This window comes from Zwartia sp. (genome assembly GCF_049655405.1).
Classification (GTDB): Bacteria; Pseudomonadota; Gammaproteobacteria; order Burkholderiales; family Burkholderiaceae_B; genus Zwartia.
Map to the genome: position 1 here is coordinate 1 of NZ_JBASJR010000003.1, position 57244 is coordinate 57244.

The window sequence follows — 57244 nt, forward strand, 5'->3', positions numbered from 1 at the left end:
TAAATGGAGAGGCATCAAGTTTGGCCTTCTCTGTTCCAGTGTCGAGCACGATTATGGCTCCAGCAACTGGAGCTGCGACTTTATCTGGCGTGTTTTCCGGCTCAGGTGGTCTGACCTTTACAGGCGCTGGCACACTGGTCATGTTGGGCGCGAACACCTACTCAGGCGGCACAACAGTGTCCTCAGGTACGTTATCTGTCGCAGGCTCATCGCCCACTGGAACGGGAACAGTGACAGTTGCTTCGGGCGCCACCCTCTTGGGTCGTGGCACCATCACCGGCAGCGTCAATGTCTCAGGTACGCTCAAGCCAGGTAATTCACCAGGCTATTTGTCGACGACTTCCACAGTCACGATGAATGCGGGCTCAAGTTATGTGCAAGACATCGCTGGCACGGCCCAAGCCAGTAGCACCTCGCCTGTGGGTACCACAGAGTATTACTCATTTCTCAATGTCACCAATGGACAGTTTGTGATTCAGCCGGGCGCTACCCTAACGCCGCGCTTGTCCAATCTCTTTAGCGTCGATCAACCTAGTTACGGTAGTGCGATCTATGTGCCTGGCTTGGGTGATCGTCTGCGTATCGTGACTGCTGCGGGTGGAATTGCAGGCAAGTTCTCTACGGTGACTCAACCTGTTGAGCTGACTGCAGGCACGCAACTCCTTGCGTTCTACAACATGGCGGCGAGCAATAGTATTGATCTGGCAGTGATCCCGACCTCTTATCAAACCACGATCTCCACCGCCTCAGGTAACGCCAACGCGCAGTCCGTGGGTGGCGCGTTTACACAAATCACGCAGGCTAGCTCAGCAGGGACTGCGACTGCAGCTCAGGATCAGTTGCTTTACGCCATCTCTGGGCAGACCACCGCTCAGGGCATCACGAACTTTGCGCAGAGCCTGGCGGGAGAGGTGTATGCAGCGACCATCGCGGTCATCGCGCAAGCCACGCAGCGCACGCAACAAGCAGTCCTGACTCGACTGAGTGAGACGGCAAGTCTAGGCATGACCGGACAGATGGACAATCCTAATATGAGTACTCAGGCGGGAGGTGCTCCGACTGCTGCAGTGAGTTCCAACCCGAACGTTCACCAGAAGGCCGAAGCAAAATCCTTCTCCAAAGGCAACGTCTGGGGTGATCTTGCCTACCAGCGCGGCAATCGTTCAAGCGACAGCCAGTCCGGTGGCTGGAGTAGCAACTTGTATCAGCTGACGTTTGGTTCAGACCTCTATTCTTCTAATGGCACCACACTGGGTGCTGGTTTTGCGCTCTCGAGTTCGACCATCAATCCTGTCTATGGCTCGTCCACCATCCAGCAGGGTTCGTTGTTCGCCTATGGCAAGATGTCAGCTGAGCGCTTTGTGGTCGATGCCATGGCGAGCGTGGGTTTGAGTTCAAGCGACATCAAGCGGGGCGACGTCACAGGCCTGAGGTCGGGATTTAGAAATAACGCAGTATCTGGCAACGATGTGATGGTCAGTTTGGGTCTGAGTCGTCCGATCGACATGGAGAGTGTCCGTGTTACGCCCTTTGCTCGAATCACGTGGCAGATGGTGACGCAGTCTGGCGTCAAGGAGGGTGATGTGGCCTCGGCACTATCCGTCAATGGTTATACCGGTAACGGTGTGCGCGGGGTGATTGGTATCGCGGCCGGCTCCAAGGCCAACAATCCGATGAAGGCTAAAAGCACCTATCGTGCCTACTTGGGTATCGGTGCGGACTCTTCAGGGCTCTTGAACCCAACGCTTAATGCATCACTCGCAGGGATTGGAACAAACATCTCAACCCCGAACGCTGGTTCGACGTTTGTCCAGGCAGGTCTATATGGCACAACCAAGATCTCTGAGAATACGTTTGTGTATGCCGGCATTTCGGGTGAGGCGCGCAGCGGTCAGACCATGGGTACAGTGAACGTAGGCTTGAAGGTGCAGTTTTAATCGCGAGTAGACTTTAGGCATTCAACGGGCAGGATCAAACTCTATAGAAACTTAACTCTGCCCGTTGATAGATCGTAGATGCCCCCTACGATTTTTAATTGGCCTTTTGATACGCGTTCGCTAAGAATCGGATTGGATTCTTTAAGTTTCTCCACATTGATTTGTACATTCGCGGCTGTGGTCGCACTCACTAGGCCTTCAGCGTTGACTGTCTTGGATGCTTCGCGAACTGCTGGTGCCAATGCAGTGGTTAGTGATTGGATATGTCCTGGATACGTGGCGTTTTGAGTGTAGGCCTTAATAGCGGCGTCAATGGCACCACAACTTGTATGGCCAAGAACCAAGATGAGTGGTGACTTCAACACTGCAACGGCATATTCGAGACTCGCAAGGATATCCGTATTCACAAAATTTCCTGCGACTCTTGCGACAAACAAATCTCCACGGGCCTCATCAAAGCAAAGTTCTGGACTCACTCGAGAGTCCGCACAACTTAAAACACAAGCGTAGGGATTTTGTCCGCGACTGAGAGCACCTCTCGTTCCTTTGACATCGATGCTGAGAGAGTCCGCGTTGGCGTAGCGTGCGTTACCTGCCATCATCCGCTCGAGCGCCTGATCAGGTGTCAGCACATTATCTGGTTTTGGCGGTGCACCTTTCGCATATGATTGGCTTCCCAAACCCATCAATGCCGATGCCGAGACTAGACCGACCGTTTTTAATAAACGGCGGCGCGCTAAGCTTTGCTCAGGCCGCATGGCCGTAGTTAAATTTTTATTGATACAGGCTATGCACATATTGCCGCTCCTGAGAGGTGTTCACGTCGAGTCAAAAAAACCCAGGCGCGAGAAATTCATTCACACCATCTTATCTCTAAAAGGCGACTTATTGCTCTGCGACGAACTCTGAGCACCAAGCTGAATAATTCCCAGCCCAATGTTCAAAGGATCCGTTTGAGCCGCGACTTTCACCACAGCCGAACATACGATCGCCTTCAATATTGAAGATTGCTGAACTATGAAAACTCGCGAGTTGGATGAGTTTTCCATCGGCACTGATGGTTCCTATATATCTCGTCTGACCATAAGCCGAGCGATACATTAGGTCAAGATGGCGGCCCTTTTGTTCTATGATTTCGAGAGATCCTGGAACAGTAAACACGTTAAATTCATCGCCTTGCTTTCCTTTGTCAGGCGAGGACGGGTTATTGGGATTGTGACCTATGGTGACGCCAACGGAGGTACCCGTTGAAACACCTTTCCAGTTTTTACTCAGACTTGGTACGGACTGAGACAAAGCTGGCCTGGCAAATACTAAAGCGAGCAATAAGAGTGTTGTGCTGATTGTTTTATTCATAAAGTTGAAGCAAGAGAGGATGATGACAAAATATTGTCACAATCAGGATGGGATCTTTTATTGATTGCACTGTGAAAGATTAAAAGACCTGTGCTGGATTCACTGATTGACTAGACGAGAGTAAAAGATCGAATTCTGAATTTCCATAGAAGTAAAACAATTGTCAGTATTCGTCAGAATGATTTTGTGCGGTCGTATGAGCAATCTCTGAGTGTTCTCCCAAGCTATTTCTCAGTAAAATCAATGGGATAAGAATAGGTCGCCCAGTCTGTGTATAATCACGCCCTTGAACTTCATGTTCATTCCAATCAAGCAAACCATTTGCGTTTGTTTCAGATTGGGCGGTTAGCTCAGTGGTAGAGCACTGCCTTCACACGGCAGGGGTCACAAGTTCGAAACTTGTACCGCCCACCAAAATCCTTAATTAAATCAAATCAGTAACGCGATCTGCGGGCTCTACCCCAGGCTCTACCCCATTAACGGGGGATGAGCCCTTTGATGTTGCGGTATGGATTAAGTAATAAATCCTGAGCCAAGGGGGGATAGGCCAAGGAAGCGGTCAAGTTTTGGGTGCACTTATGACTGTTTCGAATTACTCATTAATTGCACTTATTTGTTAGAAAGAGTCAGTAACAAGTGCCATCAACCACATAAATTACGAAAACGTGCTGTTTAGACTACTAGTAGTACAGTGCTTGCCCACAAGATAAATCAACTTGAGATTATGCTTGGTAGAAAATGACTAACAGGGTGCAGGTCAAAAGTAGCAAGACAAATTAAGCCGTTTCTAATGGAAAGAATTTAGGAATTGTAGAGGCTGGTTATTGAACCGCTTCGTTTGTTATTAGGATTTTTATCCTACATAAAATGCTTGGATTCACATATGCCAATTGGTATATTTGTAACCATTTAAAAAGCAAGGTGTACGGAAAATGTTGCAGAAAAGTCTTTCAGGAAAAAGGCTTGATTTTCTATTTGTAGTATTGAGTGTATTTGCCTTGATTAACTGCGCTCATGCAGATGATCCCTGTCCTGTACAGATCCTGAGTGGAACGCAATCATCTACTGTTTCAGTTGCATCAACTGCCAACTGTGCAGTCACTATTTCTAGCGGAGCAACTCTATCACCCTCCGGTATTGCCATTTCGGCGGGCGGCACGGGTTCTACAGTAGTGAACGATGGAACAATCACCGGGTATATCGGGTTAAGAAATTCATCTCCTGGGATCAGCAACTTCACAAACTCCAGCACTGGTGTCATAACTACTTCTAACGTCAGCATTTGGATCTCTAACTCCACCATCACAACTTTTAACAACAGTGGATCCATCGTAAGCAATACCGATGCATTTTCAAACCGAGGTAGCATAATAAACCTAATAAATACAGGTTCAATCAAAGGAGGTAACGTTTCTGGCGGAACTGGCTCCGCAATAAAGAACGGCGACAGTTCGTTAATGGGCAACGTCACAAATTTAACGAATACCGGTGCATTAAGCTCAGGAGGTACAGGCTATGGAATTTACAGTTATCTCGATAAGGGATCTGTTTCAAATCTCAATAATGGTCAAGGTGGGGATAGTACGACACCAAGCACAACCGCACTAAAGCACTGGGGACCACTTCCGACCAACTACAATCTCATCGTCACTTCAGCCGCAAAATACGGCCAACTTGAAGCGACCAGTCCTTCCGGGTCAATCACTTTTGGTATTTACTCCGGTGGTGTAACGGGTGTCCCAGCCTCCACGTTAGCGTCAGGCACATATACAAACGTTTTTACTGGGCTCAACGAACTCAACATTTCAGGCGCAACCTCTGGCACTTATGGAACTTACAATTGGTCCCTTACTAGGATAGGCACTAACTGGAACCTTATCGTTACTTGTGCCAGTAGTTGTAGTAATAGCGGCAGTAGCAACAGCTCTAGCGGTAGCAGCAGTAGCTCTGCTGTCACCAACATAACGTCTAATCAATCAGTTCAATTATCCGCTGTTGGTTCAACAGCTAATCCCGTATTAGACGGTGGCACATTATTGCTTGGCTCAGGTGAATCATCATCTCAACGCTTCAGCGTAACCAACAATAACGGATGGGTGACTTCTGCTGCTAAAAGTAAATCTACTTTGTCTGGCGGATTTACTGGCCCAGGTGCTTTGACTTTTAATGGCACAGGCAAAACGGTTTTAGTTGGCACAAGTTCCTACACTGGTGGAACAACCGTTTCAGAAGGTGCGCTAGAGTTACAGAACGGCTCGCTGGGTTCGGGTTCAGTAACAGTGGAAACAGGTGCCGAACTGCGCGGTTCAGGCACGATTGATGGACCAGTTCAAGTCTATGGTTTGCTCAAACCTGGTAACTCACCAGGCTATCTGGCGATGAACTCATCAGTAACAATGAACAGCGGCTCAACATTTCAGCAAGACATTGCGGGAACAACGCAAGCCAGCCAACTCACCCCGATCGGTGCGACGGGTTACTACTCGTTTATGAACATCATCAATGGCCAATTCATCATCAACTCAGGTTCGATCCTTAAGCCTACGCTACAGAACCTATTTAGCACTGATGAATCTGGCTACGGAAGCATTTCCTACACACCTAAACTGGGAGACCAGTTCCGTATTGTCACCGCGGCAGGTGGCATCAGCGGTCGTTTCTCAAGTCTTGTACAACCCGATGGTCTGGCATTAGGCACACAGTTTGTGTCGTTTTACAATATGAATAGCAGCAATAGCTTGGACTTGGCTGTTGTGCCATATTCATACAAGACAACAATCTCATCTGCTTCAGGCAACAGAAACGCACAGTCCGTAGGCTCGGTGTTAGACCAGATCACACAAGCCAATACATCAGGCACTTCGACTTCAATCCAAGACAAGCTGCTCTACAGCATTTCAAATCAGACATCAGGCTCTGGTATTGCGTTGTACGCACAGAGCTTGGCAGGTGAAGTGTATGCCGCAGCGGTGGCCACCATCGCTCAAATCTCACAACGTGTTCAACAAGCAGTATTGACTCGACTGGGCGACACGATGGGCTTGGGCTTACCAAACTCATTGACCAATCCTGCGGGTAATACTGCTCTGATGAATACCACCAATACCGCATTGAATGGTGGTGTAGCATCTTCTGCTGTCAGCACGAACCCCAACGTCAATCCAGCAAGTGAGTCGTTTTCCAACGGCAATGTTTGGGGTGAGCTGGCTTACCAGAAAGGCAATCGCGCAAGCGACAGCTACTCAGGTGGTTGGAACAGCAATCTGTATCAACTGGTGTTTGGTTCTGACTTCATCAAAGCAAACGGCTTAAATGTGGGTGGTGGATTTGCGTTATCCAGCACTACATTGAATCCAACCTACGGCTCAGGCACGATTCAGCAAGGCTCACTTTTTGCTTACGGCAAAATTCCTGTAAAAGAATATGTCGTGGATGCGATGGCAAGCTTTGGATTTAACTCAAGCAATCTGTCGCGTGGAGATATCACGGAGTTGAGCAATGGATTCAATAACAAAAGCATCTCTGGTCAAGACGCAATGATCAGCTTGGGCGTCAGTCGCCCCGTGGATATTGATCATTTCCGAATTACGCCCTATGCTCGAGTGACTTGGCAGGTCGTGATGCAATCTGGTGTGAAGGAGGTGAGTGCCGCGTCAGCCCTGAGTGTCAATAACTTTACTGGCAATGGCGTGCGGGGCGTGATCGGCATTGCAGCAGGATCCAAAGCCAGCTTTCCCATGACGAATCCATACACATATCGAGCTTATGTGGGTGTCGGTGCAGACTCCCCTGGAGTGTTAAATCCAACACTGAACGCTTCGATCGCAGGGATCAACACAAACATCACCACCCCCAATGCAGGCGCTACGTTTGTTCAGGCAGGTCTTTACGGTACTGCGCAGATTTCCAATAACGCCTATGCGTATCTTGGACTCTCGGGATAAGCACGTAGTGGTCAGACTCTTGGCGCTGTTAATTTAGGGGTTAGAGTTCAGTTTTGATGACTCAACCAATCTAAAAACACGCACTGCATTGAGGTAAGCCACTTTTTTAAGCGTTTCTGGTTTGAGGTATGGGAAAAGACCATTTCTGAATTCTTGCATGACCTCGTCGTATTTAGATTCGTCTGGATCGTGTGTATCACTTCCAATCATGAACCTGTCCGGATAAAGCTCTAAAGTTTTAAGCCAAATGATTTTTACGCCATTGCGAGTTGAAAAAGCCTGTCCCGCTTCTTTGCTGTTTAGAACAGCGCCTTTTCTTGAAAGTTCAAAATATATGTTTGGGTGTTTTTCAAGCAGGTCACGTATAAGTGTTTGTTTCCCATACGGTAATCCATGAGAAATAATGGTGCTGACATTGGGAAACTCTACAAGATATCTCTTTAAAGCAACAATGTTTACATCGTCAGCTTCCATATGTAGTTGAACAAAACTTGAATGTTTGTTTGCAATTTCATACATGGTACGTAAAACAGGATTGTCTAACGTAATCTTTCTTGCAAACCTGAATGAAGGTGCGGAGTTTGAATTATCTATATGAATTTCACCAAAACCGTATGCATATTTTGATGCAAGCTGGCTATCTGCAACTTTAAATAGGTCTGAGAATGATCTATTGTTTTTATTCTTTAGTCCTTCAGCACCAACATCGAAAAATACCTGAGTAAATTCTGTTTGACCCAAGCCCAAAAAATACCTGTTGCCCAACACGGATTGGATTTCTTTTGTACTGGGTGGATTTTTTCCTGTTGGTCCAACACCGCCACCCCACTTCACATTGTTTCTATCCATCTGCGCTTTATGAAAAGCCGCGGAACGATCAACGATGTGCATATGTACATCAGCAATTGGGACAGTCTTTGAAAGCTCTACGGACTCTTGAATTTTTATTGGTATTTCCTGAGCTTGTAATGGAATGCATAGGGTCAAGAGAATCAAAGAGATTGACTGTTTAATGTTCAATTGGAAAGCCTTTTGAAGTTTCACATTTCTGATCCATCGGATTGATGCAATCTATTATTTACATTCTCCCGACCAACGTGACACTCTTAGTTGATATGTTCCATTGCTAGGTATGTTTCTCGCACCGCAGGAGGGTGTACAGGCTTTTGCAGGGTTTTCTTGGGTATTCGGACTTTCAAGATACCAAAGCTCGGAACCAGGAGTCTCCTTGAGCACCATGTTGCCGCAAAGTTTTCTGACACCTTTTATCACATCATCTTTCTTATTTGATGACGCCAATACGAGTTCAAGTCTGTAAGAATTAATCTCTGTGACTTGCAGACCATAAAACTTACTATCTTTACTGATCCCTCCGTTGGATCGATAGCTGTTGCACTCGGATGAGTCTCCATTGCCAGTTTTAAGACATTTTTCCAGTGACTGGCCAACCGCGCTGTTGGAGATCAGTAAAGCGCTAATAGAGAAAATAATACTCACTACACCATGAAGAATTTTCAAAATAAATATCCTTTAGTATTGTTAGGCCGTGATTTAAGCTTTACTCAGTGACGCTTGTCTGCTTTCCAAGTGCCACCATAGCGATAAAACGGTTGGTTTTGAACTTTGACTCGGCAGTTATCGCATATCAAGACCCATTGCCCCTTTTCATCATGGACCACTCGGAATAGCGTCATGTTGATTACCTTGCAGTGTTCGCAAGCTTTAATACGTATACGAGCGGGTTTTGCCATGGCAATATTGAAAACAAAGTGAGTGATGCTAATCCATCCACGGAAGCACCAACTAATAAAAATCAATATTTAAATTAATATATATTTGACAATTAAACCCATCGGTTAACGCCTTTTGCGCGACAAAAGCTTCAAAACCGAGGCTCATGCTTAAGTGCATCCCTGTCAAAGGCCCATTAATGTTAAATATTTCTGCATTCCGCATCGTTCTTTTGCTGAGCCTCATGGCGACTTTCAAGCTATCTTATGCGGCGAGTTTTGATTGTTCAAAAGCCAGTACAGCAGTTGAAGGCAGTATCTGTGCTAACGCCACACTTTCTGACTTAGATGATCAGTTAAGCGCAGCCTACAGAAAGGCGCGCGCGACGTCGTCAGACCCTGCTGCACTACAAAAAGAACAGCTAGCGTGGATCAGAACTAGAAACACCTGTGGCGCAAATGTCGCCTGTTTGACTCAGTCTTACAAATTACGTATTGATGAGTTAAAAATCATCACCATGGGTAAATCAACACCCTCGGCTCCGACAGTACAACATTACGTATGAAACAGGCTTTGGGAATTTGTGCCCTTAGAGAAAATGGCTAGATTTGAATATTTTTTAAAGATAAAACCTGATGAGTACTCAACGTGGAGTTCACCCAATGAAGTTATCAAATATCGTTAAAGCAGTTTTTTGTTCGTTATTGATGTTCTTTGCAGCGCAAACATCCTTTGCACAAAACCTTCCAAAAGTCTCGCAAAACAAGCTCGATATTTATTACACCGCAAACGTTACGCGTGCAGAAGCGAAAAAATTACTTGAATTTCTGATTGAGGAAGAATTCACAGATGGAAGTCGTGAACTGGCTACCCAACTTGATAAGTCTGGTAACACCTATGAGTTCAAATTTAATGTGAAGAAGGGTATTGATTCAGATCCTGATTTCATTAAGATCGCCAAGACGCTATCAACAGAAATCAGTAATGATGTATTTAATAAAGCACCGGTAGACATCCATTTGATGGACGATAACTTTAAGCTGCTAAGGGTTGTTGTTGCATTTTGATAGATAACATCTAGTAACAATATATTCGCCCTCTACGTATTGCTTCGATGTCTAAGCGCTCGTTAAAATTTGCACTATGCAAACACGAATCGCACGCATCGAAGCAATCATCCCCACGCTCGCTACGCGCGAAGATCTCGCACATCTAGAGGGGCGCATGCGTAGTGCGATCCAAAGCGTCGAAAGCACGCTTCACCAAGAGCTCACGAGCCAAACCTGGCTGATCGTCAAATGGGTCTCGGGTTTGTTGATCACACTTTTGCCGAGCCTGATGGCGGCAACGTTCTATATCGCTCGATATTTGAACTAATCAGACACTCTCAATTATTGTTGTTTCGTTCCAATGTACGTGTGAGCGTCCTAATCGTACGCTTTTTGGTCTATGCTCGTGACTAAAAATATGATGCATCAGATGAATACGCTCAACTTTTTGGACAAGACATGAATCACAACGTGCGAAGCGCCGCGCTCTGGCAGCAACTTTGGCGTTTTCTGTTGGGCTTATTGTTGGTGATGCTGGCATATCCAGCCGTATCTCAGCAAGAGTCCAAGGTCTTGCGAAGTGGTTGGTACCAGTGGGATCCCTATCAGTATGAGATAGTTAAAGATGAACTTAAGCATTTGACGGGTTTGGACGTGCAGTTGCTTAGGGCTGTCTTTGGCAAAATGGGCATCGAACTGCAGATTGACCCTGTGGGTTGGCGTCAACATCAACTGGACGTGAAGGACGGTACACGCGATATTGCGGGTGGTGCCTTCAGAAGTAAAGAGCGCGAGGCGTATGCCTACTATTCGATCCCGTATCGTTCAGAAAAAGACATGCTGTATGTCAGAAAGGACGAGCAGAAAAAGTTTAGGTTCAAGACTGCTGAGGATCTTGTCAAGATTCTAGAGACTGGCACATACAAGCTCGGTGTGATTGATGGTTATTTTTACGGTGGTCCGTTGATGCAATATATCAACGACCCTCGATATGCAGATAGGATCATCAAGGTAAAAGACGATCGAGCCAACTTCACCAATTTGTTGGAACACAAGATTGACGCGTTTCCGATTGATCATTTAGTCGGTGCAACCTTGGGCTGGCGTCATGGCTGGCAAAAGCAGGTCGTGGAAATGCCCAACCCAGTATTCGAAGACTCCATTCATGTTTTGTTTAGTAAAAAAACAACGAATCCTGAATTAGTCGAGCGCTTTAATCAAACGCTGCTGCAAATGCAAAATAGCGGTGAATACAACAAGGTGATGCGAGATTATCTTTTGCCAGTTTTGCTTGGGCAAACAGCAGGGCAAACTTGGTTTTTTATTATTGATCTGATTGGCACGATCGCGTTTGCAATCTCTGGTTTACTGCTCGCACGAGAGGGTAAATATAGTCTGTTCGGCGCACTTGTTCTGGCTGCGCTCCCCTCAATCGGTGGTGGCGTGTTGCGCGATATCTTGATCAATCGGGAGAAACTTTCTGTTCTAAGTTCTCCCGTGTATTTAGCCACTATTTTTGCGACGGTGATGTTTTTCTATGTCGTGTTCCATGTGGAGGATTGGTATCGTCGCAAGAAAAAGACGACACATGGTCATGAGCACATGTTTATTGGTCGCATCTCCAATCATGCTGCAATTGAGTTTTTTGATGCCTTAGGTTTATCGACTTTTGCTGTGGTGGGCGTGATTGTCGCAGTCGAAGCCAAGATTCAACCGTTGTGGATGTGGGGGCCGTTGCTGGCTGCGTTGACCGGTGCAGGTGGTGGAATATTGCGCGACGTGATTCGTGCGGATGCTGACAATCCAGGACTAAAAGGGTCTTTCTATGCAGAGGTTGCCCTAATCTGGGGACTGATTCTGTCGCTATTTTTAAACTGGTATTCGTTTTTGCCTAAATATGAGTTGATTCATTTGACGCTCGCGGTGGTGGGCGTGATTTTGGGTGGCTTGGCCACGAGGATCGCGGTGGTGTATTACAAAATCCGTAGTCCGATGTATTGAGGTCAATGATTCACCGTATTAAGTACGGTGAATCAAGGCCTCGTCCGTGTCGTTTTTGCAAGCTTCGTCCAAGGCAAATCCGCTGGATCTGCAGCCATCGGACCCGCAGCCTTTGCCACCAAAATGTGCGACGCAATCGGTGTGAAATCGGCTCGGAAATGGTTGGAGCTTTTCACCACCAACACTTTCATCGTCTCGGGATGTACGCCCAGCATTCTAAAAAGTTCGCGATCCAAAAGTTGTTTCTTACCGCTTGCGACTGCGATCAGTACGCCTTCGATTTCAAGCAAGGCGCATGGGCCAAGCGCAATTCGCGAGCCCGTCATCATGGGACCTTTGAGCGTCACTTTGCCATCCGAGAGTGCTTTGACTTTAAAGGTGCCTTGAACAGGCGGGTCACTGAACTGACCGGTAAAGGTTGGTACCGCCGTGCCGATCGCAGTCGTGATGGAGGCGCCTAAGCCTGCCGCGTGAGCCATGGTGGCTGTCGAGGGATCAAAGAGCAAGCCGAGCGCGACTTTGCCGGGCAGTCTTTTGCCGGCACCTTTTTCAAGCAAGGCGCGCAATAGTCCTGTTGTGTTGCTGTCACCACCGGCACCCGGGTTGTCTTGCGTGTCTGCGATCACCACAGGTTTTTCATTTGTCTCACCGAGCAGACAGGCACGCTCGACCGCATCGCGGGCGGAAAACATTTCCAATGCCCACTGTGTGGGTTCGCTCACCTGTTCGTACAGTCGCTGCACCGCAGCCTCGGCACGCTCCCCATAGCCCCACACCATCGGTGCGCATTCCTCGATATCCGAGGCCGGAAACGCCATGCAAAAGCTCAGACAGGTGTCGAAGTCACGATCCAGATCGGCGAGCTCCTCGTAGTGAGATTTGGCGGGTTCAAGCCAGGTGCTTTGTGCATTTAATGGGATTAGATAGGGCAGGCGATGAAACGCCAACGGCTCTTTCGATCCGCGCTTGAGGCGTCTTTTTAAAAGCTTTGCCGCGAGCGCACCGGTCTTGGCCATGTCTACGTGCGGATAGGTGCGGTAGGAGACGAGCGCGTCTGCCTCAGCCAACATGCGATGGGTGACGTTGGCATGCAAGTCCAGGCTCGCAACAATCGGCATCTTGGGCCCAACGATCTCTCTTATGCGTGCAATCAGCTCGCCCTCGGTGTCATCAATATGCTCCGCAACCGCGGCACCATGCAAATCCAGATAGACAGCATCAAAGCCGCCTTGGCGGATATCGATCAAGATTGATTCGCTGATACGTTCAAATGCATCGCGTGTGACGTGCGCGGACGGAATCGCGCCACACCAAGAGCCAGGCATGAGCTGCCATCCCTCGAGCCGCGCCGCCTCCATAAATCCGCCGATGGGGATGTTGACGTCACGCAAACTGTCCAGCATGGGTTGGCCGGTGATAAAGGCTGGAAAGGACTCACCGCGATTAAAGGCGGCCCAGTCTGCTTTGGTAGGGGCAAAGGTGTTGGTTTCGTGCTGATAGCCTGCGACGTAGATTTTCAACTGTTGACTCCAGTGGCGCGCGTGTTTCATATTGATCTTTCGATCAAAGCTGAGGATGTATATACATTAGATAATATGGGATGGATTGGCTGATTTGTTAAAATTCAACCACTTAATGGTATTGCATTACAAAAAAAATCTAAATCAATAGAGTCTTTGTTTTGAGAATAACAACATGGTAGAAATCTTACCGACCTTGCCTTTATGGGTCGATGTCACCGCGATATCGACGACGGCAATCTACGGCGCTGCAACAGCCCGTAGTCGTAACGTACCCGTCGCAGAAACCTTGTTTGCGGGTATTTTAGGAGGAGCTGCAGGAGGCATGGCGCGAGATGTGCTGCTTGGGTTGTAGCCTGTCGCGATCACGGGCCCCCTATTATTTCCCTTGGATCTTGGTCGCCACCCTCTTTGGCGCGTTCTTCTTTTACAATTTTATTTCTCAAAAAGTACCCTTCCTTGTTCTAAAGGGTATAGCGATCGGTTTGTTGATTGCCATTGGCTGCCAAAAGGCGCTCATGCATGGGGTGCCTTTTGTTTCGATCATCCTGTGTGGTGTCTTGACCGCGACAGTCGGAGGTATGGTTATCGATGCGCTGTCACTTCATCGTGCCGCAGTATTTAGTCAGGCGCACTGGTTCGCCACGGCGCTCATCATTGGCAGTCTTGTTTTTTATGGACTCACAATCACCACACACTTTTACATTGCGACAGTGGGTGCGACGCTGACTGCTGCCGTGCTTTATGTCACGAGTGCACTTCGAAACTGGCCATCCCCTACCTGGCCCAAAGAAGACAAAGATATGTCCGCCTGATTTCATCTGTTAGGAAAAAATATGACTGCTGTAAAAGAAGCTTTTAAAGTCGCTGCGATACCCTGATTAAAAAAATGCAGGGTGGCACGACCGCTTTTAATTTAGTAGTGTTGCCATCGCTTTCCTTTAGCGGTCCAGTGTCAAAAGACAACGTTGAGCGTACCGCGGAAAAAGCACTTGGCAAATCCACACAAGCCGCGAGTGATTTTGCCGTCCGCTTAAAAACACACCTCGTGGCAAGTTTTATTGAAAAGGATGATGAGCGCTATTTTCATACTGCAGTATTGCTCGCGCCTGATGGAAAAGTGCTTGGTCATTATCGTCAAACGCATCTCGACCCTACCGAAAGTGCCTTTTTAACTGCAGGTGACGATTTACCCGTGTTTGAAACATCGATTGGCAAAATCGGTATCTTGCTCAACGATGACTTCCGTTTCCCCGAGGCGTCTGGCATATTGGCATTGCGTCGCGCAGACATCATCGCGGCCCCAGTGAGCTGGTCTGGTCAGTATGGCAGTCGTTTGCAGGATGCTGCGGGTCTGTTCGATCATCCTTATGCCGCCAATACGATGGTGTTTTGGTATGCCGCCGCGAAAACGGCGCAAGCTTATACCGTCGTGGCCAACTCTGTCGGAAATGGTTGCCTGGGATCAAGCGGGGTGTTTACGATCAACCCGATCGACTCTCTCGAAATTCCTGTGGTGGGCTCCATCGACAATGAAGAGGTGGTGTCCCTAAAGTTCACGACGCTTGGCAACGCGTATTGGATGAATCAGAGCAAACTCCTTGGCGGACGTCGTGCTGATCTGGCTTCTCCTTTGGTTTTCCCCGCGACATCCAAAGCACTCCAACAATGGAAGAGCTCACCAGGTTTCGAGATTGATGCTTGGGCGGCGTACAAACAATAAAGAGTCAATGTGACTTCACCGAACTATGTTTTCAATTTCGACGCCCTGATTTTGGGTTGCATCACGATATTACTTTGCTTGATTATTCAGGCATTGTTTGTCATGGTGGTCACCTCCAAGTTCAAGTCTGGCGTGCGACAACTCGTCAATGGTGATCGATGGGTATTGGCTCAAATCGTATTTTTTGCTGGCATCCTCATGCTGCTGATTTCACATTTGGTGCAGATCTACATTTGGGGTCTTTCTCTGACGCTTTTTGACATCATCCCCAATCAGCATCAGGCGATGGTGTTTGCCGGCAGTACCTATACAACTGTTGGGTTTGTGACTGACCCGCTACCGGTGCACTGGCAGTTGATGACCGTTATCATGGCAGCCTCTGGGTTTTTCTCGTTCGGTTGGAGCACGGCGGTCATGTTTCTGCTTTCTCAGGCACTCTTTCCGTCGGAAAAGTAAGCGACACTCTTCTTTGCCAAAAGGGCTGCTCTGCAAAACGAGATACAGACTGATATTTTTGTACAAGTTCAGTTTGATAGGCTTGCATTGCCTGCGTCATTGTTTGTTGATAGCGTTCGACTCCCGAATGATTGCCACGAATGCTTTGGACAGACGCCTCAGCTGCTTTCCAGCCTGACCATAGCGCTTGGGTCATCCCATGCGACGATAGGGGGTCTAGTGTCGCGAAGGCGTCACCAGTCGCGACCCAGTTGTTCCCTGGGGCTTCTGTCTGAATCAACATACCAGCATCGCTTGCTAACGGCGCCTCCAAGGCTGCATAACCTGCGGACTCAATTCGTTGGCAGGTTAGAGGTGCGTGCTCAATGAGTGTCTGCCACGCCCGAAGGTCTCGGTTTAAATGCGTGGGCACACAATCTGCATAAGTATAAAAAGAAATAATCATTCGATGATCTGGCAAGATCGCCGAGTACCACCAGCCATTATTGACGGCTTCAATCATGATCCCGACAGTGGGTTCAACCTCTGTATCGATTTGCTTGATAAAACTGTAATAGCAGAGCATGTTGTCGATGCGGTGACGCGTATTCAAGCGTCGTCCGATCACCGCAGCACGCCCTGAACAGTCGATGACAAATCTTGCGTCTAGCGTTTGTTGATGATCGAGTTCGAGCCGTAGACAATCCGCGGCTTGACTACAGCGTTGTACTTTGTTCAATAACCGCTGATGATGACCTCTGTCCGACTGCACTCTGAGAAAATCCTCAAAGTCCCGCCGGTCAATTGACCAATTCGATCCTTCAGTATTTGAAAATCTGGTTTGCTGTGTGAGAGATGACTCTTCCCAGGCTGAAAAAACAAGATCATGGACCAGATATCTCCTCTCCAGAAAAGCATCCCAGAGTTGAAGCTCTTTGAGAATTCGGTTCGCGGAATATGAAAGCGTTTCACCGATTGTGTCGCTAGATTTCTCTGGTGGTGCGATTTGTGTAGCAGACAATCCTTGTTGGCTAAGAGAGAGCAGCGCTGCAGAGGCAGCGATGCCAGATCCAACGACCACGATGTCAGCTCTCATATATCCATTGAGCCACGTTCTGTTTCAACATACAGAAACTCCGGCAAGGCACCTGGACCGGTTCTCAGCGCTGTTGGGGTTGGTTTTTTAACCACGAAACCCAAGCGTTCCCAAAGGTAAATGGCGCGATTCAGTCCATCAAAATAGCTGCCGTTGGCGTGATAACCCACACCAGCGGCCCCTCTGGACCATGCCGCTCGAACAGAGGCGAATTTCAAACGTTCTTCGCGTGTAAGGTCTTCGCGCACGATTCTTTGATAAGCGAACTCTGGCAACACATCGACGGGTAGGTTTGCCGGCCACCATACGACGGTCGGATAGTCGTGTGGATAGTTCACGCTCTGACAGCTAAAAGCATCGGGCTGCCAGGGGAGTCCCATCCAGCGCGTGAGATCGCCAGGCATTTGCGGACCAATAGGCGATTGTTGTGAGGTTTTCTCTGTTGTCTGAGGAAAGGTGTTTTGAGGGGTGATCAAGGGGCCGAGATTTTGTGCCAAGGAAGCTCTGTTGCCGACTGCGATCCTAAAAGGGTGCTGATCATCAAATAATTCAGGTCTTTCAAGAATCCATGTGAGTTCAACCCCAGGGTGAAAGTTGCCGCCAGACAAGGGCTCAAGTGCTGCACGGGTCAAGGCTGCTGGTTGGTCTTGCAAAGGTAAGTCTGAAATTTTTGGCTGTTGATTCGGCTTGCTGAGGCTCTCGGATAAAAACTGTTGCCAATCATCGACAAAATTTCCTTCATTCCATTTTGTCAAAATCCAATATTGCAGACTGGTCATTTGAAACCAATGCGCATTTATGCCCTCGAAATCAACGCCTCCTCCCAGCATAAAGGGCAGACGAAATTGCTGCTCGTCTTTCGATTGTGGATTTCTAAAGGCGGAGAATACCTGCTGTCGCAAGGCGTGTTGATCTTTACGCGCAAGCTGACCGATGAATGTTTGATCAGAAAAACTGGGGATATCGATCCAGCCTGCCTGCAAGTGTGCGGCGCTCGAGACCCATTCCATTTGCGCCATACGATGAAAAAGCGGATAAACATCTCTGACAAAGGATAGGGGAAGTGCAGGTTTTTTAGGCGGATGTACAACCTTTCGCAAGGACGTTTCATCCCAACGTTCATATTTTTTGACGAGATTATTTTGAATCGAGTCATACATGGTTGTGAACGGCGTAATGTCAGGTGCATAGTCAGGTCCGCAAGAAACCACCCAGGCGGGCAGAGCCTGCATGCGTTTTCCATTGCGAAGCGTAATCGAGGCATTGACAGAGCCATCACACCAATCGTCGTACCAGGCATCATTTTTTGTAAAGTCGACGATTGGATTGTTTGGAATCACGGGCACCGAGACGCCATTAGCGGGCAGCACGATGAGTCTTCCCACTTCGTCTGTCGCCAAGTTACCCAGGCTGACCTTGATGTCATCTCGCCAAAAATGACCGGCAAGATTGTATTGCTCTGTTTTCGCGTTGCGATTGATACTGTTGCCTTGGATGCTCACTTCGCCAGAGTCGATGACTAGGCGCTGTTCTCGTTCAGTGATTGAGCGCACGCCTTGATTGCGCAGCTTGGCAGGGATGCCAGGTACTTCAGGACCTAAGTTGAAAGGGTTGTTAAAGCCGTACCAGGCCGCTTTGGTGTTGGCGACTCTGACTTTCCATTCGATGTCAGCATCTTCGGCGGTGATTTCTTTGACAACTTGTCCGGACTGATTAAAACCATACAAATAAAAGCGCTGGGCTTGTTTTTTGATTTTCGACGTGCCGTCTTTGAATCCATCCTTGGGCTCTGGAGCAAAGCCTGGAACCTCTGGAGAATAGAACGCATGTTCGACTGAAGCACTGCCGACACGTGAAATGCCAATAGGCGGATAAATGCCGATGTAGCTGATCTCTTGATCTAGGACTTTTTTTCCGGCGTTTGCAGAGGCTGCGAAAACTGGTAGAGGCAAGGCACAGGACAGTAGACTGATGTGCGTGGTCGCAGCAAGAAAATCTCGCTTGCTTCGATTTAAAGGGTGTGTGTGATTCATTGCTGCGACCAGAGAACGATTGATGTTTTGAGGAAATCGGAAGTGAGACACAAATGTGACTCACTAAGTCGATCCGCACTAAACGTTATCAGATTGTTTGCAGACTAAACACGACTGAATTCTTGCAAATACTTACCGCATTAAACCAAGGTACTTTTAATGCCGATGAAATTGATCCTGCAGGCTTTCCACCTCGAGCACCGTCCAGACATCATCGCCTTTCGGTACGGTAAAGATATCGTGCATCACTGCGTCTACCGTTCCTTGATTGACGCCTGCCATTGAGAGTCCTGCAGGCATGTTGTAGCAGTCTACTGCTTGCGCGCGCTGTGGTGCGCTTCCCTCGAGATACAAGGTCATTTCACCCTCTAATACACAGGTGACGCCTGAGTGGTCGTGACGATGCACAGGAGTGCGGGTGCCCGCTTGACGCACCGTGCGTACCACAAGGACTTCCATCCCGTTTGGTCGATCGACTTTTAAGATGGTGTCGGAAATTAATGCGCGGGCGATTTTACCAGGGGGGGTCTCAGTATTGATCGTTATGCTTGGCTGAGCGTGTAAAAGAACGCTAGGCATGAATAAGACGGCGGTACAAAATAATTTAAATAGATGTAGGTTTTTCAACGGTGAGGCTCAAAGGTGATTCGGGTGGCTCAGCATAAAAACGAATATCGTTTCTACCTGCAGTTTTTGAATCATACATGGCAGCGTCAGCTCTGTTGAGCAGTTGTGTTTGATTAAATGCCTTGCCTAAAAATAGTGAAATCCCAATGCTCACCGTACAGGTATGCGAGAGTCCGCTGGTTTCTTCATTAAGACCGCCATGTTTAATTTGATAGGGTTGAGCAATCGTCGCGCGAATTTTTTCAGCGATCTGAAGAGCGTTTTGTTTGGCCTTTTCTTGATCCTCCGAGAGGGACTCAAGCAGAATGACAAACTCATCTCCACCGAGGCGTGCGACGGTATCGACTTCTCGCACGCAGGAGCTTAGCCTGTGTGCCACATCAATCAAGAGCTGATCTCCCGCTGCGTGACCGTGGGCATCATTGAGCGGTTTAAAATTATCAAGATCCAGCATCATCAAGGCGCCATAATGACCGCTGCGCTGGCTATTGGCCATGGCAAGTGTTAGTCTTTCGCTCAGCTTTTGTCGATTAGGTAGTGTGGTTAAGGTGTCGTGTAGAGCGAGTTGTTCAAGACGTTGTTGCTGTTCTTTTTGCAAACTGATGTCAGAGAACATGGCGACAAAATGCTGGATAGTGCCGTCATCCGAGTGAACAGCACTCACCCTAAGCTGCACTGGAATCGTATCTCCGCGCTTACGTTTAAGTTCAGCTTCGCCGCTCCAGTGACCAATATTCTGCGAGTGACCCAAAATATGTGCGAACAAAGCGCTGTTTTCGTCTGAAAAGCCTATAACACCTGAACTTTTTCCAACCACTTCATCCTTTGTATAACCCATGATGCTTGTGTAGGCTTCATTGGCATCAGTAATGAAGCCTTCACGATCTGTCAGCACAATTGCCTCAAGGGCTGCGGTAAAAACACTTGCTGAGATTTTTAATTTTTCTTCTTGTTGTTTGCGCAAGCTGACATCACGTATCAGCATCAGGATAAATTTTTTCCCCGCCCATTCGGCGTAACTAATTGAAATCTCTGCGGGATATCCTGAACCATCTTTACGATGATGAAAAGACTCAAAAACTGTTGCTTTTTGAGCGAGGTTTTCTATTTTTTCAACATGGTCTCTAAAAGAAAAGTAACTATCCCATTCGAATATTTTTAACTTTGATAGCTCATTTTCAGAGTAGCCAAGCATTTTTAATATTTGCGGATTTGCTTCGATGATATTTCCATCTTCGCTCAGAATGATGACACCATCTGTCACGCTACTAAAAATCGCGCGTCGGCGTGAGGCCTCATTGGAAATTTCTTGTTGAGCCGAGATTTGTTCTTTTTCCTGCCTGGAAATAGTATCCAGCAATTGATTGACGTTCTTGGCTAGTTCGCCTAGTTCATCACGACGCCGAATATTTTCAATACGCGTCGCTCTGTCACCTTTGCCAAAGCTGGTAATGATATCGGTAATGTTTTTAATTTGTAGAACAATAGCGCGGCCTGCGTTCAGATAAATGATCGAAATCGCCAGCATAATAAGACCCAGCATGGCACTGACAATCGCCAAAATCAGCCAGGCGGTATTGGTATAGGGCCCCAGCGGAAAGCCAACGGCAAGTGTCGCGATTGTTTTTTCATCGCCATTCAGGATTGGCGATATCGCGAGACCAAATCTGATGCTGCCAATATCTTGTACGTCGTATTTATTTTGAAAAATGCCTGTGCGTTCAAGAGAAAGCCGCGATGAGGAAAGCTGAGCAGATTGAGGCCCGAGCGTTTTTAAGCGGCTATTAATGATGCTTTGTGTGCCTACAAATATCCCGACAAATCCTTCAGCCCGTTCGGGTAATTTACCTGCCGGGTAAATAATTTCACGCATATGCTCGATTAAAGTCATATTTTGATTCACAAACACGCCACCCATTAATACTGCGTCTTGTTCGATCACAGACAAAGGAAAATGCGCAGCTGCGTTAATGAGTGTGATTTTTTCATTTAAATCTGTCTTAAGCGTGATGAGCTGTTTGACTTTGGTCGGCGAAAATGCATAGAGCTGACCAAGTGTAAATTGTTCAAAACCTGAACTCGCTACACCAATATGAGCTTGTTTGATGACGTACGATTCTGGTACGCGCTCGCCGTCAGCGACGTCGTTACTTGAGCCCAGTACAGTTCCATTTCTGTCTATGATCAATAAAAAGTCGAAACCACTTCCCCTAAGGGTGGCGGATAAGGTTTGATCGATTTCATTGCGTGGAGTTTTTTGTTGTACGAGTTTAGTGATGCGGTCAGACTGAACAAGGTCAGCGATTCTTGATTGCAGATCAGATTGAACGACATGCAAATAGTTTTGCGCGCCTGAAAGGTTACTGTTGAGTTGACTTTGAATGAGTTGACTGAGCTGAGCGCTGCCGGATAAGCCAAGGGAAATCAAGATGATGGGAAATGCCAGCAATAGCGGCATTAGACCTAGCCACATCAGTCTGAATCTCAGAGAATGATTCCAAGCGTGGATTAACCGACGAGGGGCTGATGCGTTGTGAGTTGTGTTTCCGTAGACTTGAGATGTGCCCACTTTGCGTCCAATTAACCTTTTTTTGTGGTTTTTAGTTACCTTTTGATTCTATTCCTATCCTGATGCTTTTACTTCTATTTAAATGACTGACACCTGTTATCACAATCGAATTAAAATTATCTTAATAATTATTTAAGAATTGGGCCCATGCAATGATAAAGATCGCTCGTTATTTCCTTTTTTTCGTTATTTTCGCCTCGCTTGCCAGTTGCGGTAAGCAAGAGCCCCTCTTGGTGGGTTTTATTGGCGGTCTGACGGGGCCTAACTCAGATAATGGTCAAGCAGGCTTAAATGGTGTGACTCTAGCGGTCGAAGAGTTTAATCGTGAAGGGGTTTTGAAAGGACGTTTGGTTGAACTTGTCGTCAAGGATGACGGACAGACAAAGTCTAAAGCAGAGGCTTCCACAAAAGAACTTATCGATGCCAAGGTGCAAGCCATCATTGGTCCTTTTACGAGTGGCATGGCCGAAGTAATCGTCCCCCTCGCGGGTCAAGCCGGTATCTTTGAGGTGAGCCCAACGATCACTTCCATGGATTTTTATGGCAAAGACGACAACTTATTTCGCATCAACCGTACGACGAGAGACAATGCGATTGATTATGCAAAATTATTGACGAGTCAGGGGATCAAGAGAGTATCCGTCGCGTTTGACTTGAGAAATAAAAATTTCACTGAGTCCTGGCTGACAGAGTTTAAAACTGCGTTGCTCAATCATGGTGGTCAAATTGTGGCAGCGATTCCTTATGAGTCTGGTAATACAGCACCTTTTGAGCGAGTGATGCAAGAGATGTTGGCGTCCAGGCCGGAGGGTCTGTTGTTTATCTCAGGTGCACTTGATGTGGCCAGATTGGCTCAGCAGGCTCGGCGTCAGGCACCTGAAATACCTATCATCGCATCTGAGTGGGCAGCAACTGAGCAGTTGATTGACCTGGGCGGCAAGGTGGTTGAGGGATTAATCATTGTCCAAAATTATGATCGTGACGATACATCCGCTCGATTCAAGCAATTTAGTGAGGCCTATTTTAAGCGTTTCCAGCGTTATCCGGGCTATAGCTCAGTGTCTGCTTATGATGCGGCAACAGTGGTGTTGCAGTCGCTAAAAAATCAAAAGAAGGGTGAAACCGTAAAAGACGCGGCTCTTCGAAGCGGTCCTTTTCCAGGGCTTCAGCAGACCATCGTCTTTGACAAAAACGGCGATACGCCCAGGAAAATATTTTTCACAAGAATCAATAACGGACAGTATCAAAAAATTCAGTAATTGATTAGAAACTTGAATGCTCATCCAACCTCCAACTAAGCGGTGGTTATCATGAAAGCGATTCTCACTATCTTTTTTCTTTTCTTGAATGCCATGCTTGTGGCGGGAGCAAACCCAATGATGGATGACTTTTCTGGAAATCCCGAGGCGCGTTGGGAGTTTTTGACGGATCAGGTCATGGGTGGCGTCTCTACTGGCAAGATGAGCTTTGAAAGCGTGGATGGTCGTCCTGTCGCCCATTTGTCTGGGACAGTGAGTACAGCCAATCGAGGTGGTTTTATTCAGTTTCGTACCGCGCTCAAAGAACACTTAGCGCAGCAGGTGGCTGGCGTTCAGATCACCGTCAAGGGCAATGGCGAGCGATACTTTGTGCATCTCCGCACGTCGTGGACCTTGCTGCCTTGGCAGTATTACCAAGCTGGTTTTGATACCACTGGCGATTGGCAGACGATCCAGCTGCCGTGGTCAGCCTTTAAGGCGTCCGGCAGTATGCTCTGGCAAACACCCGGCCCGACTTCGGTACGTTCTTTAGGAGTCGTCGCTTTTGGTAAAGACTATGAAGCGGATCTCTGGATTCAGAAGGTCGGTTTTTATTGAATCGCGCGAAACGTCAAATTGATGCGCGGGCCGGTGGGGCGAGTGGTCTTCACGAGGCTGTGATTCCAAAAAACCTGAGTTGGTGCTTGCATGAGCAGTAGGCTGCCATTTTCCAGCATCAGCGAGGCATTTGTCTTGTCGGCTTTGTGCTTGAAAGAAAATTTACGCGCTGCACCAAGGCTCAATGATGCAATGGGTGCCGCTTGAACGAGCTCCGGCTCATCGTCACTATGCCAGCCCATGCCCTCGCTACCATCGTGATACAGATTCAGTAAACACGAATTAAATTTCCATTGAGAGATTTCTTCTACTTTGCTTTTGATTAGTAAGAGTTCGGGCGTCCAAGGTTGTGGCTCTTTTTTGACACCTGAATAGGTATAGGAGCAGCCCTCATCTCCGACCCAGGCAACTTTTCTTTTGGTGGTGATCAGTTTGCCAAACATCAATAGTTGATCGACCCGCCAATCTAGTGAACCCATGAGCGAAGTAAACATTGCCGAGCAATCGATTGGATTAAATGTCGCCGGGTAGTAGAGCACGCAGCCGTCTTTGTTTAGAAGATTGTGGACCGGGGGATCACTCTCAAATAGTGGCGCTTGCATAAACAATACTTCGGAATGGGCTTAACGATCGCTTGAGATAGACTCTTCGTCCAGCAATAGATGACGATCTTTGAGTGAGCTACAAATAAACAGATAGGCAGTCACAGCAATGAGAATTTGAAAGGGCAAAAGGGCGACTAGCATGATGAAGCCCGTCGCCATGAAGCTGCCGTAGGCTTCTTCAGAAGTGGCTGACAACAAAAAACCAATCATAATCAGCGTTGACAGTAACGGGCCGCTGGAAGTGAGCAACGTTGCCCAGCGTCTAAAGTAGGGCGGGTCATAGCGGTGGGTGGTGGTGACAGGAAGCCAGCTAAACCAAGCTACAAAGCAGAGATAGGCGATGATGTAAAAAATGCCGTCCACAGCAAGTTCGCCCTTTAGATAAATCAGTGATGTCCGGAGTGTTGGAGCGCGTCCAATCAGAACCCTTAGTCTAGCTTAGATCGGGACTTCGCTCTGAAACCCCCACATTATTTAAGTCTAATGAGTTCTAGTGCGGCTGCCTATCATTGGTACTTAAATACCAATTTAGAGGCTGCACCTTAAGCTGTTGGGATAATATACGCCAAATGGTTGCTCTCCAATCATTCCTTCAGCAAATGCCAGCTGATCTCTAGATTGATGAGATTGATGAACGTAAGCCTGCAACGTGTAAACAAGACTTTATCGCTGTTCGCCGTCATGCTTGCATGTTGCGTCTTTGCTCAAGCAGTTCGTGCCTTTGTTTTGGATCGGGATACCGCATCAGTCAATCTTATTCCTTATGTCGAAGTCCTGACTGATCCAACCGGGAAGCTCACACTCCAAGAGATTCTGACTCATCCTGATCAATATCCATTTTCAACAAAAACAGACCCAAGCGCACGAGAGTTGAGTTTTGGATTTTCAGACGCTGCGCATTGGATACGAGTAGATCTCTCTAGGCAGCCCGAGGCCAGCTCGCGCTGGGTGCTGGAAGTTCCATATGTAGCCATTGATGATCTTCAATGGTATCCGCCCTCAGGCCAAAAGGCTGTATCGGGTACAACGCGCTATTTGCTTGATCGTCAAATTATCACCCGCTCACACGCGTTTTATGTGGATGTGGATCAAGAGTCAAAGACTTATTACCTCAGAGTGCAGTCCAGCTATCCACTGACGCTTCCTATGCAGTTGATGCGCACGGATATCTTTGGTCGAGAGCAATTGATTGACACCATGGTTCAATCTCTCTACTACGGTGGTTTATTGAGTTTATTTCTGTACAACTTGATCATTTATTTTACGAGTCGTGACCGCCGTTATCTCTTGTATTGCATGTTTGCAGTATCAGTAGCGATGGCAATGTATGCAGGTAATGGGTATGGGCGATTATTTATATGGCCAGCGCATCCATTGTTTGATCGCATATCACAAGGTTTCTTTATAGGTTTGGCGACAGGTTTCGCGTTTCTTTTCAGTTGCACGTTTCTACAGTTAAAGCAGCGTATACCAACGGTCTATTGGATATTACTCATTGCGACAATAGTGAGTCTTGCGGTCTCATGCGGTCTATTGCTCAGCATGTTTATCCAGATGTCTCTCGGATGGCTATATATGTTGCAATTTTCGACCTCGAGTCTTGGCATGGTTGCATGCGTGAGCGTGGCGATTCATTTGTCGACAAAGGGCGTGCGTGAGGCAAACTACTTTATTGTCTCTTGGGGTTTTTTGTGTATCGGAGCAATCACGGGCAGTTTGCGCGCGTTTGAGCTTTTGCCAAATAATTTGTTCACCATGTATGCAGTACAAATAAGCTCAGGGTTTGAGGCGCTGTTTTTCTCTTTTGCGCTGGCCGACCGGCTGAGATCTGAGGGACAAGGTAAAGAGCTTGCTCAAAGACAGTTATTCGCTTCTCAACAAGAAACGGTTCAGGCTTTGCAGATATCTGAGGAACGACTCGCAGCGGCAGTCGATATCAGAACCCAAGAGTTGCGTGCCGTTGTGGTGAAAGAGCAGCAAGTGCGAGAGCAGTATGTTCGCTTTGGGGCCATGATCGCTCACGAGTTTAGAAATCCACTCAATGTGATCGAAACGCAAAATGCCTTGTTCGAAATGGAACCGGATGCTGGCCGTGAAAAAGTCAAGAAGCGTGTAGGTGTCATTCGCAGTGCCGTGACGCGCTTGTCCGAAATGTTTGATCAGTGGTTGCAGAGTGACCGGTTGAATCAAGCCTTTGCCAACATTACGCCGCTGCCGATTGATGCAAGGGGTTTGTTAGAGGACGCCATTGTTGCGAGTCGCAGTTACCACAGTGATTTTGTAGTCTTAAGTGACCTTCCTGATGCGGCAGTTGTCATTCGTGCGGATTATGCATTACTCAGAATTGCAATATTGAACCTCATCGATAACGCTTGTAAATACAGCGCTCGCGGTGGAGAAATTCGTATCGGAGCAAGTGTTGATCAAGAGTGGCTCCGAATGTATGTCAGTGACAGCGGGACAGGTATACCGCTAGACAAACAAAAGACAATTTTTGAGCCGTATGTTCGGCTAGCGTCAGCAGAGAGATTGGTCGGAGTGGGATTAGGGCTCTCTTTTGTCAAAAGAATCGTTGATTTGCATGAGGGGCGCTTGGAGGTGATCAGTCACCTAGGTGTGGGGTCGACTTTTACGATCTTGATCAAACTGGACCAAGACGCTTGATCATTTACGGTATCAACAGACTTCTGGCTTGGTACCTTTCACACCCATAAATTAGGTATCCCGTGTCATTGTTTACTTAACACATCCAAGGGTAGACTTTCCCGTTGCAAAATATCTGCTGACATTTGTTCAAACGGGGCTGTGTTGAGTGCGAATCCTAATATAAAAAACGGTCTGTCGGAATGCCCTATTTTGTCGGTGCGGCGTTTGTGATCGTTCTGATCGTGACTTTTGCAGGACTAATTTTGTGGCAGGAAGCCAAGCAAAGTTTCCACAATACAGAAATGCTTGCGCAGAACTTTGCTGTTCAAACTGAATATGCAGATTACTGGAGTGCCAGTACAAGATTGGTGATAGTCTTTAGTGCGCTAATGGTCTTGGTGACGACTGCAGGCGCAAGACGTATGTATTTGCAAACGACAGAAAGTATTCAGCAGCAATTTAATAAGTACTCTGTTCGAATTTTGACTGCATCCCCTGTTGCGATGTTAATGCTCGACAGAAATAACGTGGTCATCCAGGCTAATCCCGCTGCCAAAAGACTGTTTGGTTATCCGGGAGAGATGCTGATCGGATTATCCGTTCAAAAACTTCATCTGTCTTATCTTGATGAGCAGCAAGTTAAACCCCTGCCTCAAGTCAATTCGAGTGTCGAACTCGTCAGTGAGTCGCAGTATGTCAGGCTTGATGGCAGTCGCTTTAGCGCATTACAGTCGATTGCAGCTTTGCCTGACATGACGGGCCACGTCAATCATTACATTGAAACTGTCGTAGATATTACTGACCTCAAGCTAGCGCAGGAGCGTTTGAAAACGCTTGCAGAAACGGACAAGTTGACCGGTCTGCTGAACCGGCATTCGGGTGACAATATTTTGTTCGAAACTGCGCAGCGTGTGAGAGACTTAAAAAGTTCAGATGTGACCTTTGCCGTCATTATGGGTGATATTGATCATTTTAAGCGGGTCAATGATACGTTTGGCCATCCTGAGGGCGATAGAGTGCTGGTGCGAATCGCCGCTGTATTAAAAGAAGCCATCCGAGTGGGTGACTATTGCATACGTTGGGGTGGTGAGGAGTTTTTGATTGTGTTGCCTGGCTGTCCAGTTGCGGTCGCCTCCAGTTTGGCACAAGGAATGTGTTTGATGATTGCTGAGATGGATCATCAACAAGTCGGCACTATTACGATGTCATTTGGCGTTGCAGAGTGGAGAGAAGCAGAGAACGTTGAAACGTTAATAGAACGTGTTGATCATGCTCTCTATGCTGCCAAGCATTTAGGCCGCAATCGAGTGGAAATCTCAGGCTAGTCGTTCCCAAGTCATAAATCTGTCATTAATCTGTCAATTAGTTTTCATATTTGCAGCCCATGATTAGAAGGTTATTCAATCTAATTAGGAGTTGCTATGAAGACACTACGTTATTTGACGTTGGCGACAGCGGCACTTGTGGGAGCGCAAGCGCAAGCGATGGATCCTCGTTTCACTGACACAAATGGCGACATGGTGGCAGACGCTCCAAAAGACGCCAAACAATTTATTGATCCTGCGACCCTCGTCTTTGCATACACTCCGGTCGAAGACCCCGCAGTCTATGCCAAAGTTTGGCAAGAGTTCATTGATCACCTTGCAAAGACAACAGGTAAGCGCGTTCAGTTTTTCCCTGTGCAAAGCAATGCAGCCCAGATCGAAGCGATGAGAGCGGGTCGCCTGCATGTGGCGGGTTTTAATACTGGTTCTAATCCAATCGCAGTCAATTGTGCGGGTTTTGTGCCTGTTGCGATGATGGCTTCAAAAGACAATCGCTTTGGCTACGAGATGGAAATCATCACATATCCAGGTAGCGGAATTGAAAAGGTCGAAGATATCAAAGGCAAGCGCATGGCGTTCACTTCAGAGACTTCAAACTCTGGCTATAAAGCGCCTTCAGCATTGTTGAGCAAGCAATTCAATTTAGAAGCTGGCAAAGACTACACGCCTGCTTTCAGTGGTAAGCATGACAATTCTATTTTGGGTGTGGCAAACAAGGACTATCCAGCTGCAGCAATCGCTAATTCGGTCAAGCAGCGCATGGAAAGTCGTGGCACAGTCAAACCCGACCAGACCAAGGTGATCTACAAGTCAGAGACGTTCCCAACGACTGGCTATGGATATGTTTACAACCTTAAGCCTGAGTTGGCTGCAAAAGTGAAAGAGGCGTTCTTTACATTTAATTGGGAAGGAACTGCCCTTGCGAAAGAATTTAACAACACATCACCCCCGCAAGAAAAGTTCATGCCGATTACTTTTAAAGAGCATTGGCAAGTCGTACGTGACATTGACAATGCTATGAACGTCAAATACACCTGCAAGTAAGGCGATCAACATGCTAGAGCTGCAGCAATTGGAGAAACGTTACCCAACTGGCGATTTGGCACTCAAAAGTGTTTCTTTGAATGTGGGTGCAGGTGAGGTGTTGGGACTCATTGGTCCGTCTGGTGCCGGTAAGTCCACGCTGATCCGATGCGTCAACCGATTGGTGCAGCCTAGCGGTGGAAAAATACTACTAGAGGGGCAGGATCTCAGCCATCTTGGCTCTGCAGGTTTGCGTCGCGCACGTCGTCAAATCGGGATGATTTTCCAAGAGTATGCATTGGTGGAGCGTTTGACCGTAATGGAGAACCTTCTCTCAGGCCGCCTTGGCTATACGGGCTTTTGGGCAAGTTGGTATCGACGTTTTCAGTCACAAGATATTTCTCAAGCGTATGCACTTTTGGATCGAGTCGGTCTCAGTGGAATGGAAAATAAACGCGCGGATGCCCTGTCAGGTGGACAACGTCAGCGTGTGGGTATTGCGCGCGCCTTGATGCAAAGCCCAAAGTTATTACTCGTGGATGAACCCACTGCAAGCTTAGATCCCAAAACTTCCCGTCAAGTCATGCGCTTGATTTTGGAACTTTGTCAGGAGCGCTCTTTGGCTGCAATTGTTAATATTCACGACGTTGTACTTGCCACTGAGTTTTTGCCGCGTATTGTTGGTTTGCGCGCAGGCAGTGTTGTTTATGATGGTGCCGCAGCTGGAGTAGACCGACATGTGTTGACGCAGATATACGGTGATGAGGACTGGAGCACGATTACTCAACACCTTGATCGCGCGCGGGAGTCTTCAGGATTGAAGCCGCTTGAAATCGTGGCTGTTGTTGAATGAATAAAGTTCATTCTGTTATGAAACGGACTGATCGTTGGCATCGTCCTCCATTTATTCAAAGCACTTTGTTGCGCTGGTCGCTTATTTTTGGAGCGGTCATCTACCTTGTTTTGGCGCTTGGTTCGATCGAAGTCAACTGGCAGCGTGTTGTTCAAGGACTGGATCGCGGCTGGGCCTTTGTGCAAGGTTTTCTACAACCTGATTTTACGAGTCGCAAAGAAGATATTTTGATCGGTTTTCAAGAGAGCGTCACGATGGCGATCACTGCGACTGTTGCGGGTGTTTTTTTATCAATACCAGTCGCTGTTGGTGCGGCGAGTAATCTCGCTCCTAGATGGATCTATATCATTTGCCGCGCAGTCATCGCGGTATCTCGCACCTTAAATGAAATTATTGTCGCCATATTTTTAGTGGCGATGTTTGGATTTGGTCCTTTCGCTGGATTTTTGACCTTGACCTTTGCCACGATTGGTTTTATGGCCAAGCTAATGGCGGAGGATATCGAAGAAATCCAACCCTCTCAACTCGAGGCATTACGTGCCACGGGTGCGGGTTATTTACAGGTTTTAGATTTTGCTGTGTTGTCGCAAGTCATGCCCCGCTTGTTGGGTTTGTCTCTATATCGACTGGATATCAACTTTCGCGAATCCGCGGTGATCGGTATTGTCGGAGCGGGTGGTATTGGCGCCACGCTCAATACAGCGATGGACCGTTATGAGTTTGATTCTGCAGCCGCCATTATTTTGATCATTATTTTGATTGTGATGCTGGCAGAGTATGGATCAAGCTGGTTGAGAAAAAATATACAGTGATCATGACAACGATTTCGACAAGCACAACAGCACCGAAACAATCTTGGCAAAAACGTACCCCGCGCGCCAGCGCATTTGTTTTTATGGGTTGGGTTATCACGTTGGCGTTTGTCACGTGGTGCTTCCAAGTCATGACACAAGACACTATCTGGGCGTTTGTGACTGATGCGCCTAAACAAGCTGCAGATATCGGTAGTCGCATGATGCCACCCAACTGGGGCTATGTGAATGAGCTTTGGTGGCCTATTTGGGAGACGATCAACATTGCAACGATTGGTACTCTCGTCGGGCTTGTTTTGGCGGTGCCTATTGCATTTTTAGCTGCACGCAACACAACGCCTAGTGCGAGCTTTATTCGTCCGATTGCTTTATTTGTGATTGTGGCTTCACGTTCCATCAACTCTTTGATCTGGGCCTTGCTACTAGTCGCGATTCTCGGTCCGGGTTTATTGGCAGGCATTATCGCAATTGCTTTGCGTTCCATTGGCTTTATCGGAAAACTTCTTTATGAGGCAATCGAAGAAATCGATGCGGATCAAGTTGAGGCGATTGAAGCGACGGGGGCCTCGACAGCACAAGTGATGACGTGGGGTGTCGTGCCACAGGTCGCTCCAACTCTCGCAGGGATCTCGATGTTTCGCTGGGATATCAATATTCGCGAGTCGACCGTGTTGGGTTTGGTCGGTGCGGGTGGCATTGGAGTCAAACTTGAAGCTGCCTTGGGCACCATTGCCTGGCCCAAAGTCACAACCATACTTTTGGTTATTTTTGTGACCGTTTTAATAAGCGAGTGGGTAACGGCCAAGGTCCGCAAGAAATTGATCTAAACCGCCCTTTGCATTGACAACAAACGTTGATTCTGTTGTGATGCAGCAATTGTAAAATGTGTAAATCAGTTGGTAGTTCTATACCAACTTTGCACTGTCTGTCTTTCATTCCTAAGGATCTCCACATGACCACCGAATCCGTTCCAAAAGTCCTCGATTTACCGATCGGAATTTCCGCAACTGGATTGCGTCAGGAATTTGACAGTATTGGTAAAGTTCAAGTGCCCGCCGATCATTATTGGGGTGCTCAGACTCAGCGTAGTTTGGTTCACTTCAATATTGGTCATGACAAGATGCCCAAAGAGGTCTATCACGCTTACGGCTTTGTGAAAAAAGCAGCTGCGATCGTCAATACAAAAGCAGGGCGTCTGCCAGCCTGGAAGGGACAGCTGATTCAAAAGGTTGCGGATGAAGTGATCAGCGGCAAGCTGGATGCTGAGTTTCCGCTGTACGTTTGGCAGACAGGTTCGGGCACTCAATCCAATATGAACGTGAACGAGGTGATCTCGAATCGTTGCATTCAATTGGTCGGTGGCACTTTAGGCGCTCAAGAGCCCGTGCATCCGAATGACCATGTCAATATGGGTCAGTCGAGCAATGATACTTTTCCAACGGCGATGCATATAGCCGCCTACAAAATGGCGACGGAAAAAACGATCCCTGCACTCAAGCGCTTGCGCGATGCACTGGATGCCAAGTCAAAGCAGTGGGCCAATATTGTCAAGATTGGTCGGACTCACCTTGAGGATGCGACACCTTTGACTGTCGGCCAAGAATGGTCTGGCTATGTGGGCGCTGTGAGTGATGCGATTGTGGATGTCGAATACGCCACACAAGGTTTGTTGCAGGTCGCGATGGGCGGTACCGCTGTCGGTACAGGATTGAATTCACCGGTTGGTTTTGGTGATGAAGTTGCCGCTGAGTTGACAGCGTTGACTGGTTTCGCCATCAAGACCGCGGATAACAAGTTCACTGCTCAGGGAACACTCGATCGCATGGTACGTGCGCACGCTGCTCTGAAAACTGCTGCGGTCACACTCTTTAAAATTGCCAACGATATGCGCTGGTTGGGTTCTGGTCCACGTACAGGTTTGATGGAAATGACCTTTCCCTCGAATGAGCCTGGCTCCTCGATCATGCCCGGCAAGGTCAATCCTACCCAAGCTGAAGCGATGCTGATGGTGTGTATTCAGATCATGGGTTCGGATGTCGCGGTACAGATGGGTGGTGCAGAGGGTAATTTTGAGCTCAATGCTTTCCGTCCGATCATTATCAGCAACTATCTCCACTCTGCCTTGATCATGGCCGATATGTCGGATCACTTCCGTGAGTTCATGATTGAAGGTGCGGTCGTAAACGAAGCGCAATTGAAGTCCAACATCGACAATTCGGTCATGATGGTGACAGCGTTGTCACCAGTGATTGGTTACGACAAGGCTTCCGTGATTGCACACTACGCGATTGATCACAACACCACACTCAAGGCAGCTGCGTTGGCTTGCGGTGTCGATGAGGCGATGTACGACCGAGTCGTGGTGCCAATCAATATGACAAAACCTGGCTCTGCTGACATTCCTGCTAAGAAGGTCTAATCTTGGACGAGAACTCTCAGGCTAGCCTCGCCGGCAAACAGGCTTTAAGACAACAAGTCGGTAATCGTGCCTATGCCGACTGGAAAAGCAATGATCACCGGGCAAGGAGACTGGTCTCAGAGTTTATTGGTACGTCGGGCCTGACCTTTGTCTTATCAGGTGGGGCAGCCATTCTTGCGGGTTATGGTGGCGGAGATTTAGCACCTTATCAGTATGCGTTCATTTTGTCGGCGATTGCCGCCCTATGGTTGACCGCAGCTGTGTATTTTTTGGGTGATATTTCTTCTCACTTTAATCCAGCAATGACGCTTGGTTTTGCGTTGCGCGGCGATATGGGATTCCCCATGGCGCTTTGCTATATGGTTGTGCAGTTTATTGCGGCAGCTGCGGGGTCTGTGACGGCTGCTGCGCTGTTTGGTACCGGCGGCAATCTTGCTGCTACTGTTCCTCAGCCAGACATGCATATGCAGGCAGTGATCTTTGAAGCGATACTGACCTTTGGTATGGTCTTGTTGATCTTGGGAATGACGGATGGTCCTAAGCTACTCGGTAGTTCTGTGCCTCTTGCTGTCGGAGCCTATGTGATGGCGATGGGCACGATGGGTGGACCTTTCGACGGCGCAGCTTTTAATCCTGCACGCGCGTTCGGCCCGGATTTTGCGCGGGGCGATTTATCGACTTACTGGATTTACCCTTGTGGCTCCTTCATCGGCGTGTTGGCTGCAGTAGGGATTGCAAGATTTTTACGTGGTCCTGCCAAGGCGCAAGAGGCGAATGCCGCGATGGGAAATCCTCTCGATCATTAAGATATATCTTGTTATCTCAGTAGTTTTAAAAATGTCCCGGTTGGGACATTTTTTTTGGGGTGAGCACTTTAGCGCGAGCGTTCACGGGCTCTGAGACATGATGCACTCGAATGATATTGATTTATTAAATAAAGTTAAATCCATATCGACTTTGAAGCGTATGGACATACACTGCGACGACCTCGTCAAGTCGCCATAGTGAGACTTGTTGCGGACCCTTTATAGAAAATAAAACCGTAACAGGTTGATCGATGAATAGAAACTTTTGCAGCGCGTGTGGATTGTGGGTATTGGTGACCCAGCGCCTATGCCCAGCGTGTGGCCATCGCTCCTTTAGTCAAAATCCACCTACAAAATTATCGAGCAATGAACAGGTCCACAAAGAGCCAGCATGTACTGACGTTTCAATGCCCGGCACTGAATGACCAAACATTTACCCTGATATTGACCGCGGTTGTAAATGATCAGGCGCTTGCCCTGAGTGTTACGGTGAGTCTGACAACAATATTGAAATACAAGGTATGCCCAAGCGGCTGCGTATTACTTCTTCCGGTTGGACTTTGTTCGTTCAGACGACTTCTGGGCAGGAGAGAGCGATTGACATGGCGACAGTGGTGAAAGCCAGATTGTTAAAGTCTTAAAAAATATTTATTTCATATCGAATCTAAATTTCCGGAACTAAAAGACTTCACAGCAGTCCGAGCCGTTAATGAGAATCTTTTCGTCTCAGAGCATCCTGTTTTACAACAGATTTGTCATGCATCTAAGAGGCAAAAAGATGTTGAATATGCTCAAACTACCACTGATTGCGACGATTCTATTGTCAAGTGGTTGTGTTGCAGTCGCACCTAGCCGTCCTGGTTATGCGTATAACCCAGGAAATTATTATGGTGGTGCGTATTATGTTCCTCCCGTTCGCTACTACAGTCCCCCTCCCATTTATGTTGCACCGCCACGTGTTGTCGTCGTGCGCGAACGTCCCCGTTGGTCAAAACCTGAGAGGCGCCGACACAATCATGGTCCCTCTTTGTATTGATGCACCGCAGCAAGTCGTCTAAGCGGACTGGATGTTCGTTCGGGCGACTCAATCGCCAGCAAGATCTGAACTTAGACGGATTGGAAACTCTCACAATCCGGACAGAACTATTCGGCTTTGCCAGATAAAACCATTTCACAAGAGGTATCCTTGAGCTAATTTCTACAATATTGGAGATGGCATTCAATGAACTTCACATTCACTCCCGAAGAGGAACAGTTACGCGCGGATGTTCAGGCGTTCCTTGTTGAGCATTTCACTGAAAAAGTACGTGCAGAGAATGCCGCAGGTAAGCGCGGAGAGGGCTGGGGAGAGGCCATTCGTGATTTCTTTGAAAAGGTGAATCAGCAGCGCTGGTTTGCGTGGAGTTGGCCCACTGAGTTTGGTGGTGGTGGTGGTGATAGGACCACTCAGTTTGTGATCGAAGAGGAGTTTTATCGCTACACAGGCATTACGCTCGGGGGCGGCACCGGTGCCCCTTCGATCCTGATGTTTGGCACGCCCGCTCAGAAAGAAGAATTTGTCCCGCGCTCGATTAAACGGGAAATTATTTTTTGCCAAGGCTATAGTGAGCCAGGCTGTGGCACAGACCTTGCCGGTATTCGTTGTCGCGCCAAGCGAGTGGGTGATAAGTACATCATCACCGGTCAAAAAATTTACACAACCAATGCACAGAATGCCACGCACATCTATTTGATGGTGCGCACGGATCCTGATTCGGTGCGTCATCGCGGCTTGTCGATTTTGCTCGTTCCGATGGGAATGCCTGGTATGACTGTGCGGCCGCTTTGGACCGTACAAAACGATCCGCCTGCCCCGTTTGGCACAACCTATGGCGAAGAGCGCACGAATGAGGTGTTCTTTGATGATGTGGAAGTCCCAGCTTCTTGCCTCTTGGGTGAGGAGGGCGGTGGTTGGGAGGTCGCTCGACGCGGATTGAATCTGGATCGTGTCGGAGCTTGGCGCTATCTGATTTCTGTTATGCGCGACGAGGATATCGTCAACTGGCTCCATACCGATGGAGAGCTCCAAGACACGCTACGGGATGATCCACAGGTACGGGATAAGGTCGCTGAAATGTGGACCGAAGCCGAAGTCTGCCGCTTAATGACGATGCGCAGTATCAGTATTGAGCAAAACGGGGGCAAGTTCACCTATGAAGGATCGGCGGAAAAAGTCTTTGCACCAGAGCACAGTGTGCGGGCAACCGAAGCGTATAGCCAGATTCTGGGACCCTTTGCGCAATTAATGCAAGGCTCACCCAATGCGATTGAAAAAGGAATTTTTGCTCACAACATTCTTGGCGCCTATCAATCGACGATTAATCACGGAAGCGTGCAGGTCATGCGTGATCAGGTGGCCCGTATTGGTCTGGGTCTTCCACGCGCCGCAAAATAATTAAGAGACAGGTGATTGAAAAATGAATATTTTGCTTGATGAACAAGAAGTGCAAATCCGCGAAGCGGCTGCAGAGTTTTTAGAAGGCGAGTGCACACCGGCTTTGGTGCGTCAGGTTGAAACTGGCACTTTGCAATACTCTCCAGAGCTTTGGTCAAAGTTTGCAGAAAATGGCTGGCTGCAATTGTGTCTGTCAACGAAGGCGGGTGGCGAGGAGTTGCCCTTGCCCTATCTCGGTTTGCTGTTTGAGGTCGCGGGCTATCACATTGCGCCTATTCCGTTGCATGCCACGATGGTGCCCGCGCTGATCATTGATCGTTACGGTAGTCCTGAGCAAGTTGGTATGTTGCAATCGGTGATTGCGGGTGAATTGATCTTGAGTCACGCTGTAGCTGAGCAGACCGGACGTTGGTCAACAGATGCCATCGCAACGCTTGGGCGTGTCGACGGAAATGAACTCGTTTTGAATGGTAGTAAAACCTTTGTGGGCAGCTTTAGTGCATCCCAACAATGTATGGTGATTTATCGCGATGCGAGCGCACCGAATTCGCTCGGTGTTGTGCTGGTGCCAACGGATGCAACGGGTCTGAGTAGTGAGCCGCTTGTATCGATGGCAAAGGACGGCGAGTCGAATGTGCAGTTTAAAGAGGTGCGCGTACCGTTGAGTGCCCGTATTGGAAACGCACAATCCGGCAATCTGATCGCTCGAGAGTTAATGGACGTGTCGTCTGTTTTGTATGCTTCTATGCTTGCAGGAGCCGCCCGCAGAACCTTGGATATGGCCGTCATACACGCCAAGCAGCGCGAGGCCTTTGGTCAGCCGATTGGAGCGTTTCAGGCGATTCAACATTTGTGCGCGAATATGGTCAATGCGATCGATGGCACGACGATGCTTGCACGTGAGGCGCTCTGGCGGATGCAGGAAAATCTTCCCTACCAAGTCAACGTGGCGCAGGCCAAGTCATTTGGTAATGAGCAGTGCATGATGGTGGTCCGCTCCGCGCAACAGATCCATGGCGGTATGGGTTTTATCCGGGATTTTGATTTAAATCTCTGGTATCGTCGAGTAGGCTCATGGAGCCTGCGAGGTGGTACTGCCGCGGAGCATCGTCGTACGATCGCTGCGGCCTTGATTGATCAACCTAAAAAAGTCCGAATCGGCGTCGTCCCTTCAACCTGAGAGTCATCATTTGATCGAAATCCGCAATCTTGAAACCTTTGTTTGGGTAGCAACACTGCGGAGTTTTCGTGCGGCAGCGCAAAAGCTCAATACGACGCAACCCGCAATTTCTCAGCGGATTGCGTCTCTTGAGGCGACGCTAGGCGTCAAGCTTTTGGATCGCAATACCAGAGGTGTCACGCTGACTGCCAAGGGCGTGGAATTGTTGGTGCATGCACAGGAAATGTTGGACGGCAAGCAGGCAATGATGGATGCTGCACGCAGCACCAAAACGATTGCTGGTCAGGTGAGGCTAGGCGTATCGGAGACCATTGTTCAGACTTGGTTGCCGCGCTACCTCGAAGAAATACACGCCATCTATCCTGAACTCAGTGTTGAATTAGAGGTCGACACTACGCCAGTACTTCGCGAGCAGGTTCGATCGCATCACTTGAATCTTGCTTTTTTGATGGGGCCAATTGACGCGCCGAACGTAGAAAACGTTCCTCTTTGTCAATATCCTTTGGCTTGGGTCGCGAGTCCGCAATTGGAACTTCATCACTCCACAGTGACACTGGCGCAAATCGGCACACGTCCAGTGATTACCTACCCGGCAACGAGTCAGCCTCATCAGTTTGTCCGGGATTTATTGACAGACTCCGGTATGCATTCGCCTCGCATGTACGGGAGTGCTTCGCTTTCTGTGGTCGTGCGCATGACGCTTGATGCCATTGGCGTAGCAGTCATTACTCCTGTGTTTTTGCAGGACGAAATACGCGATGGACGACTTTGCTTGCTGGATGTTGCGGGAGATGCATTGCCGGACTTAGCATTCACCGCTTCTTGGTCTCGTGGACCCGATGAGCATATTGCGGTGACGCTCGCAAAACTTGCGCAGCAGATCGCCGATAGCGATCAATTCGGCAGGTGAACGCTGACAGGACTAATAAAAATAATTTATCAGTCCTGATTTGAAAGCACGATTGGACAGGTTTTGACGTCTGACGTCGAATAGGAGCTCGAGTATTAGCTTCTAGAGGGTCGTATGCTGCCGTCGCAACAGGTTCGTCAAAATATCCGTCAAGGTCTATTTACCCTTCCGACTGCTGGCGCAGCCCCCGGATTTGTTCAAGCTAATCTGGTGGTGCTCCCTAAAGCGCTGGCGGCTGACTTTTTGTTGTTTTGTCAGCGCAACCCCAAACCTTGCCCACTGCTGTCTGTCTCTGATCCAGGTAGTACGTTCTTTCCTGGTTTTGGTGACGATCTCGATATCCGCACCGATGTTCCACGTTACCGAGTGTGGCGAAACGGTGAAATGATTGACGAAGTCGCGAACGTGACGTCGTACTGGAGAGATGATTTAGTGAGTTTTGCGATTGGGTGTTCTTTTTCCTTTGAGGAAGCACTGGTTGCAGAGGGATTGGATGTCCGCCACATCTCTTGCGCATCCAATGTTCCCATGTATCGTAGCAATATCGCGACGCAGTCCGCCGGCCCCTTCCATGGCCCAATGGTAGTTTCGATGCGTCCCTTTAAACCTGCTGCGGCGATTCGGGCGATTCAACTGACCTCAAAGTTTCCCTCTGTGCATGGTGCACCCGTCCACTTGGGTGACGCCACACAAATTGGCATCACCGATTTAAATAAACCTGATTTTGGTGAACCCGTCGAGATTCGCGCTGGCGAGATTCCCGTATTTTGGGCCTGTGGCGTCACGCCTCAGGCCGTGTTGATGGCATCCAAGCCTGAGTTTTGCATCACTCATGCACCCGGCTATATGTTGGTCACTGACAAACTCAATGCGCAGCTCGCCATTATTTAAAGAATATAGGTCATTGAATACTGTGCCGATTGCATGCGGGAGATCGACACAGGCGTTACACCCCGTTATCTAGGAGACTCTTTAATGAAGACGCTAATGTTGGCCGCTTTGAGCGCTGCTGCAGTGATGACTACAAACGTGGTCGCACAAGAATTGCCACGGACACAGTTGAAGGTTGTGGGTGGTTTGAGCAATCTGACTGCATATAAAGATTTTGAGCAGCCATTCTGGACTAAGACGATTCCAGAGCTGTCGAAAGGCCGTGTGACGGCAGAGATCCAAGGGTTTAACCAGATGGGATTGAAGGGCCCAGAATTAATGCGTCTGATTGGTCAGGGTGTCATTGAGTTCGGTACAGCCACCTTGTCGTATTTTGCAAGCGATAACCCCATTAATGAAGCCATCGATTTGCCAGGTTTGGCGCCTGATGTGAAGACTGCGCGTGAGATCACGAATCTGTTCGAGCCTGTTTATTCAAAGCTCTATGGTGGCAGCAATAACGTCAAGATTCTTGGCTTGTCGCCATATCCCGCTCAGGTCATTTTTTGTAATGCGCCGATCAAAGATTTGAGCGATTTGAAAGGCATGAAAGTGCGCACGAGCAGCCGTACGCAAGCCGAGTTTGTGCAAGCGCTAGGCGGAACGAGCGTCACGATCGCCTTTGGTGAAGTGGTGCCAGCCTTGCAAAACAAGGTTGTGAACTGTGCAATCACAGGTTCGCTCTCTGGTTACTCTGCCAAATGGTACGAAGTTTCAACGCACTTGCTTGCGCTTCCAATTAACTGGAATCAGCAAATCCATGCTGTGAATCAAAAGGCATGGGACAAGATTGATCCAAAAGTTCAGGCATTCTTGCAAACAAACATCAATAATTTGATGAGTACGATGTGGAATGCAGCGAATGAGCAGACAGAGCAAGGCTATGCATGCAACACAGGCAAAGCGAGCTGCCCATTTGAAGTCAAGGGAAAGATGACTCTTGTCACTCCTTCTGCAGCGGATAAAGCGATGCTCGATAAATTGCTAGTGGATGTGATTTTGCCAAAGTGGGCTGCACGTTGCTCGACCCAGTGCGTGGCTGATTTCAATGCCACGATTGGTAAAAAACTGAATGTTGTTGCAAAGAAATAAGAGGATCACCATGCAAACTCAACAGGCGTCAGGGCTCACGTATGCTCACCGTATCTCAAGGTGGGGAGTATGGGGTGGGGGAATTCTGACACTGTTGAGCGCAGGTCTGGTGTGTTTTGATGTCATCGTTAGAAAGCTGTTCTCAATTTCTATCGGTGGCGCAGATGAGCTTTCTGGGTATGCCTTTGCAATTAGCACCACATGGTCATTGGCGCTCGTCGTGCTGGAGCGCGCGAATGTCCGTGTGGATGTTTTTTATCAGCATTTCTCTGTTCGTCTCGCTGCGATGCTCGATTGGTTATCGCTTGTCGCGCTCGCAGTATTTCTCACGTTGTTAACTCGTTATGCGTATGAAGTGGTGGCGACTTCGTGGATGCAAAGTTCGACTGCCAATACCCCACTCGCCACACCTTTATGGTTGCCGCAAGGACTGTGGTTAATCGGTCTAGTGTGGATGGTTGTTGTCCTGGCTTTGATGCTAGAGCGTGCTAGCCGTGCACTTGTCACAGGTAACTATCAAATGGTGAATCAAATAGCAGGAGCGCGCTTGTCTCAAGAAGAGGCACAAGAAGAAGCGAACGCAGGAAAGCGTCGCGTCATGGAGGATCGCTCATCATGATTGCGACTGCATTGACTATATTGCTTGTGCTGATTGGTCTGAGTATTCCTGTTGGAGCCGCATTGGGGGTTCTGGGAATTGTGCTGGATCAAATGTATTCGATGCTGCCTTTATCCCGTGCGATGGGGGAGTTAGCTTGGACAACAAATACTGAATTTCTACTCGTCGCGATTCCTTTATTTATTTTGCTTGGAGAGCTGTTACTGCGCGCGGGTTTTGCCGAGCGCATGTATTCATCTCTGAGCTTGTGGTTGTCTTGGCTGCCTGGTGGCTTGATGCATGCAAATATTGGCGCATCAGCTCTGTTTGCAGCGACTTCTGGTTCGAGTGTGGCGACTGCAGCAACTGTTGGCACGGTCGCGCTCCCTCAGATCGCAAAGCGTGGCTATAACGAATCGCTTTTTTTAGGAAGTATCGCTGCCGGTGGAACATTGGGAATCTTGATTCCTCCCTCAATTAACCTAGTGATCTATGGCGTCTTAACTAACTCTTCCGTACCCAAGCTTTACCTAGCAGGCATTTTGCCAGGCCTATTACTTGCTAGTCTGTTCATGCTCACAATTGTCATCGCTTGTCTGTATAAGCCTGCATGGGGCGGTGAGCGTATTCACGCAAGTTGGTCAGAGCGTTTGAAATCATTGGTACACCTCGTGCCGCCGATGGGGATATTCTTGTTAGTGGTGGGTTCAATCTATGCAGGGGTGGCAACACCCACAGAGGCTGCTGCTTTGGGTGTTTTGGGTGCGATGCTGTTGGCCGCGGCATATCGCCGTCTGACCATCGCCATGGTGCGAGAGTCTCTTGAAAATACAATGCGCTCCTCAGCAATGATCATGTTGATCGTCGTCGGGGCAAGTTTTTTAAATTTCGTGATGTCTGCAACTGGATTGACAAGCGCATTGACGAACGCTATCACGGGATTGGGCTTTTCGCCTTATGTCATGCTGTTGTTATTGATTGTTTTTTATCTTGTGCTGGGTTGTTTTATGGAAACCCTGTCCATGATGATCACCACGATCCCAATCGTTGCACCGGTCATGATGGCGCTTGGTTTTGATCCAGTTTGGCTAGGGATCATCATTATTATCTTGGTTGAGGCAGCATTGATCACGCCTCCGGTTGGCTTAAATCTTTTTGTCGTCCAAAGTCTGCGGACCAGCGGTTCGATGACCCCTGTGATTATTGGTTCCATCCCGTTTGTCGTCGCGATGATGTTGCTTCTTTTGTTGCTCGCGCTTTTCCCCTCGCTGGCACTTTGGTTGCCGAAGTTGTTCGCGATTTAGATTGTTGGACTTATAAATTTCTAAATAATTTTCGGAAAAACTATGCATTTGAAATTTGATCTCTTGGCACTTAACGGTTCTAAACAATCTATCTCGACCGACATCCATCAAATGGTGATCGCAGGTTGGGCGGGACGTGATCATGCGGCGATTGAGCATCATATTGAAGAGTTGGCCGCGATTGGGGTGCCCCGTCCAAGTTCAGTTCCACTTTTTTATCGTGTAGCGAGTCAGACGTTATCTCAAGCTTCCACGATCGAAGTGGTGGGTCAAGAGAGTTCGGGCGAGGTTGAGGTATTTGTATTCACCCATCAAGGCGAGTTGCTGGTTTCACTGACGTCAGACCACACGGATCGTGGTCTGGAGACGGTTAGCGTTGCCTTGTCTAAACAGGTTTGCACCAAGCCTGTTGGCTCAGAAGCATGGCGTTTTCAGGATGTTGCTGCGCACTGGGATCAGTTAATGATCGAGTCTTACATCACTGAAGATGGTAAACGGGTGCAGTATCAATCCGGCCCCTTGTCTGCATTGCTGCATCCTATGGATTTGATTGCGCGCTATGTCAAAAGTGAGAAATTGCCAGCAGGAGTGGCGATGAGTTGCGGGACTGTTGGCACACAAGGCGCGATTCGTCCCGCCGCGCGTTTTGAGATGAGCCTGATCGATCCAGTGTTGAATCGATCGCTCACGCATCGTTACGATATTGAGACTTTGCCCAAAGTGAGCTAAGTCCCAGACTGCTATTACTCAGGCTGGATGCCTGCCGCCTGAACAGTTTTGCTCCATTTTTTAATTTCAGTATCAAGGAATGCAGCAAACTCTTCGGGTGACATTGCGACGGGCTCTTGACCTGCTTTGTTCATCATTTCGATAACTTGCGGATCTTTTAATACCTTGTTGAGCTGTGCGTTGGCTTGTTTGACGGCTTCGGGTGGTGTGCCTTTTGGCGCGACAACGCCTGACCATGAATAGGCCTCATAATCTTTGACGCCAGCTGAGGCAATGGTGGGGAGCTCAGGGAAAAAGACGGAAGGTTCTGGGTTGCCAACGGCGAGCGCGCGCACTCTGCCAGACTTAATGAAAGGAATTGCTGAGGTCGAATCTGCAAACATCAGCTGCACTTGACCGCCCACAAGGTCTTGCATCGCAGGTGAGCTTCCCTTGTAGGGGATATGCTGCATCTTGACGCCAGTTAGGCTCGTGAAGAGCTCGCCTGCCAAATGCGTGCCACCGCCCGTACCCGCAGAGCTGTAGGACAGTTTGTTGGGATTCGCTTTTGCGTAGGCAATCAACTCTTGTACAGATTTAACTGGCAAAGAAGGGTGCACGACCAAGACGATCGGGTAACGAGCACCCATGCCAACGGGGACGAAGTCTTTCTGAATATCGTAGGGCAGTTTGGTTTTTAGACTAGGCAGTACTGCGTGATGAATAGCCGCAAAAAAGAAATGATAGCCATCGGGTGCTGCTTTTGCTGCAGTCTGAGCGCCTACGATGCCACCGGCTCCCGCTTTATTATCGATCACGGCAGGTGTCGACCAGTTTTTTGACATCGCCTGTGTGGTGAGTCTGGCGGTGGTGTCGACCGGACCGCCTGGAGGAAAGGGCACGATAAACGTGACTGCTTTCTCAGGCCAAGTGGAGGCTGTCTGAGCGTGTGCCACGTCGTTTACCATCGCGCTGGTGAAGGCGAGGGTGCAGAGAGCAAAGAAATGGCCAAAGCGAAGTGATGTGCGCATAGAGATCCTTTGAATAAAGACTTTTGTCGATCGATACAGACTTTTAAAAAGCATTTTAGCAATATAACTTAAGTCATAATCTGACCTTATCTGATTAATATATCTATTGACATTCAAAGCTGCTAAATTAATCAGGCTGTTAATAATCTCACACTTATGCACAGGAATACGCCATGATCACTAGACTTAAATTTCTTGGTGTTGGCATCGCTGCCAGCGCTGCGCTGTTGTTTTCGCCAGTATGGGCTCAGGCAACGCCAGATCTTGGTACACCTACACTGCCCGCCCCTGGCTTTAAAAAGCTAAAAGTCGGCGAAATGGAAGTCATTTCACTGAATGATGGCGTTGGACGTCGTCCCTTGGTCGCGGAGTTTGTCAAAAATGCGCCACTCGATGAAGTCAAAGCGCTGTTGACGTCGCAAAATTTACCAACCAATTACATTGATATTCCTTACACAACATTTTTGGTTGTTAACGGTAATCAGCGCTACTTGATGGATACGGGTTTTGCCAATAATGGTGGTCCTACGACAGGTAAGACGATTGCAAACATGGCGGCGGCTGGTTACAAACCAGAAGACATTAATAATGTGGTCATCAGCCATTTCCATGGAGATCACATTAATGGACTGCTCTACAAGGATGGTTCCTTGGTCTATCCAAATGCCAAGGTGCACGTCCCTGCTGGTGAATATGCATTTTGGATGGATAAAGAGCGCCTGGAAAAAGCGCCGGCTGGCTTGAAGGGTGCCATGACCAATGCGCAACGTGTATTTAGCAAGATTCCTGCTGACAAACTGGTCAAGTTTGAGTCCGGCGCAGCCGTCGCACCAGGCATTACTTCTATTGCCGCGTTTGGTCATACGCCCGGTCACTCACTCTTTACAGTCAAGTCCGGTGGTCAGTCGTTTATTTATGTGGCGGACATCACGAACGTGCCTGAATTGTTTGCACGTAATCCTGACTGGGCAGTGATGTTTGACATGGATCCAGAAATGGCGCGTCAGTCACGCCGCAAGGTTTTTGACATGATTGTCAAAGACAAAATGACGGTAGGCGGCTTCCACTTTCCGGGTTCAGCGATTGGCACCATCGCTCCTTCAGGAAACGGGTATCAGTTCACTCCAATGAAGTAAGTCAACCTATGCGACCGATATTGGGTTGCATAAAAGAGCCCTTGCGAGTTTGAGTATTCAAGCTTGCGGGGGCTTTCGTCATTTGTAAGCTCTACAATGAACACATATAAGACTGATGAACGGATGATCTCCATGTATTTAATCAATGTTCGGTGGACCACCACTCTCCAAGACTTCAGCGCCAAAATATTATTAATAGGTGCTCTGATGCTGGTTGCAACCTCTGCGTCTGCGCAATCAAGCAGCTTTGACTCCTGTGTCAAAGGTCTTCGCCAATCCGTCCTTTCTCAAGGCATCAGTGGAGCCGTTTTTGATCGCGCAACCGTTGGACTCGAGCCTGATCCTGATGTTCTCAAGGCTTTTTCTTTTCAGCCTGAGTTCAGAACCGCGATTTGGGATTACCTCGCTGGGTTGGTCGATCAGGAGCGGGTGGATGATGGTCGTGCGAAGCTAAAAGAATGGTCCAAAGTACTCACAGAGGCTGAGCAAAAATACGGTGTCGATCGCAACGTCATTGTCGCAGTATGGGGCGTTGAGTCTAACTATGGTCGTATTCAGGGCAAGCGTGAGTTAGTCCGTTCTTTGGCCACACTCATTTGTGCAGATAAACGTCAGGCATTTTTTAGAGGCGAGTTGTTGGCGACCTTACGGATTTTGCAAAGTGGCGACATCCCGCAAGAGGCTTTGGTGGGCTCTTGGGCGGGCGCCTTTGGTCAAACGCAATTTATGCCAACGACGTATCAACGGTTGGCGGTGGACTTTGATGGCGATGGTCGTCGAGACATCGTAGGCTCAGTTCCGGATGCATTAGGTTCAACTGCAAATTTTTTAAAACAGGCAGGCTGGATCACTGGGCAACCTTGGGGAGTTGAGGTCAAGATTCCCTCCAATTACGCGGGGCCTTCTGGGCGTCGTACCAAGCAATCGCTTGCGCAATGGAAAAGCTTGGGCATAAAAGCGTTAGGATCAATCTCTTTGCCAGAGACTACCCAAGCTGCGCTCCTGTTGCCAGCAGGTCCACAAGGGCCTGCATTCTTGGTGTTTCGTAACTTTGATGCAATCTATAGCTACAACGCAGCAGAGTCTTATGCTCTTGCGATTGCACACCTGAGCGATCGTTTAAAAGGCGGCACACCTTTCAAGACCGCTTGGCCCACAGACGATGCCGGAACGAGTCGCGCCGAACGACGCGAAATACAGCAAGCTCTGCTCAATCGTGGGTATGACATTGGTGAAGTGGATGGATTAATTGGCGCTAAAAGTCGTGAGGCCATTAGCGAGTTTCAAAAAGCGAGTGGATTAGCCGTGAATGGTCGGGCAGGGCAACAAGTGCTCAAGGCATTGCGCGCCCCTGTGTCACCCCGTGCGCCGGTTGAAGCTAAACCTGCAGTGGGTGGATAGCGATCAATCAATGAAGAGGATGCCATGCTCGTCACGCTGGTAGGTCTTGCCTTTCTCTTTGGGTTGATGCTCAAACGCATAGGCTTGCCACCGATGGTGGGATTTTTGCTTGCTGGCTTTGTGTTTAATTTGTCTGGATTCGAAGCCCCAGATGGATTGAACATGATTTCGCAGCTTGGCGTGACGTTGTTGCTCTTTTCAATCGGCCTAAAGCTCGATTTTAAAAGTCTGACAAATAATGAAATTTGGGGCGTATCCCTCGCGCACATCACTGTTTCAACATTGTTTTTTGCTTTGGTGTTGTGGCTTGGAAAGACCTTGTTTCCCACGCCGATCTTTGATATTTCGCCATTCGTCATCGTGTTGCTCGCTTTCGCATTCTCCTTTTCAAGTACGGTTTATGCCGTCAAAGTACTTGAGGATCGCGATGATATGCGTGCCTTTTACGGCAAGGTTGCGATCGGTATTTTGGTGATGCAGGATATATTCGCTGTCATTTTTTTGACTGTGAGCGAAGCAAAATATCCATCAATTTGGGCATTGTCGTTGTTACTCTTGCCTGTCATTAGAAAGATATTGTTTAAATTGCTCGATGCAGCAGGGCACGGCGAACTGTTAGTTTTGAGTGGTTTGTTTTTTGCACTCGGTGCAGGTTTTGAGTATTTCACTTCCATCGGAATCAAGGGTGATTTGGGTGCGCTCGTGTTTGGAGCTTTGTTATCCAGTCATCCCAAAGCAGGCGACTTATCCAAGTCACTCTTCAGTTTTAAAGAGTTGATGTTGGTAGGATTTTTCTTATCAATCGGCATGCAGGGACTACCCACGCCCCCTATTATTTTTGTGTCGCTGTTGTTGTGTGCCTTGTTGCCTTTTAAAACATTTCTTTATTTTTCGATCCTCGAATTCTTTGGTTTGCGTGCACGCACTTCACTCTTTGTGTCCATCAATCTTGCGACATATTCAGAGTTTGCGCTGATTGTGGCTGCGCTGAGCGTGATGAAGGGATGGTTGCCTGTTGACTGGCTCATTATTATGGCAATTTGCGTGAGCGTGAGCTTTGCCCTGGCTGCTCCCTTTTCTATCAAAGCAGAGCATATCTACAAACGCTACAGAGCTTTTTGGAATGTCTTTCAGCGCGCGAATCACCATCCACGCGATCAATTGATTCAGACGGGTGATGCAAGGGTGTTGATTATTGGAATGGGGCGTGTGGGTTGCGGAACCTATGACAAGCTTAGTTCTGATTTTGAGCAAAAAATAATTGGAATCGAGCACAATGCGCAGCGCGTCAGGCAACAGCGTGAATATGGCCGCAATGTCGTGCAAGGTGACGCAACGGATTCAGACTTTTGGAGCAAGCTAAAAGCCGGCACAACGTTGGAACTGATCGTATTGGCGATGCCTAATCATCGTAGCAACATATATGCCGCTCAACAGATCACTGCAAGCGGCTTGGTCTGTAAGGTTGTCGCAATCGCCAAGTACGCCAGTGAAGTCCAGGAGCTCAAGGCGTTGGGTGTGCCTGCTTTTAATATCTACTCTGAGGCTGGTTCGAGCCTTGCAAGCCATGCGCTTGATGTACTCCAAGACCGCACACAGCCTTAATGTGTTGTCGAAAAGCGTCGACTTTCACCTACCCTAACGATTTAGAGCTCTCTGAGGCACTTTTGAGTGGGTATTTTGGAGTTAAATAGAAAGCTGACACTTATACGCCTCCTCGCTGCACACATGACCCAACCATCTTCTGCCCAACCCAAGTCTCTGGGCGAACTATTCACAACCTTTAGCAGACTCGCGATCCAAGGCTTTGGCGGCGTCCTAGCTTTTATCGAGCGAGAGCTCGTCGAAAGAAAAAAATGGATGACACGCGCTGAGTTTGTGGAGGAGTGGGCGATCGCCCGAACAATGCCGGGCCCTCCGGCGCTGAATCTTTGCATCATGGTGGGCGCGCGTTATTTTGGCTGGCGTGGTGCGCTCGTCTCATTGGCGGGAATGTTCATGTTCCCCACAATGATTATTCTGGCCTTGGCGATTGCTTACGCACACTTTGGCAACCAACCTCAAGTCGTAGATGCGTTGCGTGGCATGGGTGCCGTGGCGGCGGGCATGATTGGCGCGACAGGACTCAAGCTTCTGTCCGCTCTCAAGACCAACCCGCTTGGTACGAAAGTTTGTTCAGTACTCGTGATCTTGAGTTTTGTGGGCATCGCGCTTGTGCAATGGCGATTGTTGTATGTCTTGGTGATATTGGGTGGAATTGGTTATGTGCTTGCGTTTCTAAAACTCAAGGACCAAGCATGAACGAGACCTTGACGCTGGCGATGTTATGGACCGACTGGTTCAATCTCTTTAAACATTTCGCCTCGATTTCCATTGCCTCAGTAGGTGGGCCACTCGTACTGTTGCCTGAAGTTCACCACTTTTTGGTTGAGCAGCAAAACTGGCTGACTGATGCCCAATTTAGGGCTTCAATCGTGATTGCCCAAGCTTCTCCGGGTCCCAACGTGATGTTCGTGGCCTTAATGGGTTGGAACATTGGATTAAATGCGGGTGGTTTTGGTTGGGCAGCATTTTCAGCCTTGATTTGTATGGCAGGTATTTTGATGCCGAGTTCGATCTTGATTTTTGTGACGGCACGTTGGGTGCAAAAACATCAAAATTTGCGGGCTGTTCGAGCGTTTAAGTTGGGGTTGAGCCCAGTGGTGATCTCAATGATGATTGCTGCAGGTTGGTTATTGGCGACTGCCAATACCAGCACGACGCGCGATTGGCCACTTTGGGTCGTGGCTGCGGTCACTGCCTTAATTGTTTATCGCACCAAAGTGCACATGCTCTTGTTGTTGGCAATTGGTGCAGCGTTGGGTGCGAGTGGATTATTGACGATTGGTTAAGGCATCATTGTTTAATGACTCAAGATCACGCGCAATCTTTCCAAGACTTCAGCACGCATTTCATTAGGCTGTGTCACCAGCGCGCTCGCAAGCGCGTGATGGGCATCCGATACAGGTCGCTCTTGACCTAAGAGTGCGATTGCTTTGATCAGTATTTTTTGAGCTGTTTCAGCATTTTTCATCAAATTCGCAATGGCGGATTCGGCCGTGACATTGGCCTCCCGTGGATGCCAGCAATCAAAGTCTGTCACCATCGCTAAGCTTGCGTAAGCAATTTGCGCTTCACGCGCGAGCTTGGCTTCTGGCATATTGGTCATGCCAATGACACTTGCCCCCATTGAGCGATACCAATGTGATTCTGCAATCGAAGAAAACTGAGGACCTTCGATACAGACATAGGTGCCGCCGCGATGTAGGAGTGGTTGCTCCATCGACTGAGTTTGTCCGCCACTTTCCAGCCACGCACGCGCCAAAATATCAGTCAGTTTGGCGCAGACGGGTTCAGCCATTGAGACATGGGCCACAGCACCTGCACCAAAAAATGTACTTTCACGTTTTTTGGTCAGATCGATGAATTGATCAGGTAGCACCATGTCGAGTGGACGGTAGTCTTCGCGCAACGAACCGACGGCTGAGACTGAAAGCAGATATTTCACGCCCAGCTGTTTAAACGCATGGATGTTGGCGCGAAAGGGAAGTTCTGAGGGAAGCAGTGTGTGACCACGTCCATGACGGGCGAGAAAGGCGACAGGGACTCCGCTGATGGAACCTGTCACGAACACGTCAGAGGGAGAGCCAAATGGCGTATTGAGAGTATGTTCGAGGGGATGTTCAAGCGCCTCCATACGATAAAGACCGCTTCCACCGATGACTCCCACGACAGGTTGTTGCATGCTGATTCTCGCTTTTTCTGGCTAAAAACATGAATGACAAGGATTGTTACCCACTATGATGAAGACTGTGTAAGAAATCGATGTCTGGTCACGACTATACAGAGAGAATTCTATTTATTGTGCAGTTTGACGACCCGCAGGTCGGGGGAGTGTCATGAAACGATTAGTACTTGTAGGGGGAGGGCACGCTCATCTTTCTGTCCTTGATAAGCTTGCTCAAAAGCCGCTGCCAGGTTGCGAGGTGATATTGATCACTCCTAATCGCTATCAAAATTACTCGGGCATGTTACCCGGCTGGATTGCTGGGCACTATACGCGCGAGCAAAGCAGGGTGGACTTACAGCCTCTCGTCGCGGCTTCGGGCGTCACAATGATCACGGAGAGTGTGACGGCGATGTCTGCTGACGCACGCAGCTTGACGTTATCGGATGGTCAGCAAGTGACCTATGACTTGTTGTCTTTAGATATCGGCAGTGAAACGCAAACAGAAGGTCTTTCAGCACTGGGTACACGATTGTTGCCCGTCAAGCCGCTAGACGATTTTTTTGATCAGTGGCCCGAGATTCAAAAAAAAGCTGCTCACCAAAAGGAATATGCCCTAGTCGTGATAGGTGGGGGAGCAGCGGGTGTGGAGTTGGCGTTTGCCGCCCAATATGCTTTGCAACGTGTGGGTGCACAGGGCCATGTGACACTCGTGGTTTCGTCGGATGGAATGCTAAAAGGCCATCACCCGTCGGTGCGCAGGCGGGTGATGGCTTATGCCCGTCAGGTGGGTATTGTCTTGTATCAGCAAGCCGCGACGGGTGTCGTGGATGGCTTGCTATTTGCCGATGGTCATCGCATCTATGCAGATCAAGTGATTGCGGCGACAGGCGCAAAACCCTTGCCATGGCTGCGGCAATCGGGGCTCACGCTCAATGAACAAGGCTATATTTTGGTAGATGGCTGTCATCGCACGCTTTCCCATCCTGAGGTCTTTGCTGTAGGTGATACTTGCGCGCGTACGGATGTCCAGATGGCACGATCCGGAGTGCATGCGGTCAAGGCAGGACCTGTGCTCGCGGACAACCTTTATGCTGTGTTAGCTGATTCGAGCGCCCACCTCAAGACTTACCAACCGAGAAAGAGCTCATTGTATTTATTGGCCTGCGGACCTCAGTACGCCATTGCTTCTTGGGGGCGAGTTTCTTTTGAAGGTCGTTGGGTCTGGCGACTCAAAGACTGGATTGATCGGGGATTTATCAAAAGATATAGCCAAATCAACGAATCATCTGTTAACAAGAATTAACACTTGATTGAATGATGCATGCATTATTTCGATCAAAAGTGTAATAAAACGTCGACTGTTGCGACTAACCAGATATTACTCATACGGACTGACCATGCACGCAACTCTTCCTTTGCTGAAAGACACCGATTTCCCGCGGATCAAACGTGGCGCGTTGACGACGCTTCAGGTCAATCTTGGATATCGCTGTAACCAGTCTTGTGTGCATTGTCATGTCAATGCAGGTCCAAATCGCACCGAAATGATGGATGAGGCCAATATCGATCTCGTGCTGCAGGTGCTCCAGGATCGAAAAATCGAAGTTCTGGACTTGACGGGCGGAGCGCCCGAGTTGCATATCTCCTTTAGGCCTCTCGTCACTGCGGCGCGTGCAATGGGTGTGCGGGTGATCGATCGTTGTAACCTCACGATTTTGCTTGAACCTGGATACGAGGATCTCGCTGATTTTCTGGCGAAGCAGGGTGTGGAGGTGATCGCCTCGATGCCGTGTTACTCCTTGGAAAATGTCGACAAGCAACGCGGTCAAGGGGTGTTTGACAAGAGTATCACCGGACTGCAGCGCCTCAATGCGTTGGGCTATGGTCAACCGGGTTCATCTTTGACCTTAAATCTTGTCTATAACCCGCAGGGACCCTCGTTGCCGCCCGAGCAAGGTGCTCTGCAAAGCGACTACAAGCGTGAACTGGCCAAGCATTTTGGCATCGTGTTTAACGAGCTGTATGCATTGACGAACATGCCGATTCAACGTTTTGGTTCCATGCTGATTTCCAAGGGCACATTCAAAGGCTACATGGAGTTGCTGCGCAACAGTTTTCAGCAGGCGAATCTGGCCGGCGTGATGTGTCGCAGCATGGTGAGTGTGGATTGGGAGGGTTATCTGTATGACTGCGACTTTAATCAGCAGCTCGCTTTGCCGTTGCCTCGCACCATTGAAAAAATAGCAGATCTGGACCGCGGTCTGCATCTCAAAGATTTGTTGGGTGTCGATATTGCCGGGCGCTCAATTTTCGTGGCGGACCATTGTTATGGCTGCACCGCTGGTCAAGGCAGTAGTTGTGGTGGAGCATTGAAAGAATAATGAATAAAAAGATGGTCACGCGAGTCCTCATACTGTTAATAGCGATTGTGCTACTCACGCTATTTTTTAGCTTTGACTTGCATCAGAAGATGACGCTCGAAGGGCTGAAGTCAGGGCTTGCGCAGTTGCATGCGTGGCGTGATGCCGCACCCTTGCAAATGGCCTTGGGATATTTCTTGATTTATGTAGTGGCTACGGCGCTTTCTCTACCAGGTGCCTTGGTATTGACGTTGGCGGGTGGGGCGATTTTTGGTTTTGTGCAGGGATTCGTATTGGTGTCGTTTGCTTCGACCATCGGTGCGACATTAGCCTTTTTAGCGGCGCGCTATGTCCTGCGCGACTGGGTGCAGCAACGATTCGGTGAAAAGCTCAAGCCCATGAATGATGGCATCGAGAAAGAGGGCGCCTTTTATCTATTTACCTTACGCTTGGTACCGGTCTTTCCATTTTTTCTCATCAATCTCCTGATGGGTCTGACCAAGATGCGAACGCTGACTTACTACTGGGTGAGTCAGTTGGGCATGCTGGCTGGGACAGTGATTTATGTGAATGCTGGCACACAATTGGCCGCGATTGATTCGCTCAAGGGGATTGTGTCACCCGCCATCGTGTTGTCCCTCGCAGCCTTGGGTTTGTTTCCTCTGATCACTAAAAAAATACTCGATATATTTAAGAAAAATAAAATTTATTCAAAATGGAACCATCTCAAACCCAAGAAGTTTGATCGTAACGTCGTAGTCATTGGCGCGGGTGCGGCAGGTCTCGTGACCTCTTATATCGCGGCGGCTGTCAAAGCCAAAGTCACCTTGGTTGAGGCCCATAAGATGGGTGGAGACTGCTTGAATTATGGTTGCGTTCCCAGCAAGGCCTTGATCAAAAGCGCCAAGCTCGCCCAGCAGATCCGTCAGGCGGATCATTATGGACTGACAGCTTCGCAACCAGAGTTCAGTTTTCGTCAGGTGATGGCCAGAGTCAACGAAGTCGTCAAGAAAATAGAACCTCATGACAGCGTGGAGCGCTACACGGAATTGGGTGTTGAGGTGTTGCAAGGCTATGGCCGTGTCCTCAACCCTTGGACGGTAGAAATCAAAGACGAACACGGTGTGACGCAGACTTTAACGACGCGCAGCATCGTGATCGCAGCTGGTGCACAGCCTTTTGTGCCTGCTTTGCCAGGCCTCGACGAGGTCGGCTATGTGACGAGCGACACCCTGTGGGAAAAGTTTTCTGCGTTCGATGCACCACCTAAGCGTTTAGTCGTTCTCGGTGGAGGGCCGATCGGTTGTGAGCTCACACAATCCTTTGCGAGATTGGGTGTGCAGGTCACGCAGATTGAAATGTCGGGACGTTTGCTGAGTCGCGAGGACGCTGAGGTGTCGGAGATTTTGACTGAGTCGATGCGTAGCGATGGTGTGACGATTTTGACGGAACACAAAGCTTTGCGTTGCGAGCGCAAAGAGGTGAATGGTCTGACTGTCAAGTCAATCGTGGTCGAACATGAAGGCGTTGAGCGTCATATTGAGTTTGATGAGTTGTTGTGCGCGGTGGGTCGAGTGGCGCGCTTGCAAGGCTATGGTCTGGAGGAGTTGGGGATTCCAACGCAGCGTACAGTGGTCACCAACGAATATCTGGAAACACTGTATCCCAATATCTATGCAGCGGGCGACGTGGCAGGTCCCTATCAGTTTACGCACACAGCTGCGCATCAGGCATGGTATGCCTCCGTGAATGCGCTCTTTGGTCAGTTCAAACGTTTTAAGGTTGATTATTCAGTCATTCCTGCGGCAACCTTTACCTCGCCAGAAATCGCGCGCGTGGGTTTGAACGAGCAAGAGGCCGTTCAAAAAGGAATCGCGTTTGAGGTCACCCGTTATGGGATTGATGATCTGGATCGTGCGATTGCGGACAGCACAGACCATGGCTTTGTTAAAGTCCTCACCGTACCCGGCAAAGACAAAATTTTGGGTGTGACGATCGTCGGGGAGCATGCAGGTGACTTGCTAGCTGAGTTTGTTTTGGCGATGAAACATGGCCTAGGACTGAATAAGATCCTTGGCACGATTCATACCTACCCAACTTTGGCCGAGGCCAATAAGTATGTGGCGGGTGAATGGCGACGCGCGCATACGAATCCTGCAGTCATGAAGTGGCTCGCGCGTTATCACGCTTGGCGTCGAGGCTAGTTTGTGAAAACCCTGATCATTGTTCCCGTCCTGAATGAAAGTGCTGCGCTTTCGCAGCAATTAGGTGAATTCGATGTGTTGCGCGCGATGGGTGCTCAGGTGTTGCTGGTGGATGGTGGCAGTACGGACTTGACGGTAAAACTTGCGCGAGACGCTGGGTTTGATGTGTTGGAATCTGCGCCCGGGCGTGCTCGGCAAATGAATGCGGGTGCACGTGCTGCGACGAGCGATCTGTTGCTTTTCCTGCATGTCGATACACATCTTCCGCCGGGGGCATTGCAACAGATTGAAAACCACCTCAATAGCAAGAGGGGGTGGGGAAGGTTTGATGTCAGCATCTCAGGAAATTCCTCTTGGCTCAAGGTAATCAGTTTCTGTATGAATTGGCGCTCGAGACTGACGGGAATCGCGACTGGTGATCAGACTTTTTTTATGACACGAGAAATGTTTGAACGCGTGGACGGTTTTCCGGAGCAGCCCTTAATGGAGGATATCGAAATGAGTAAACGCCTCAAACGATTCAGCCCTCCCGTGTGTTTATCTGATCGAGTGGTGACATCGGGACGCAGGTGGGATCAAAAAGGCGTCTGGAAAACAATTCTTTTAATGTGGCGGTTACGCTGGTCCTATTGGCGCGGTGTACCGGCAAGTGAACTGGCGCGTTTATATCGCTGAGTCACTCTATGCCTAGAAAAACTCGTATTGTGATTTTTGCCAAAGCGCCGATCCCCGGGTTTTGTAAGACACGCCTGATTCCAGCATTGGGTGCTGAGGGTGCCGCTGCACTTGCTTCAAAAATGTTGTGTCGCACGGTTGTCATTGCCAGAGAGGCTGACTTGGGTCCTGTAGAGCTATGCGTGACCCCTGATCCTGACCATGCATATTTGCGTGCATTAGAGGTATCTTCCGAGGTTGTCTGGAGTCGCCAGTCTGAAGGTGATCTGGGTGCGCGCATGGCAACAGCCGTCCAACGAACCTTGGCGAGAGATGAAAATGTGTTGTGTATCGGGACTGATTGTCTGGAGCTTAACGTCGAACACTTGCACAAGGCTGCGACTGCACTGACGCACGACCCTGTCGTGATTGCCCCTGCGAGTGATGGCGGCTATGTATTGCTCGGTCTTAACCAATTTGATGCCAGTATTTTTCAGGACATGTTATGGAGCACGGATGGTGTATTTCAAGAAACCATGCATCGTATTGTCCGTCTGGGCTGGAGTGTGACCCAGTTGGAGACATTGCGCGATATCGACGAGCCTAGCGATCTTGCGTTTTTACCCGTTGAATTCAAATAAAAATATCCCTAGTGATTCGGAGAGTGCAATTGAGAATCAAGCTCATGCTGGCTTTGATCGTCATGTCTGGTGCTGTATGTGCGCAGTCAAGTCCCAATGTGATTGGCAGTTTTCCTGCTGGGACAGGACCAGTGCCTGAGCCTTGGCGCCTCATTCAGTTTGATACTAAGATCGCGCCAACGGCATACCAAACGCGGGTCTGGGATGGTGTATCGGCTGTCGAGGCGAGTGCCGATGGGAGTATGGCCTTGCTGGCACGCGGGGTAGAGGTTGATTTAAAAGCTACGCCTATGCTTTGTTGGCGCTGGCGCGTAGATGACGTGGTGAAAAATGCGGATATGAACACCAAGGCGGGTGATGATTACGCTGCAAGGGTATACGTTGCCTTTAAATTGCCCTCAGATAAAATTGATTTTGGTTTGCGTCTGAAGCTTCAATTTGCGCGCAATCTCTATGGTGAGCATGTACCGGATGCTGCGTTGAATTACGTTTGGGACAACAAAAATGCTGTCGGTCACCGTCAATT

The 57244-nt window shown here is 48.6% G+C and carries 54 protein-coding genes and 1 tRNA gene (1 of these 55 cut by a window edge); 41 read left to right on the forward strand and 14 right to left on the reverse strand.

Annotated features, from left to right (window positions below; translation table 11 throughout):
* Window positions 1-1937: autotransporter domain-containing protein (locus WBJ47_RS01320; RefSeq protein ID WP_422244832.1), on the forward strand; the 1937-nt coding region annotated here is incomplete at its 5' end.
* A gap of 41 nt (window positions 1938-1978) precedes the next feature.
* Here the strand turns inward: WBJ47_RS01320 and WBJ47_RS01325 are convergent.
* Together WBJ47_RS01325 and WBJ47_RS01330 are read right to left on the reverse strand one after the other, a co-directional pair.
* Window positions 1979-2734 carry a carbonic anhydrase gene (locus WBJ47_RS01325; RefSeq protein WP_422244834.1) on the reverse strand — a complete coding sequence of 252 codons (756 nt, stop codon included), beginning with the start codon at window positions 2732-2734 and terminating at the stop codon, window positions 1979-1981.
* Window positions 2735-2822: 88 nt separating this feature from the next.
* Complete coding sequence (locus tag WBJ47_RS01330) at window positions 2823-3293, reverse strand: hypothetical protein (protein WP_422244835.1); 471 nt, start codon at window positions 3291-3293, stop codon at window positions 2823-2825.
* Between the two features lie 339 nt (window positions 3294-3632).
* On the opposite strand from WBJ47_RS01330, the gene WBJ47_RS01335 reads away from it, so the two are divergent.
* A tRNA-Val gene (locus tag WBJ47_RS01335) sits at window positions 3633-3707 on the forward strand.
* A gap of 598 nt (window positions 3708-4305) precedes the next feature.
* Here WBJ47_RS01335 and WBJ47_RS01340 read toward each other — a convergent pair.
* Window positions 4306-4764 (reverse strand): hypothetical protein, encoded by a 459-nt coding sequence (locus WBJ47_RS01340; protein WP_422244836.1) that lies wholly within the window; start codon window positions 4762-4764, stop codon window positions 4306-4308.
* On the opposite strand from WBJ47_RS01340, the gene WBJ47_RS01345 reads away from it, so the two are divergent.
* The gene (locus WBJ47_RS01345; RefSeq protein ID WP_422244838.1) at window positions 4751-7237 is read left to right on the forward strand and encodes an autotransporter outer membrane beta-barrel domain-containing protein; all 2487 of its coding nucleotides are present in this window, start codon (window positions 4751-4753) and stop codon (window positions 7235-7237) included. The genes WBJ47_RS01340 and WBJ47_RS01345 overlap by 14 nt on opposite strands.
* 33 nt (window positions 7238-7270) lie before the next feature.
* Here the strand turns inward: WBJ47_RS01345 and WBJ47_RS01350 are convergent, their stop codons facing one another.
* Both WBJ47_RS01350 and WBJ47_RS01355 read right to left on the reverse strand, forming a co-directional pair.
* Window positions 7271-8281 carry an amidohydrolase family protein gene (locus WBJ47_RS01350; RefSeq protein ID WP_422244839.1) on the reverse strand — a complete coding sequence of 337 codons (1011 nt, stop codon included), beginning with the start codon at window positions 8279-8281 and terminating at the stop codon, window positions 7271-7273.
* A 30-nt stretch (window positions 8282-8311) separates the two neighbouring features.
* The gene (locus WBJ47_RS01355) at window positions 8312-8755 is read right to left on the reverse strand and encodes a hypothetical protein (RefSeq protein WP_422244841.1); all 444 of its coding nucleotides are present in this window, start codon (window positions 8753-8755) and stop codon (window positions 8312-8314) included.
* A 412-nt stretch (window positions 8756-9167) separates the two neighbouring features.
* Between WBJ47_RS01355 and WBJ47_RS01360 the strand changes: the two genes are divergently transcribed.
* The 4 genes from WBJ47_RS01360 (at window position 9168) to WBJ47_RS01375 (ending at window position 12018) form a co-directional block, all read left to right on the forward strand.
* Window positions 9168-9533, forward strand: coding sequence for a lysozyme inhibitor LprI family protein (locus tag WBJ47_RS01360; RefSeq protein WP_422244842.1), 366 nt, complete (start codon window positions 9168-9170; stop codon window positions 9531-9533).
* A gap of 70 nt (window positions 9534-9603) precedes the next feature.
* The gene (locus tag WBJ47_RS01365) at window positions 9604-10035 is read left to right on the forward strand and encodes a hypothetical protein (protein ID WP_422244844.1); all 432 of its coding nucleotides are present in this window, start codon (window positions 9604-9606) and stop codon (window positions 10033-10035) included.
* 76 nt (window positions 10036-10111) lie between these two features.
* The gene (locus WBJ47_RS01370) at window positions 10112-10345 is read left to right on the forward strand and encodes a hypothetical protein (protein ID WP_422244846.1); all 234 of its coding nucleotides are present in this window, start codon (window positions 10112-10114) and stop codon (window positions 10343-10345) included.
* Window positions 10346-10476: 131 nt separating this feature from the next.
* Window positions 10477-12018 (forward strand): TRIC cation channel family protein, encoded by a 1542-nt coding sequence (locus tag WBJ47_RS01375; RefSeq protein ID WP_422244848.1) that lies wholly within the window; start codon window positions 10477-10479, stop codon window positions 12016-12018.
* A gap of 32 nt (window positions 12019-12050) precedes the next feature.
* Here the strand turns inward: WBJ47_RS01375 and WBJ47_RS01380 are convergent, their stop codons facing one another.
* Window positions 12051-13568, reverse strand: a complete 1518-nt coding sequence (locus tag WBJ47_RS01380) for a M81 family metallopeptidase (protein ID WP_422244849.1) — start codon at window positions 13566-13568, stop codon at window positions 12051-12053.
* A gap of 145 nt (window positions 13569-13713) precedes the next feature.
* Between WBJ47_RS01380 and WBJ47_RS01385 the strand changes: the two genes are divergently transcribed.
* The 4 genes from WBJ47_RS01385 to WBJ47_RS01400 all read left to right on the forward strand — a co-directional run bounded on the left by WBJ47_RS01385 (window position 13714) and on the right by WBJ47_RS01400 (window position 15717).
* Window positions 13714-13893, forward strand: a complete 180-nt coding sequence (locus tag WBJ47_RS01385) for a TRIC cation channel family protein (RefSeq protein WP_422244850.1) — start codon at window positions 13714-13716, stop codon at window positions 13891-13893.
* Entirely contained in the window at window positions 13874-14353 is a 480-nt protein-coding gene (locus WBJ47_RS01390) for a TRIC cation channel family protein (RefSeq protein WP_422244851.1), read from the forward strand. Before WBJ47_RS01385 ends, WBJ47_RS01390 begins: the two co-directional genes overlap by 20 nt.
* Window positions 14354-14427: 74 nt before the next feature.
* The gene (locus WBJ47_RS01395) at window positions 14428-15261 is read left to right on the forward strand and encodes a carbon-nitrogen hydrolase family protein (RefSeq protein WP_422244853.1); all 834 of its coding nucleotides are present in this window, start codon (window positions 14428-14430) and stop codon (window positions 15259-15261) included.
* 9 nt (window positions 15262-15270) lie between these two features.
* Entirely contained in the window at window positions 15271-15717 is a 447-nt protein-coding gene (locus WBJ47_RS01400; RefSeq protein WP_422244855.1) for a hypothetical protein, read from the forward strand.
* On the opposite strand, the gene WBJ47_RS01405 is transcribed toward WBJ47_RS01400, so the two are convergent.
* The 4 genes from WBJ47_RS01405 to WBJ47_RS01420 all read right to left on the reverse strand — a co-directional run bounded on the left by WBJ47_RS01405 (window position 15674) and on the right by WBJ47_RS01420 (window position 21925).
* Window positions 15674-16792, reverse strand: coding sequence for a tryptophan 7-halogenase (locus WBJ47_RS01405; protein ID WP_424585294.1), 1119 nt, complete (start codon window positions 16790-16792; stop codon window positions 15674-15676). The genes WBJ47_RS01400 and WBJ47_RS01405 overlap by 44 nt on opposite strands.
* The gene (gene goxA, locus WBJ47_RS01410; RefSeq protein WP_422244858.1) at window positions 16789-18825 is read right to left on the reverse strand and encodes a CTQ-dependent glycine oxidase GoxA; all 2037 of its coding nucleotides are present in this window, start codon (window positions 18823-18825) and stop codon (window positions 16789-16791) included. The genes WBJ47_RS01405 and goxA overlap by 4 nt, the downstream gene beginning before the upstream one ends.
* A 156-nt stretch (window positions 18826-18981) precedes the next feature.
* Window positions 18982-19404, reverse strand: a complete 423-nt coding sequence (locus WBJ47_RS01415) for a cupin domain-containing protein (RefSeq protein WP_422244859.1) — start codon at window positions 19402-19404, stop codon at window positions 18982-18984.
* A 25-nt stretch (window positions 19405-19429) separates the two neighbouring features.
* Complete coding sequence (locus WBJ47_RS01420) at window positions 19430-21925, reverse strand: diguanylate cyclase domain-containing protein (RefSeq protein WP_422244860.1); 2496 nt, start codon at window positions 21923-21925, stop codon at window positions 19430-19432.
* Window positions 21926-22173: 248 nt separating this feature from the next.
* Here WBJ47_RS01420 and WBJ47_RS01425 point away from each other — a divergent pair, with 248 nt between their 5' ends.
* Together WBJ47_RS01425 and WBJ47_RS01430 are read left to right on the forward strand one after the other, a co-directional pair.
* Window positions 22174-23280: an ABC transporter substrate-binding protein gene (locus tag WBJ47_RS01425; RefSeq protein ID WP_422244861.1), complete on the forward strand. Its 1107-nt coding sequence runs from the start codon at window positions 22174-22176 to the stop codon at window positions 23278-23280.
* 51 nt (window positions 23281-23331) lie between these two features.
* Window positions 23332-23877 (forward strand): CIA30 family protein, encoded by a 546-nt coding sequence (locus tag WBJ47_RS01430; protein WP_422244863.1) that lies wholly within the window; start codon window positions 23332-23334, stop codon window positions 23875-23877.
* Here WBJ47_RS01430 and WBJ47_RS01435 read toward each other — a convergent pair.
* Both WBJ47_RS01435 and WBJ47_RS01440 read right to left on the reverse strand, forming a co-directional pair.
* On the reverse strand, window positions 23871-24479 hold the full coding sequence (locus tag WBJ47_RS01435) for an alpha-ketoglutarate-dependent dioxygenase AlkB family protein (RefSeq protein ID WP_422244865.1): 609 nt from the start codon (window positions 24477-24479) through the stop codon (window positions 23871-23873). The genes WBJ47_RS01430 and WBJ47_RS01435 overlap by 7 nt on opposite strands.
* Before the next feature lie 21 nt (window positions 24480-24500).
* Complete coding sequence (locus WBJ47_RS01440) at window positions 24501-24845, reverse strand: hypothetical protein (protein WP_422244866.1); 345 nt, start codon at window positions 24843-24845, stop codon at window positions 24501-24503.
* Window positions 24846-25112: 267 nt separating this feature from the next.
* Here WBJ47_RS01440 and WBJ47_RS01445 point away from each other — a divergent pair, with 267 nt between their 5' ends.
* From WBJ47_RS01445 to WBJ47_RS01525, 17 genes are all read left to right on the forward strand, one after another.
* Window positions 25113-27146 (forward strand): sensor histidine kinase, encoded by a 2034-nt coding sequence (locus tag WBJ47_RS01445; RefSeq protein WP_422244867.1) that lies wholly within the window; start codon window positions 25113-25115, stop codon window positions 27144-27146.
* A gap of 182 nt (window positions 27147-27328) precedes the next feature.
* Window positions 27329-28453 (forward strand): sensor domain-containing diguanylate cyclase, encoded by a 1125-nt coding sequence (locus WBJ47_RS01450; protein WP_422244869.1) that lies wholly within the window; start codon window positions 27329-27331, stop codon window positions 28451-28453.
* A gap of 96 nt (window positions 28454-28549) precedes the next feature.
* Window positions 28550-29497: a phosphate/phosphite/phosphonate ABC transporter substrate-binding protein gene (gene phnD / locus WBJ47_RS01455; RefSeq protein WP_422244871.1), complete on the forward strand. Its 948-nt coding sequence runs from the start codon at window positions 28550-28552 to the stop codon at window positions 29495-29497.
* A 10-nt stretch (window positions 29498-29507) separates the two neighbouring features.
* Complete coding sequence (gene phnC, locus WBJ47_RS01460) at window positions 29508-30329, forward strand: phosphonate ABC transporter ATP-binding protein (protein ID WP_422244873.1); 822 nt, start codon at window positions 29508-29510, stop codon at window positions 30327-30329.
* Window positions 30326-31141, forward strand: coding sequence for a phosphonate ABC transporter, permease protein PhnE (phnE, locus tag WBJ47_RS01465; RefSeq protein ID WP_422244875.1), 816 nt, complete (start codon window positions 30326-30328; stop codon window positions 31139-31141). The genes phnC and phnE (WBJ47_RS01465) overlap by 4 nt, the downstream gene beginning before the upstream one ends.
* 2 nt (window positions 31142-31143) lie before the next feature.
* Window positions 31144-31968 carry a phosphonate ABC transporter, permease protein PhnE gene (phnE, locus tag WBJ47_RS01470; protein WP_422244877.1) on the forward strand — a complete coding sequence of 275 codons (825 nt, stop codon included), beginning with the start codon at window positions 31144-31146 and terminating at the stop codon, window positions 31966-31968.
* A gap of 125 nt (window positions 31969-32093) precedes the next feature.
* Window positions 32094-33560 carry a class II fumarate hydratase gene (locus WBJ47_RS01475; RefSeq protein ID WP_422244878.1) on the forward strand — a complete coding sequence of 489 codons (1467 nt, stop codon included), beginning with the start codon at window positions 32094-32096 and terminating at the stop codon, window positions 33558-33560.
* 2 nt (window positions 33561-33562) lie between these two features.
* Window positions 33563-34366: an MIP/aquaporin family protein gene (locus WBJ47_RS01480; protein ID WP_422244879.1), complete on the forward strand. Its 804-nt coding sequence runs from the start codon at window positions 33563-33565 to the stop codon at window positions 34364-34366.
* Window positions 34367-35144: 778 nt separating this feature from the next.
* Window positions 35145-35402: a hypothetical protein gene (locus WBJ47_RS01485; protein ID WP_422244880.1), complete on the forward strand. Its 258-nt coding sequence runs from the start codon at window positions 35145-35147 to the stop codon at window positions 35400-35402.
* 186 nt (window positions 35403-35588) lie between these two features.
* Entirely contained in the window at window positions 35589-36800 is a 1212-nt protein-coding gene (locus WBJ47_RS01490; RefSeq protein WP_422244881.1) for an acyl-CoA dehydrogenase family protein, read from the forward strand.
* A gap of 22 nt (window positions 36801-36822) precedes the next feature.
* A complete protein-coding gene (locus WBJ47_RS01495; RefSeq protein ID WP_422244883.1) occupies window positions 36823-37980 on the forward strand; it encodes an acyl-CoA dehydrogenase family protein in 1158 nt (385 codons plus the stop codon).
* Between the two features lie 10 nt (window positions 37981-37990).
* Complete coding sequence (locus WBJ47_RS01500; RefSeq protein WP_422244885.1) at window positions 37991-38890, forward strand: LysR family transcriptional regulator; 900 nt, start codon at window positions 37991-37993, stop codon at window positions 38888-38890.
* Window positions 38891-39004: 114 nt separating this feature from the next.
* Window positions 39005-39781 (forward strand): putative hydro-lyase, encoded by a 777-nt coding sequence (locus tag WBJ47_RS01505; RefSeq protein ID WP_422244887.1) that lies wholly within the window; start codon window positions 39005-39007, stop codon window positions 39779-39781.
* Between the two features lie 84 nt (window positions 39782-39865).
* A complete protein-coding gene (locus tag WBJ47_RS01510) occupies window positions 39866-40912 on the forward strand; it encodes a TRAP transporter substrate-binding protein (protein WP_422244889.1) in 1047 nt (348 codons plus the stop codon).
* Between the two features lie 10 nt (window positions 40913-40922).
* Complete coding sequence (locus WBJ47_RS01515) at window positions 40923-41531, forward strand: TRAP transporter small permease subunit (protein WP_422244891.1); 609 nt, start codon at window positions 40923-40925, stop codon at window positions 41529-41531.
* Window positions 41528-42814, forward strand: coding sequence for a TRAP transporter large permease (locus WBJ47_RS01520; RefSeq protein ID WP_422244893.1), 1287 nt, complete (start codon window positions 41528-41530; stop codon window positions 42812-42814). The genes WBJ47_RS01515 and WBJ47_RS01520 overlap by 4 nt, the downstream gene beginning before the upstream one ends.
* Window positions 42815-42856: 42 nt before the next feature.
* Window positions 42857-43543 carry a DUF2848 domain-containing protein gene (locus WBJ47_RS01525; protein WP_422244895.1) on the forward strand — a complete coding sequence of 229 codons (687 nt, stop codon included), beginning with the start codon at window positions 42857-42859 and terminating at the stop codon, window positions 43541-43543.
* Window positions 43544-43557: 14 nt separating this feature from the next.
* Here WBJ47_RS01525 and WBJ47_RS01530 read toward each other — a convergent pair whose 3' ends face one another.
* Entirely contained in the window at window positions 43558-44490 is a 933-nt protein-coding gene (locus tag WBJ47_RS01530) for a Bug family tripartite tricarboxylate transporter substrate binding protein (RefSeq protein ID WP_422244981.1), read from the reverse strand.
* Between the two features lie 236 nt (window positions 44491-44726).
* On the opposite strand from WBJ47_RS01530, the gene WBJ47_RS01535 reads away from it, so the two are divergent.
* The 5 genes from WBJ47_RS01535 to WBJ47_RS01555 all read left to right on the forward strand — a co-directional run bounded on the left by WBJ47_RS01535 (window position 44727) and on the right by WBJ47_RS01555 (window position 49981).
* Entirely contained in the window at window positions 44727-45689 is a 963-nt protein-coding gene (locus WBJ47_RS01535) for an MBL fold metallo-hydrolase (RefSeq protein WP_422244897.1), read from the forward strand.
* A gap of 207 nt (window positions 45690-45896) precedes the next feature.
* Window positions 45897-47090: a lytic murein transglycosylase gene (locus WBJ47_RS01540; protein ID WP_422244899.1), complete on the forward strand. Its 1194-nt coding sequence runs from the start codon at window positions 45897-45899 to the stop codon at window positions 47088-47090.
* A gap of 24 nt (window positions 47091-47114) precedes the next feature.
* Window positions 47115-48695, forward strand: coding sequence for a cation:proton antiporter (locus WBJ47_RS01545; protein ID WP_422244900.1), 1581 nt, complete (start codon window positions 47115-47117; stop codon window positions 48693-48695).
* A gap of 123 nt (window positions 48696-48818) precedes the next feature.
* A complete protein-coding gene (locus WBJ47_RS01550) occupies window positions 48819-49391 on the forward strand; it encodes a chromate transporter (protein WP_422244901.1) in 573 nt (190 codons plus the stop codon).
* Window positions 49388-49981, forward strand: a complete 594-nt coding sequence (locus WBJ47_RS01555; protein ID WP_422244903.1) for a chromate transporter — start codon at window positions 49388-49390, stop codon at window positions 49979-49981. Before WBJ47_RS01550 ends, WBJ47_RS01555 begins: the two co-directional genes overlap by 4 nt.
* 11 nt (window positions 49982-49992) lie before the next feature.
* Here the strand turns inward: WBJ47_RS01555 and mtnP are convergent, their stop codons facing one another.
* Complete coding sequence (mtnP, locus tag WBJ47_RS01560) at window positions 49993-50874, reverse strand: S-methyl-5'-thioadenosine phosphorylase (RefSeq protein ID WP_422244905.1); 882 nt, start codon at window positions 50872-50874, stop codon at window positions 49993-49995.
* A 154-nt stretch (window positions 50875-51028) separates the two neighbouring features.
* Between mtnP and WBJ47_RS01565 the strand changes: the two genes are divergently transcribed.
* The 6 genes from WBJ47_RS01565 to WBJ47_RS01590 all read left to right on the forward strand — a co-directional run.
* Window positions 51029-52162, forward strand: coding sequence for an FAD-dependent oxidoreductase (locus WBJ47_RS01565; RefSeq protein ID WP_422244906.1), 1134 nt, complete (start codon window positions 51029-51031; stop codon window positions 52160-52162).
* Window positions 52163-52256: 94 nt separating this feature from the next.
* Window positions 52257-53240 carry an arsenosugar biosynthesis radical SAM (seleno)protein ArsS gene (arsS, locus tag WBJ47_RS01570; RefSeq protein ID WP_422244908.1) on the forward strand — a complete coding sequence of 328 codons (984 nt, stop codon included), beginning with the start codon at window positions 52257-52259 and terminating at the stop codon, window positions 53238-53240.
* Window positions 53240-55423, forward strand: a complete 2184-nt coding sequence (locus WBJ47_RS01575) for an FAD-dependent oxidoreductase (protein ID WP_422244909.1) — start codon at window positions 53240-53242, stop codon at window positions 55421-55423. The genes arsS and WBJ47_RS01575 overlap by 1 nt, the downstream gene beginning before the upstream one ends.
* Window positions 55424-55426: 3 nt before the next feature.
* Window positions 55427-56098, forward strand: coding sequence for a TIGR04283 family arsenosugar biosynthesis glycosyltransferase (locus WBJ47_RS01580; RefSeq protein ID WP_422244910.1), 672 nt, complete (start codon window positions 55427-55429; stop codon window positions 56096-56098).
* Between the two features lie 8 nt (window positions 56099-56106).
* On the forward strand, window positions 56107-56718 hold the full coding sequence (locus WBJ47_RS01585) for a TIGR04282 family arsenosugar biosynthesis glycosyltransferase (RefSeq protein ID WP_422244912.1): 612 nt from the start codon (window positions 56107-56109) through the stop codon (window positions 56716-56718).
* A gap of 29 nt (window positions 56719-56747) precedes the next feature.
* A protein-coding gene (locus WBJ47_RS01590) for a DUF3047 domain-containing protein (protein ID WP_422244913.1) crosses the window boundary here: on the forward strand, window positions 56748-57244 show its 5' portion. It continues 247 nt past the right edge of the window; the window shows 497 of its 744 coding nt (coding positions 1-497); its start codon is at window positions 56748-56750; its stop codon lies beyond the right edge, outside the window.

What these genes read in the sequence shown, in the direction of transcription:
- WBJ47_RS01325 (WP_422244834.1), bottom strand. Translation starts at nt 2,734, where the DNA reads ATGTGCATAGCCTGTATCAATAAAAATTTAACTACGGCCATGCGGCCT.
- WBJ47_RS01330 (WP_422244835.1), bottom strand. Translation starts at nt 3,293, where the DNA reads ATGAATAAAACAATCAGCACAACACTCTTATTGCTCGCTTTAGTATTT.
- WBJ47_RS01345 (WP_422244838.1), top strand. Translation starts at nt 4,751, where the DNA reads ATGGGCAACGTCACAAATTTAACGAATACCGGTGCATTAAGCTCAGGA.
- WBJ47_RS01360 (WP_422244842.1), top strand. Translation starts at nt 9,168, where the DNA reads ATGTTAAATATTTCTGCATTCCGCATCGTTCTTTTGCTGAGCCTCATG.
- WBJ47_RS01365 (WP_422244844.1), top strand. Translation starts at nt 9,604, where the DNA reads ATGAGTACTCAACGTGGAGTTCACCCAATGAAGTTATCAAATATCGTT.
- WBJ47_RS01370 (WP_422244846.1), top strand. Translation starts at nt 10,112, where the DNA reads ATGCAAACACGAATCGCACGCATCGAAGCAATCATCCCCACGCTCGCT.
- WBJ47_RS01375 (WP_422244848.1), top strand. Translation starts at nt 10,477, where the DNA reads ATGAATCACAACGTGCGAAGCGCCGCGCTCTGGCAGCAACTTTGGCGT.
- WBJ47_RS01380 (WP_422244849.1), bottom strand. Translation starts at nt 13,568, where the DNA reads ATGAAACACGCGCGCCACTGGAGTCAACAGTTGAAAATCTACGTCGCA.
- WBJ47_RS01385 (WP_422244850.1), top strand. Translation starts at nt 13,714, where the DNA reads ATGGTAGAAATCTTACCGACCTTGCCTTTATGGGTCGATGTCACCGCG.
- WBJ47_RS01390 (WP_422244851.1), top strand. Translation starts at nt 13,874, where the DNA reads ATGTGCTGCTTGGGTTGTAGCCTGTCGCGATCACGGGCCCCCTATTAT.
- WBJ47_RS01395 (WP_422244853.1), top strand. Translation starts at nt 14,428, where the DNA reads ATGCAGGGTGGCACGACCGCTTTTAATTTAGTAGTGTTGCCATCGCTT.
- WBJ47_RS01405 (WP_424585294.1), bottom strand. Translation starts at nt 16,792, where the DNA reads ATGAGAGCTGACATCGTGGTCGTTGGATCTGGCATCGCTGCCTCTGCA.
- goxA (WP_422244858.1), bottom strand. Translation starts at nt 18,825, where the DNA reads ATGAATCACACACACCCTTTAAATCGAAGCAAGCGAGATTTTCTTGCT.
- WBJ47_RS01415 (WP_422244859.1), bottom strand. Translation starts at nt 19,404, where the DNA reads ATGCCTAGCGTTCTTTTACACGCTCAGCCAAGCATAACGATCAATACT.
- WBJ47_RS01420 (WP_422244860.1), bottom strand. Translation starts at nt 21,925, where the DNA reads ATGTGGCTAGGTCTAATGCCGCTATTGCTGGCATTTCCCATCATCTTG.
- WBJ47_RS01425 (WP_422244861.1), top strand. Translation starts at nt 22,174, where the DNA reads ATGATAAAGATCGCTCGTTATTTCCTTTTTTTCGTTATTTTCGCCTCG.
- WBJ47_RS01430 (WP_422244863.1), top strand. Translation starts at nt 23,332, where the DNA reads ATGAAAGCGATTCTCACTATCTTTTTTCTTTTCTTGAATGCCATGCTT.
- WBJ47_RS01435 (WP_422244865.1), bottom strand. Translation starts at nt 24,479, where the DNA reads ATGCAAGCGCCACTATTTGAGAGTGATCCCCCGGTCCACAATCTTCTA.
- WBJ47_RS01445 (WP_422244867.1), top strand. Translation starts at nt 25,113, where the DNA reads ATGAACGTAAGCCTGCAACGTGTAAACAAGACTTTATCGCTGTTCGCC.
- WBJ47_RS01450 (WP_422244869.1), top strand. Translation starts at nt 27,329, where the DNA reads ATGCCCTATTTTGTCGGTGCGGCGTTTGTGATCGTTCTGATCGTGACT.
- phnD (WP_422244871.1), top strand. Translation starts at nt 28,550, where the DNA reads ATGAAGACACTACGTTATTTGACGTTGGCGACAGCGGCACTTGTGGGA.
- phnC (WP_422244873.1), top strand. Translation starts at nt 29,508, where the DNA reads ATGCTAGAGCTGCAGCAATTGGAGAAACGTTACCCAACTGGCGATTTG.
- phnE (WP_422244875.1), top strand. Translation starts at nt 30,326, where the DNA reads ATGAATAAAGTTCATTCTGTTATGAAACGGACTGATCGTTGGCATCGT.
- phnE (WP_422244877.1), top strand. Translation starts at nt 31,144, where the DNA reads ATGACAACGATTTCGACAAGCACAACAGCACCGAAACAATCTTGGCAA.
- WBJ47_RS01475 (WP_422244878.1), top strand. Translation starts at nt 32,094, where the DNA reads ATGACCACCGAATCCGTTCCAAAAGTCCTCGATTTACCGATCGGAATT.
- WBJ47_RS01485 (WP_422244880.1), top strand. Translation starts at nt 35,145, where the DNA reads ATGTTGAATATGCTCAAACTACCACTGATTGCGACGATTCTATTGTCA.
- WBJ47_RS01490 (WP_422244881.1), top strand. Translation starts at nt 35,589, where the DNA reads ATGAACTTCACATTCACTCCCGAAGAGGAACAGTTACGCGCGGATGTT.
- WBJ47_RS01495 (WP_422244883.1), top strand. Translation starts at nt 36,823, where the DNA reads ATGAATATTTTGCTTGATGAACAAGAAGTGCAAATCCGCGAAGCGGCT.
- WBJ47_RS01505 (WP_422244887.1), top strand. Translation starts at nt 39,005, where the DNA reads ATGCTGCCGTCGCAACAGGTTCGTCAAAATATCCGTCAAGGTCTATTT.
- WBJ47_RS01510 (WP_422244889.1), top strand. Translation starts at nt 39,866, where the DNA reads ATGAAGACGCTAATGTTGGCCGCTTTGAGCGCTGCTGCAGTGATGACT.
- WBJ47_RS01515 (WP_422244891.1), top strand. Translation starts at nt 40,923, where the DNA reads ATGCAAACTCAACAGGCGTCAGGGCTCACGTATGCTCACCGTATCTCA.
- WBJ47_RS01520 (WP_422244893.1), top strand. Translation starts at nt 41,528, where the DNA reads ATGATTGCGACTGCATTGACTATATTGCTTGTGCTGATTGGTCTGAGT.
- WBJ47_RS01525 (WP_422244895.1), top strand. Translation starts at nt 42,857, where the DNA reads ATGCATTTGAAATTTGATCTCTTGGCACTTAACGGTTCTAAACAATCT.
- WBJ47_RS01530 (WP_422244981.1), bottom strand. Translation starts at nt 44,490, where the DNA reads ATGGTAAACGACGTGGCACACGCTCAGACAGCCTCCACTTGGCCTGAG.
- WBJ47_RS01535 (WP_422244897.1), top strand. Translation starts at nt 44,727, where the DNA reads ATGATCACTAGACTTAAATTTCTTGGTGTTGGCATCGCTGCCAGCGCT.
- WBJ47_RS01540 (WP_422244899.1), top strand. Translation starts at nt 45,897, where the DNA reads ATGCTGGTTGCAACCTCTGCGTCTGCGCAATCAAGCAGCTTTGACTCC.
- WBJ47_RS01545 (WP_422244900.1), top strand. Translation starts at nt 47,115, where the DNA reads ATGCTCGTCACGCTGGTAGGTCTTGCCTTTCTCTTTGGGTTGATGCTC.
- WBJ47_RS01550 (WP_422244901.1), top strand. Translation starts at nt 48,819, where the DNA reads ATGACCCAACCATCTTCTGCCCAACCCAAGTCTCTGGGCGAACTATTC.
- WBJ47_RS01555 (WP_422244903.1), top strand. Translation starts at nt 49,388, where the DNA reads ATGAACGAGACCTTGACGCTGGCGATGTTATGGACCGACTGGTTCAAT.
- mtnP (WP_422244905.1), bottom strand. Translation starts at nt 50,874, where the DNA reads ATGCAACAACCTGTCGTGGGAGTCATCGGTGGAAGCGGTCTTTATCGT.
- WBJ47_RS01565 (WP_422244906.1), top strand. Translation starts at nt 51,029, where the DNA reads ATGAAACGATTAGTACTTGTAGGGGGAGGGCACGCTCATCTTTCTGTC.
- arsS (WP_422244908.1), top strand. Translation starts at nt 52,257, where the DNA reads ATGCACGCAACTCTTCCTTTGCTGAAAGACACCGATTTCCCGCGGATC.
- WBJ47_RS01575 (WP_422244909.1), top strand. Translation starts at nt 53,240, where the DNA reads ATGAATAAAAAGATGGTCACGCGAGTCCTCATACTGTTAATAGCGATT.
- WBJ47_RS01585 (WP_422244912.1), top strand. Translation starts at nt 56,107, where the DNA reads ATGCCTAGAAAAACTCGTATTGTGATTTTTGCCAAAGCGCCGATCCCC.